Here is a 53,996-nt window from a genome sequence, read left to right as displayed (position 1 = left end):
AGTAGGGCGTGACGACCAGCGTCGCATCCGCGCCGGCCTGCTTCGCATGGCGCGCGAGGTCGATCGCCTCGGAGGTACTGTTGCTGCCGGCGCCGGCGACGACCGGCACGCGGCCGCGGGCCGTCTCGATGCAGATCTCCACCACGCGCTTGTGCTCGTCATGGCTCAGCGTGGGGGATTCACCGGTGGTGCCGACGGGCACGAGGCCCTCGGTGCCTTCGGCGATCTGCCATTCCACGAGGTCCGCGAAGGCCTTCTCGTCCAGTTTGCCGTCGGCATGCATGGGCGTGATAAGGGCGGTCAGCGATCCCTGCAGGCGAAGGTTGGACATTGGCGGTTCCTTGTGTGCTTTGCGCACTTGGGGTGTGTTTACGCATGGGCTCTGCCTATGCGGCTTCGACACATAAGACCGTAGCCCGTTCGCAACAAGCGCGCCGACCGGATTACAGCCTTGCGCCGAGGGGCTAGGATGCACCGATGCGCCGCCTCATCGCCCTCCTGGCCTTTCTCCTCGCCGCCGCCCCCGCCCTCGCCCAGCCGGCGCGCGAGGCGGGCCGGCAGGCGCTCGCCGCCGCCCAGGCGCAGCGCTGGAGCGAGGCGCAGTCCGCCGCCACGGTCGCCGATCCGCTCGTCGCCAAGATGGTGACCTGGATGCGGCTGAGCCAGCGCGGCGGGGCCGCCAGCGCCGCCGAGATCATCGGCTTCATCGAGACCGCCGCCGACTGGCCGAGCCAGGACGCCCTCTCCCGCCGCGCCGAGGAGTTGCTGGCCAGCGACCCCGACGATGCGCTGGCACTGCGCTTCTTCCTTGGCCGGCCGCCGCGCACGCTGGACGGCGCCACGCGCTACATCACCGCCCTGCTGAATGCCAACCGCCAGGCCGAAGCGCGCGCCGCCGCCTCCCGCGCCTGGGGCGACGACACCGGCTCCGACGCCTTCGCCGAGACCACCTTCCTCGAGCGCGCCGGCTCCCTGCTGACGCCCGACGATCACTGGCGCCGCTTCAACCGCTTCTCCTTCGGCCGCGACTTCGCCGCCGGCCAGCGGCTGCTGCCGATGCTCGATCAGACGAAGCGGGCCTTGGCAGAGCTCCGCCTTGCCTATGCCACGGGCGGCGGCGCCACCGATCTCGATCCGGCCGCCGCATCACGCGACGCCGGCGCCACGCTGGAGCGCGCGCGCATGCTGCGCCGCGCCGAGCGCGACAGCGACGCGGCCGCCGCCTGGGCCGCCGGCGCCGCCTCGCAGGTCGGCCTCCCGGCCGAGGCGCAGCGCGCCATCTGGACCGAGCGCCAGGTGCTGGCCCGCAAGCTGATCCGCCTCGGCGATGCGCGCACCGCCTATGTCGTCGCCTCGCAGCACGGGCAGACCCTGGCCGGCGAGCCGCGGCAGGAGGCGGAGTTCCTGGCCGGCTTCATCGCGCTGCGCCTGCTCGACGATCCCGCGCGGGCCATGCCGCATTTCCAGCGCCTCGCCGAGGGCAGCCGCAGCGCCATCACCCAGGCCCGCGCCGCCTATTGGCAGGGCCGGGCCGAGCGCGATCCCGCCCGGGCCGCCGCGCATTTCCAGCGCGCCGCCGGCTTCCCGGTGACCTTCTACGGCCAGATGGGAGCGCTCGCTTTGGGCGAGAGCGGCGCGCAGATCTCCTCGCGGATCCTTAACCTCCCCGTGCCGCGCCCGAGCGAGGCCGAGGCCCGCGCCTTCCTCAATCGCGAGCTGCCGCGCCTCATCATAACGCTCGGCGAGATGGGCGAGGCCGCCCGCGCCCGCCCCTTCCTGCTGCGGCTGGAGGAGGTGGCGCCCAACAACGGCGAGCGTCTGCTGATCGCCCGCCTCGCCACCGTCATCGGCCGGCCGGACTTCGCCGTCTGGGTCGCGCGGCGCGGCGGCGCGAACGGCGCCATGCTGGTCGAGGACGGCTGGCCCGCCCCCTATACCGCGCCCGAGGGCTATGCCGAGCCGGCGGTGGTCTTTGCCATCACCCGGCAGGAGAGCAACTTCCAGGTGGATGCCGTCTCCACCTCCAACGCCCGGGGGCTGATGCAGCTGCTGCCCTCGACCGCGCAGTCCGTGGCGCGGCGCCTCGGCGTGCCGCATCAGTATGCCTGGCTCACCACCGACCCCACGCACAATATCCGGCTGGGCTCGGCCTATATCCAGGACCGGCTCGACAGCTTCAGCGGCGTCATGGCCTTCGCCGCGGCGGCCTACAATGCCGGCGGCGGCCGCGTGACGGAGTGGATCGGCACCTTCGGCGACCCGCGCTCCGGCAGCGTCCGGCTGCTGGACTGGATGGAGCTCATCCCCTTCTCCGAGACGCGCAACTACGTGCAGCGCGTGATCGAGAACGTCGCGGTCTATCGCGCCAAGAACCCCGCCACCTCCTCCCTCGAGCATCCGATGGCCGCGTGGGCCCGGTAGGTCTAAGCGCATCGAGGACGATCGCCTCGCTGGGCGGCATCGGTTTCCTGCGGCCGGCGCCTGGCACCTGGGGCTCGGCCGCCGTGCTGCCGCTGGCGCTGCTGCCGGCATGGGTGTCGCTGGTCGCGGCGCTGGTCTTCGCGGTTGCTGGATACTGGGCCGTGGCACGGCTGCCCGAAGCGGCGGCCGATCCCGGCTGGGTCGTGGTGGACGAGGCGGCCGGCCAGTCGCTGGCTCTGGCCGCGGCCTCGGGATGGATCGGCGTGGCGCTGGCCTTCGCGCTGTTCCGGGCTTTCGATATCCTCAAGCCCGGCCCGGTGGGCTGGGCCGATCGCCGGAAAGGGCCCTTCGGCGTGATGGCGGACGACGTGATCGCGGGCGCCCTGGCCGCGGCCGTTCTGCTCATTCTCTCCGCAGTGGGGATCGCATGATGCTCGACGATGCAACCCTCGCCGAGGCCGCCGCCTTGCTGGAGGCGATGAAGGCCCGAAACCTCACCCTCGCCACGGCGGAGAGCTGCACTGGCGGCCTGATCGCCGCCGCGCTGACCGCCATCGCCGGCTCCTCGGCCGTGGTGCTGGCGGGCTTCGTCACCTATTCCAACGAAGCCAAGACCGCGATGGTCGGCGTGCCCGCCGAGCTCATCGCCCGCGTCGGCGCCGTATCCGAGGAGGTGGCGCGCGCCATGGCCGAGGGCGCCCTGGCCCGCTCCGGCGCCTCCATCGCGCTCTCCTGCACGGGCGTCGCGGGGCCCGGCGGCGGCAGCCCGGAGAAGCCCGTGGGCCTCGTCCATCTGGGCGCCGCGATGGCCGGCCATGGCACGATCCATGCAAGGAAGATCTTCCCCGGCGACCGCACCGCCATCCGCGCCGCGACCGTTCGCGAGGCCTTCGCCCTGGCCCGTTCCCTGCTGGGCGCTATATGAGCAGCATCAGGAGGACGAAACCCCATGGCCGATGACGAAGACGAATGGGAAGTCCCGGAAGCCTTCCAGCCCGATCCCTCGGAATTCTCCTTCGACCTGGAGGAGCGGCTGGCCAGCGTGGTCGCCATCAAGTCGCTGGTGCCGCCGGACGCCACCTCGGCCCCCGCGCTGGGCGTGGAGCGCGAGGGCTCGGGCGTCTGGATCGACGCGGGCGGGCTGGTGCTGACCATCGGCTACCTCATCACCGAGGCCGAGACGGTCTGGATCACGACGAATGACGGCCGTGTGGTCGAGGGCACGCCGCTCGCCATGGATTTCGAGACCGGCTTCGGCCTCGTGCAGGCGCTGGGCCGGCTGCCCGGGCAGAAGGTGGCGCCGCTCGGCGATTCCGAGGCGATGCGCCATGGCACCCATGCCGTGCTGGCCGCGGCCGGCGGCCGCAGCCACGCGCTGGCCTGCACGGTCGCCGCGCGCCAGCCCTTCGCCGGCTACTGGGAATACCTGCTGCAGGACGCGATCTTCACCGCGCCGGCGCATCCGCATTGGGGCGGCGCAGGGCTGTTCGGCGGCGACGGCAAGCTGGTCGGCGTCGGCTCGCTGATCCTCCAACAGGGGCAGCAGGGCGGCAAGCGGCTGGACCTCAACATGGTCGTGCCCATCAGCGAGTTGCTGCCCATCCTGGAAACGCTGCGCCGCACCGGCCATTCCGGCCGGCCCGCGCGGCCCTGGCTCGGCCTCTACGCGACCGAGGACGACGAGGCGGTGGGCGTGGGCTCGCTCGCCAAGGGCGGCCCGGCCGAGCGCGCCGGCGTGAAGCCGCGCGACCGAATCATCGCGGTGGACGGCCAGGCGGTGACTGACCTCGCCTCGCTCTGGACGGCCGTGCGCGCCGCCGGCCCGGCTGGCGCCGAGGTGCGGCTGACACTGGCCCGCGGCAGCCGGCAGCTCGATCTCGCCATCACCAGCAGCGACCGCGCGCGGCACCTAAAGGCGCCAAGATTGCATTGATTCTTTGCCCTCAAACGGCGGGCGCGCGCTCCGCGCGCTTGCCTTCGCCGCGCCGCTGGAGTGCGAACCGGTAGGTGGATTGGCGGCGCCGGCCGCTGTGCGGCCGGATTCTCGGAGCGTCCGCCCTACCCGTCGAGTTGCTCTGGCCGCGAGCTTTGCGGCGCGCTGCAACCGCGCCCGCGCTGGAAGGTTGAGCCGCCACAGGAGGATCGGGTCGATGCTCGCGCGCAGCTATGCCTTCGTCTCGGATGTGGTGGAGGGCTTTCTCGCCGATGAGGCGCTGACGCGCGCGGCCGCCATCGCCTATTTCGCGCTCTTCTCGCTCGGGCCGCTGCTCTTCCTCATCAGCGGCCTCGCCGGCCTCGTCTTCGGCGAGGAGGAGGTGCGCGCGGCGCTGGCGGAGCAGATGCGCGGCCTCATCGGCAGCGACGCCGCCGGGGCGGTGCAGCGCATGTCGGACGACGCGCTGGGCGAGGCCAAAGGCGGCCTCGCGCTGGCCCTCGGCGTCGTGACCCTGCTGCTCACCGCCTCCGGCGCCTTCGGCGCGCTGCAGGGCGCGCTCAACGCCATCTGGAAGACCGAGGTACCGCCGACGGAGGAGACCAGCACGGCCGCCGCCATCACGGCCTTCGTCCGGGCCAAGGCGCTGAGCATCGGGCTGGTCGGCACGACGGGCTTCCTGCTGCTGGTCTCGCTGGTCGTGAGCACGGCCATCTCCAGCTTCGAGCAGTGGCTGAAGGACCGCATGCCCGGGCTCGACATCCTCGTCGGCGCAGTGAATTTCTGCGTGTCGCTCGGCTTCATCGCGGCGCTCTTCGCCGCGATCTACAAGGTCCTGCCGGACCGGAAGCTGCAGTGGCGCGACGTCTTCGTGGGCGCCTTCGTGACGGCGCTGCTGTTCAGCATCGGCAAGATGGCGATCAGCTTCTACATCGGCAGCTCCGACGCCGCCCGCGGCTTCGGCGCGGCGGGCGCGCTCGCGATCGTGCTGCTCTGGCTCTACTACTCCGCGGTGATCTTCCTGCTGGGCGCGGAGTTCACGCGAGCCTGGTCGGGCAAGGTGCCGGCCGCGGCGCCGAAGCCGCCGCCGGTCGCGATCGAGACCCTGCCGCCCGCGCTCGTCGCCGCGCGGACGCGGCCCAGGCTGGCGCTCTCGCTGGAGCAGGACAGGACGCAGGCCGCCTGGATCATGGCGGTGCTGGCTGTCTTCGCGGCATTGGGCTGGCGCGGCAGGCGCGAACGGACGAATTCTGGAGAAATGACATGAACGGCGTAGGCTTCTTCGGCGCGATCATCATCGGATTGCTGGCCGGCTGGATCGCGGAGCGGCTGATGTCGCGCAGCCATGGGCTGATCATGAACCTCATCGTGGGACTGGTCGGCGCGCTGCTGGGGGGATGGGTGGCGAGCCTTCTGGGCTTCGCCTATCGCGGCTGGGTGCCGAGCCTCGTGGTCTCGACGCTGGGCGCGGTGCTGCTGCTGTGGCTGCTCAGCGCGATGCGGCGGCGGGCCTAGGGAGGCGCTGGCCACCTCGATCATGGCGCTGCGGGCCGGAGTTGTGGCATGGGGACGGCTCGCCTGACACAATCCCCGGGAGGCACGGATGGGCTTCCGATCGCTGACACGTGCCGCGCTGCTGGGCTTGACGATGTCCTTCGCGGCAACCGCTCAAACGGCGGCGCCAGCTGGACCGGTCCAGATCCTGGAGGCCCTGCCGCAGGAGCTCGGCGGCTTCGCCCGCATCGGTGGGATCAACGATTTCGAGGCCCGGCCCGGCGGTGCGGGCCTCGGCGCCGCCATCGAGTTCCGCGAACCGGCGAGCGGTGCCATCGGCACGGTCTATGTCTATGCGCGCGGCCGGAAGGACCTGACCGAAGGCGCCGGCAACCCGGCCGTGGAGCAGGAGCTGGTCACCGCCGGCCAGGAGATCGAACGGGCCGGACAGACGCGGAGCTACACCATCGCGCAGCGGGCGCGCGCAGCCGATCTCCCTGGCGGAGGGAAGCCGCCGGCGCTCCGCTGCGATGCCTATGTCCTCGCCTTCCAGAACGGCAACACCAACGACAGCTACGCCTGCGTGGGCGTGCTGCGTGGCCGCTTCCTGAAGCTGCGTGTCTCCGTGCCGCGCCGGCCCGGCGGCGGTGAGGCCGCGGCCATGCTCACGCGCTTCGGAAACGCCGTGCTCGTCGCGATACGGAGGTAGGTTCTGGCCCCATGAACAGCTGGGGAGCGGTCGTGATCTTTCGGAAGTTAAGTGGCGGCTGATCGCGCCGCGACTGCCCAGCAGCCCGCGCGGCATGGCGCGCGCTGATGACCGCCGCATCATCCATGCGCCGTTCCATTCTGCGCACCTCTGCACCGGCTCTCCGCGGCGCGATCAGCCGGACCGCCACGGCCCCTGCACGGCAGCCTGTAACCGCTACGATCGCTGAGCCAAGGCTGGCGCCCGGCTGCGGGTTTCGAGGCTTTGGCGGCGTGCTCGCCGCATTCGCCGCACCGATCGATTCCTCGATCTAACCCATCGGACAGCTCGCCCTATCCCTCGAGCCAATCGACCGCAAACACGCCTCAACATAGCGTCGTCGATGCCGCGCGTAAGGCGGCGGAGCAGGAGGCAAGCATGAGCCTAGACATCACCTCACACCCCGGTAGCCGGGGGCCTGACGAGTTGGTTCCGTCGCGCTACGCGCTGCGGATCGGCGAGATTGACGTGCTGGTGGTCAGCGACGGGGTGCTGTTGCTGCCAAGTCCGATGCTGGCCCACAACGCCGACCCGGCCGTCCGGGCGGCCTGGCTGGACGACATGTTCCTGCCGCCGGACGCGTTCGACTGGGCGCTGAACGTGGTCGTGGTGCGCAGCGGCGACCGGACGATCCTCATCGACGCCGGGATGGGGGTGGAGTTCCCGAACCTGCCGCGGTCCGGTCGGTTGAACCTGCGACTGGAGGCCGCCGGCATCGATCTTGGCTCCGTGACCGATGTGGTGCTGACCCACATGCACATGGACCACGTCGGCGGGCTGCTCGTCGACGGGGTGAAGGAGCGGCTGCGTCCGGACCTGCGGATCCACGTAGCGGCCGCCGAGGTCAAGTTCTGGGAGTCGCCCGATTTCTCCCGCGTCTCCATGCCGCCGGGGTTCCCGGACGCGCTTCGGCGGTCGGCCACGCGGTTCCTGGACGAGTACCGGAGCCAGTTGCGGCCGTTCGATCAGGCATGCGAGGTGGCGCCGGGCGTGGTCGCCTATCGCACCGGCGGCCACACCCCCGGGCACAGCGTGGTCCGCCTGGCGTCCGGCGACGACCGGCTGACCTTCGCCGGCGACCTCGTGTTCACGGTCGGATTCGAACACCCCGAGTGGTTCAACGGCTTCGAACACGATCCGGAGGAGGCGGCTCGTGTTCGGATCCGTCTGTTGCGGGAACTGGCGGCGACCGGCGAGATGCTGGTGGCCACTCACCTGCCGTTCCCATCCATCGGCCGGGTGGCGGCCGACGGCGACGTCTTTCGTTGGGTGCCGGCCTTCTGGGACTACTGACCGCTTGCTGGGTCAGGGCCGAGCAAAGCGCGTGCTCATCCCGCAAGACGACCCCACAGGCGGAAGGGCGATCCGCCTAGTTCAGCGGCACTTCCATCCGGCTCAGCACCGGCCGCCATGCCGCCTGCTGGGCCTGGAGGAACTGCGCGAACTCCTCGGGCGTCCCGCCGATCACGTTCTGCACGTCGCCGATGATGCTCTCGCGGATGCGCGGGTCGGTCAGCGACTGCACGGCGGCGGCGTTCAGCGCCTGGATGACCGGCTGCGGCGTGCGGGCCGGGGCGAGCAGGCCGAACCAGCTCAGCGCCTCCACGCCCGGCGCATATTCGGCGAAGGCGGGCACGTCCGGCGTCTGCGGCATGCGCTGCAGGCTGGTCCAGCCGAGGATGCGGCCCTGGCCGTTGCGCATCACCGGGATCGCCGTGCTGCCGGCCACCACCAGCAGGTCGAGGTTGCCGGCGACGAAGTCGTTCATCGCCGCCGCGTCGCCGCGGTAGGTGACGTCCTGCATGGTGATGCCCAGCCCCTGCAGCACCATCAGCATCGCGACGTTGGTGAGCGTCGTCGGCCCGTTGGTGCCGTAGGTGATCTGGCCCGGCCGCGCCTTCGCCGCCGCGATCAGCGCCGGGATGTCGCGCGGACCGTCGTTCCGCGCGATCACCGCGAAGGGATAGGTCGTGCAGAGGGTGATGGGGGAAAAATCCTCGATCCTATAGGGCAGGTTGCGCTGCACGATCGGGTTGATGGTCAGCGTCGTCCCGGAGGACATCAGCAGCGTGTAGCCGTCGGGCTGGGCACGGGCGACGGCCTCGCCGCCGATGATGGTGTTGGCGCCGGGGCGGTTCTCCACCTGCACCGGGCGGCCGAGCGTCTGGGTCATCTTCTCGGACATGCGTCGCGTCAGCACGTCGGTGCTGCCGCCGGGCGAGAAGGGCACGATGATGGTGATGTTGCGCGCCGGCCAGGCCGGCTGGGCGAATGCGGGCGCGGACAGCAGCGACAGCGACGCGCCGAGCGCGCGCCGGGTGACATTGGACATCGTAAATCCTCCTATTGGGCGAATTATGGCAGCGCCGGCACGAGATTGCCATGCAACGGAGGGTGTTCACCCGCGTTTCCTCGCCGTTAGATTCGGCCTGATCCGCCGGCCATCCGGGCCGAATGGAAAGGTCGAGGAAACGTCATGGCAAAGATCTGTCTCGTGGTTGAGTTCCATATCAAGGAAGGCGCCCACGGGTCCTTCGACAAGATCATCCGGGAGCATGCCGCCGGCACGCTCCAGGACGAGCCCGGCTGCGAGCGCTTCGATGTGCTGCAGCCAAAGGACAAGGATGGCCCGGATCTGAGCCGGGTCATGCTGGTCGAGGTCTATGCCGACGACGCCGCGCTGGCTGCGCATACGGCGAATCCCCGCCTGGCCCGCACCCGCGCCGCCTATGCCGATCTGATCACCGATCGGAAGATCAACATCTGCAACCTGTAGAAGGAAAACGCCCAATGATCGGGAAACAGATCCGCCTCGCGCTCGTCATGGCCGGAATCGGCCTCGGCACGGTGGCCTGCACCAACCCCTACAGCCCCGGCCAGCGCGCCGCGGGCGGCGCCCTCCTCGGTGCCGGCGGCGGCGCCGCGGTCGGCGCACTGGCCGGAGGCGGCCAGGGTGCGCTGATCGGTGCGGGCGTCGGTGCCCTCGGCGGTGCCGCGATCGGCGCCGCGACCACGCCGGAGCCGCCGCGCCGCGGCTATCGCGGCTACTGATCCGGATCAGATTATCGATAAGTCCGGACTTTCGTGACCGATCGGGGCATGGCACACTCATGCCCCGAGAGGAAATGATCATGGAATCGCCAAGCGTAGATCTTCCGAGGGGCACGATAGACGTCGACCTGCATCCCATGGTTCCGGGACTTTCGGCGCTGGCTCCCTATCTCGAGCCTGTCTGGCGCGACCAGATCGCCATGCGCGGCATGGAAGGCTTCGACACCCAGTCCTACCCGCCCCGCTCGCCCAAGAGCGTGCGCGCCGACTGGCGTTCCGAATCGCGCCCGCCCGCCGCGACCGTGCGGCAGCTGCAGGAGCAGGTTCTGGAGCCCTGGGGGATCGCCCGGGGCATCGTGACGCCGCTCTACGGCGTGCAGCTCGTCTTCAACGAGGACATGGCCAACGGCTTCACCCGGGCGCTGAACGACTGGACGCAGAAGGAGTGGCTGGACGCCGATCCGCGCCTCTCCGGCTCCATCATCCTGCCCATGTTCAACACCGAGCACGCCGTCGCCGAGATCGAGCGCTGCGCGCCGGACCCGCGCTTCGTGCAGGCCATGGTGCTGGTCATGGGCGAGACGCCGCTGGGACGCCGGCACAACTGGCCCATCTTCGAGGCGCTGGTGCGCCATAACCTGCCGCTTGCCATCCACGCCGGCAGCACCTACCGCAACCCCGTGACCTCGCTCGGCTGGCCGTCCTGGTACGCCGAGGACTACATGGCGAACCAGCAGGGCTTCCAGAGCACCATGGCCTCGATGATCACCGAGGGCGTCTTCGTGAAGTTCCCGACGCTGAAGGTGGTCCTGCTGGAAAGCGGCGTGAGCTGGCTGCCGGCCTTCCTCTGGCGGCTCTCCAAGGGCTGGAAGGGCGTCCGCTTCGAGGTGCCCTGGCTCGACCGCTCGCCGATCGAGGTCGTGAAGGAGAATGTCCGCCTCTCCGTGCAGCCCTTCGACGCGCCTGATGACGCGGACACGGTGAAGCGGCTGATCGACCACCTCGGCAGCGACGAAATGCTGCTATGGTCCAGCGACTGGCCGCACTGGCAGTTCGACGGCGCGCCAAAGCTGCCGCCGGGCATCGGGCCCGAGCTGGCCCGCAAGATCTGCGTGGAGAACGCCCTCTCCACCTACAAGCGTCTCGCACAGGAGACTGTCGCATGAACGTCATCCGTCCGCAGGCGGCCCCGGGCCGTCCCCTCGCCGCCACCCAGGGCCTCATCGACGTGGACATCCATCCGCGCCCGCGCTCGCCGCACGACTACGATGAGTGGCTTTCCGCCGAGGCCCGCGAGCGCTGGCACACCTACGGCATCCGGCCGCGGCACGGCTTCGCCAAGGGCACGCCCTACTTCAAGTCGCAGCCGCTGGCCTGCCGCGTCGATTCCTGGCCCGCCGAAGGCACCCAGCCGGCCAGCATCCCCGCCATGGTCGCCTCGCAGCACCTGGACTTCCACGGCATCGACTTCGGCGTGCTGAACCCGCTGCAGCCGACCGCCCAGGGCGACCAGAACAACCCCTTCTCCGTCGCCATGGCGCATGCAGTGAACGAGTGGCAGCTGGCGAACTGGGTCGCGGTGGACGACCGCCTGCGCGCCTCCGTCGTGGTCGCCTATGAGGATCCCGAGGCGAGCGCCAGGGAGATTCGCCTGCGCGGCGGCGATTCCCGCTTCTGCCAGGTGCTGCTGATGAGCCGCACCTCCCACCCGCTCGGCAACCCGAAATACTGGCCGATCTTCGAGGCGGCGCAGGAGGTGGGGCTGCCCATCGGCATCCACGCCTTCGGCTATTCCGGCTGGGCCATGACCAATGGCGGCTGGCCGAGCTTCTACATAGAGGAGGTCAGCGAGCACGCGACCTCCTGCCAGTCGCTCGTCGCCTCCATGGTGCTGGAGGGCGTGTTCGAGCGCTTCCGCCAGCTCAAGATCGTGCTGATCGAGTGCGGCTTCGGCTGGATGCCCAGCGTCGCCTGGCGGCTCGACAAGCACTTCCCGTCCCTGCGGCACGAGCTGCCGCATCTGAAGCGGCTGCCCTCGGAGCAGATTCGCGAGCACATCTGGGTCAGCACCCAGCCCGTCGAGGAGCCGCCGCGGCCGGAGCAGCTGCTCGACTGCATGGGCTGGATCGGCTGGGACAAGATCCTCTACGCCAGCGACTATCCGCACTGGGACTTCGACGACCCGCGCTTCGCCATCCCGAGCTTCATCCCCGAGGCCAAGCGCGCCGCCATCTACGGCGCCAATGCGAAGTCGGTGTACAGCTTCTGATGGCCCGTCACGTGATCGCGCCCGTCGCCGAGATCGCGCCGGGCGAGCGCCGGATGGTGGAGGTCGACGGCAAGAAGATCGTGCTGTTCAACCTGGACGGCGAGTTCTTCGCGCTCTCCGACCGCTGCCCGCACCAGGGCGGCTCGCTGTCGCAGGGCAATGCCGTCGCGCTGATCCAGAGCCCGTGTCCCGGCGAGTACAGCTACAGCCGGTCCGGCGAGTTCGTGCGCTGCCCCTGGCACGCCTGGGAGTTCGACATCCGCACGGGAAAATCGCAGTTCGACCCGCGGCGGATGAAGGTGCGCGCCTTCCCCGCCTGCGTGGAGAAGGGCGAGGCGCTGCAGCTCCAGGCGGAGACCTTCCCGGTCAGCATCGAGCAGGACTACGTGGTGGTCGAGGTCTGACGCCGAAACCTTCCCTCGCTTTCGCAGTTACGGAAGCAGCAGAAGGAAGATTGCCATGAACCTCATCATCTACATCGTCGGGCTTGTCGTCGTGATCGCAGCCGTGCTGAGCTTCTTCGGACTGCGCTGAAGATCTTGAGGGGGCGTCGCCCCCCTCAAACTCCCCCAGCAGGAAACTCGTTTCCTGCACCTTCCTTCGTAAAAGGCTCGAGGGCCAAAAGCCCCGGCGGGGTTGGCGCCGAAGGCGAGACAACCGAGGGGCGGAGCCCCTCGCAGATCAGCCCGCGAATTCCTGGGCCACCTTAGCAAAAGCCACATCCAGCCAAGGCAGCAGAGCCTCGACATCCGAGCGCTCCACCGTGGCGCCGCACCAGATCCGCAGCCCCGGCGGCGCATCGCGATAGCTGCCGGCATCCAGCGCCACGCCCTCGCTCTCCAGGATCGCCGCGAGCCGCTTCGCCGCCTCGACCTGCCGGTCGTAGTCCATCGCCGTGAACCAGTCCGCCACGATCTTCAGGCAGACCGAGGTGCGGGAGCGCGTGGCCGGGTCCATCGCCAGGAAGCGCGCCCACCCGCTCTGCTCCACCCAGCCGGCGACGGCCGCCAGGTTGGATTCCGACCGCGCGATCAGCGCCGGCAGCCCGCCCACGGATTCCGCCCAGCGCAGCCCGTCCAGCGCGTCCTCCACGCAGAGCATGGAGGGCGTGTTGATCGTGTCGCCCTTGAAGATGCCCTCGTTGATCTTTCCGTCCTTGGTGAGCCGGAAGATCTTCGGCATGGGCCAGGGCGGCGTGTGCTCCTCCAGCCGCTGCACCGCACGGGGCGAGAGGGCGATCATGCCGTGGCCCGCCTCGCCGCCCAGCACCTTCTGCCAGGACCAGGTGACGACATCGAGCTTGGGCCAGGGCAGCTCCATGGCGAAGGCTGCCGAGGTCGCGTCGCAGATGGTCAGGCCCTCGCGGTCGTCCGCGATCCAGTCGGCCGCGACGAGGCGCACGCCGCTGGTCGTGCCGTTCCAGACGAAGACGCAGTCGCGCTTCGGATCCACCTTCCCCAGGTCGGGCAGGCTTCCATAGGGCGCTCGGAGCAGGCGCGGCTCCACCAGCTTCAGCTCGGAGGCGATATCCTGCGCCCATTCGGCCGAAAAGCTCTCCCAGGCCAGCACGTCCACACCGCGCGGGCCGAGCAGGCTCCACAGCGCCATCTCGACGGCGCCGGTGTCCGAGGCGGGCACGATGCCGAGGCGGTAGTCAGCGGGCATGCCGAGGATGGCCTTGGAGCGCGAGATGACCTCGGCGAGCTTCGCCTTGGGCGCGGCAGCGCGGTGGCTGCGGCCGAGCAGCGCGCCCTCGAGCGCGGCGAGGGAGAAGCCTGGGCGCTTGGCGCAGGGGCCGGAGGAGAAGCAGGGATTTTGCGGCTTCAGCATAGGCGGGTTCGTGCCATGGGCCGCGGCTCCTGTCACCCGGCCCTCCCTTGGCCTTCCCTTCGGAAGGGTCACGAGGCAGTGTCCGCCGGATGTCGGACACATTGGAATCCTTCTGCCACGCCATGCCCAAGGTGGACCTGCACGTGCACCTGCTGGGCGCGGTGCGACAGTCCACCTTCGCCGAGATGGCCGCGCGCAGCGGCATGATGGAGGCCGAGACCGAGGCGCTCTACGCCCGCGACGCCAAGCCCAAGGGTGTGCTGCACGTGCTTCGCGCCCTGGAGCAGCGCGTGCTGCGCCAGCCCGGCGACCTGCACCGCATCGCCTATGAGCATCTGCACGACGCCGCCTCCCATGGCGTCCGCCACTCGGAAATCTTCTGGAATCCGACCGGCACCGAGCACATCTTTCCCTATGCCAAGGGTGCCGACGCGATCCTGGCGGGCTTCGCCGATGCGGCCACGGATTTCGGCGTCTCCGCCCTGCTCATCCCCGCCATCGACCGCGAGGCCACGCCGGAGGACGCCACGCAGCTCGTCGAATGGATGCTGGCGCACCGCCGCGACCCCATCATCGGCCTAGGCATCGACTACCGCGAGACGGACCGCCCGCCCGAGCTCTTCTGGAAGGCCTGGCGCCTGGCGAAGCAGGGTGGCTTCCGCCTCACCGCCCATGCCGGCGAGTTCGGCTGCCATCCCCGCAACGTCGAGACCGCGCTGGACCTGCTGGGGGTCGAGCGCATCGACCACGGCTACACCGTACTGGAGGACCCCGCGATATCGGCGCGCTGCGCCGAGCGCGGCGTGCTCTTCACGGTGGTGCCGACCAACTCCTACTACCTGCGCACCCTGCCGCCCGAGCGCTGGGCACAGGACCACCCGATCCGCCGCATGCCCGCCGTCGGCCTGCTCATCCACCCCAACACCGACGATCCGCCGCTGCACCAGGTCACGCCCACGCGCTGCTGGCGGATGATGGTGGAGGATTTCGGCTTCGGCCTCGCCGACCTGCGCGGCTTCATGCTGAACGGCATCCGCGGCTCCTTCCTGCCGGAGCCCTCGCGCCGCCATCTGGAGGCCGCCTTCGCCGAGGAGTTCGACGCGCTGGCCGCCGAGTGCTTCCCGCAAGGAGAGATCGCATGAACCGCCGCGCCCTGCTCGCCGCGCCCGTCCTCCTGGCCGCGCCCGCGCTGGCGCAGTCGCGGACGATCACGCTCATCGTGCCCTTCGCGCCCGGCGGCAACGTGGACACCGTCGCGCGGCTGGCGGCGAGCGAGCTGACGCGCCGGCTCGGCCAGAACGTCGTCGTGGAGAACGCGCCGGGCGCCGGCGGCACCATCGGCACGGAGCGCGCGGCCCGCGCCGCGCCGGATGGACACACGCTGCTGGTCGGCGTGGAGAGCCCCTTCACCATCTCGCCCTTCGTGACGCCGGGGGCCGTCCGCTACGACCCGCTGCGCGACTTCGCGCCGATCGGCATGCTGGCCTCGCTGCCACTCACACTGGTCGGCCGCCCGGACCTCCCCGCCGCCGACATGGCCGGCGTCATCGCCCTCTCCAGGTCGCTCCCGGACGGGCTGACCTATGCCAGCTCGGGCACCGGCACCTCGCTGCACCTCTGGGGCGAGATCATCGCGCGGCGCTCCGGCGCGAAGCTGGAGCATGTGCCCTACCGCATCGCCGCTCAGATCCCGACGGACCTGATGGCCGGCCGCCTCGACCTCGCGGTGCTCACCGTCACCAGCACGGGGCCGCTGCTGCGCGACGGCCGGATCAAGGGCTTCGCCATCTCCTCCCTGGAGCCGCATCCGGGCCTGCCGGACCTACCGCCTCTGGCGCGCCTGCCGGAATTCGCCGGCTTCGAGATGCTGGCCTGGCAGGCGCTTTTCGCGCCGGCGCGGACGGATCCGGCCGTCCTGCGCCGCATCACCGCCGAGCTGGATGCGATGCTCGCCGATCCGGCCTTTCGCGCAGCGCTCGACCGCGTCGGTATGACGCCCTGGCACAAGACGCCAGAGGAGCTGACGGCGCTCGTGCGCTCGGAGCTCGCGCGCTACGAGGAGGTCGTGCGTCTCGGAAACATCCGGGCGGACTGATCCGCTTCAGTTGATGCTGTACTTGTCGCCGTAATAATTGTCCGGCTTCCAGGGCTCGTCGCCGCTCCGCGCCAATCGGCCGACGACGGCGAGGATCTGCCAGGCGAGATGGAGATAGGCGCCGTCGCGCTTGCTGTCCTCGCGCAGGTGGTCGTGGACGTTCTTGATGATGGTCACGAGGGCCTTGAGCTTCTTCTGGAATCCCGCTTCCCAGTCCCGCCCGTGGTAGTCCTTCAGCGCCTTGTCGATGGCGGCCGTCAGGCGGCCGCGGATGGTCCAGGCCACGTCGCTCCGGGTCTTCCAGTCCTGGGCGGACATGAGGTCCAGGCCGGGCGGCGGCGCCGCCATGAAGGCCGTCCGGTTCCGCAGCGTGCCCAGCATCCGGTTGCACTCGCCGACGCCGATTCTCACGGCATTCGCCCAGCGCTGGGCGTCGTTGGGCGCGAGGTAGAAGGTGGGCTCGGCAGGACCGCCCCCGAGCGCGGCGAAGGCGTCCCCGCCGCCGTCCCGCATGGCCCGCACCGCAACGCCCGAGCAGTTGTTGGTCTTGCTGGCGAAGACGTAGTTGAACTCGTCGCCCTGCCGGAAGCGGGCCGCCCAGGCGACCATCCGGTTGAGGGAAAGCCCGAGCCTGTCCGCGCGCGCGCCGGTCAGGCCCGGCACCGAGACGGTGGCCTGGGGCAGCTGTCCCCAGACGTCCTGGCCCTCGTCTTCGCCGACCACGATCTGGCCCTGTCGGGGGTCGGTCTGATTGTTGCTCAGCCGCGTCCGGCCGCTCGGGCTCATCTCGTGCTCCATGTCCTCGAGATGGTCCTTCCGGAACATGCCGTTGCGCACGCCGAAGTAGCCGTCACCTCCGCCGAAGCCCGGCCAGAAGCTCACATAGCGCTGATCGGTGAGCCTGATCGCCGGGTTGACGTCGCCGGCGGTCACATGCCGAAGCCTGCTGCCCAGGACGTGCCACGGCCCCTCATTGACGGTCCTGCGAAGCACCAGGGCGGCGTGGCCGGGATGGTCCTGCGCGGAGAGGCCCGGCGCATTGCGCCAGACCAGCATGTCGCACTGGAAGGGCAGCTCCTGCGGCAGGCTTCGCTGCTCCCGGTACTGCTGATGGCCCCTGATCGACATTCCGTTCTCCGATCCGAAATCAGCGATGCGGGTGGAACGGCTGGGACCGTGGCGGCGCGAACTGCATGGATTGTCTCCGGGTTTGAATCTGATGGCGCAGACCATGCCGGCGGCGACCGCCTGAGCCGGAATGGAATTCGTGGAACGGGCGGAATGCCCGATCGCGCGGCCGCGGATGGCTCCTGCGGACCCAGGACTCAGACGATGTCGTACTTGGTCCCGTAGTAGTTATCGGTGGGCCAGTGGCGATCGGCGGTGCGGGACACGACGGCGACGACATCGACAACCTGGCTGGCGAGCAGGAGGTAGGCGGTGTCGCGCTTGCTGTCCTCGCGCAGATGGTCGTGGAGGTTCTTGATGATCGTCACCAGGCGCTTGAGCTGGTGCTCGAAATGTGAGGCCCAATTCTTCTCGTGGTATTCCGTCAGGGCCTTGTCGATGGCGCTCGTCAGGCGGCCGCGGCCCATCCGCGCCACGTCGCTCTTGGCCTTCCATTCCTGGATGGGCATGAGGTCCCTGGCCTTCGAGGACGCCCTGGAGATGCGGATGTGCCGCGTCCGGTTCCGCAGCTCGGCCAGCATCCGGTTGCACTCCTCCACGCCGAGGCGCACCGCATTCGCCCAGCGCTGGGCATCATTGGGCACGATGTAGAAGCTGGGCTTGGCGGGATTGCCCCCCAGCGGCGTGAAGGCATCGGCCCCGCCGGCCTGCATGGCACGCACCGCGACGCCCGCGCAGTTCTGCGTCTTGCTTGCGAAGACGTAGCTGAACTCCTCGCCCGTCCGGAAGCGGACCGCCCAGCTGACGATCCGGTTGAGCGCGAGCCCCAGCCTGTCCTCGCGCGCGCCGCTCAGGCCGATCACCGACACGGTGGCCTCGTGCCGCTGGCCCCAGACATCCTGCAGGTCGCGGTCCTGGCCGATCACGATCTGGCCCTCCCGCGGCTGCGTCCGGTCCCCTGCGAGCATCCGCCGGCCCGTGCCGCCGAGCTCGTTGTACATGTCCTCCAGGTGGTTCTTGTTGAACCTAGCGGAGGTCCGGTCGAAGGCGCTGTCCATCTCGCCATAGGGCCAGAAGCTCACATACCGATGGTTTTCGGGGGCGATCTGCGGCTCCGTCTCTCCGAGGCCGAAATTCAAGCCGGCCCGGCCATGCCAGGGCCCTTCATTGACGGTTCGGCGGACGACCAGGGCCGCATGACCGGGGTGGTTCAACGCGCCGAGGCCTGGCCTGTTCCGCCAGACCAGCATGTCGCACTGATAGGCGAAGGCCTGCGGCAGGCGCAGCTGCTGCTCGTATTGCTGATAGCCCCGGTTCGACATTCCCTTCTCCGACCTGACGTCAGCGCGGCCAGGGAAACGGCTCGGGAAGCGGCGGCGCGATCGGCATGGCATTATCTCCAGGGTTGAATCTCACGATGACAGACCATGCCGGCAGCGGCCGCGCTGACCGGAGTGGAATTTGCGGAACAGGGCGGAATGCCGATGGAAATACTTTTTCCTGAGCATGTTACGGCATGTCCGAGCACGATTTCTCCATCGGGCTGTCCCGAAGCCTGGACCTCCTCTGTGCAAGAATTTAGAAGAGTTTCGAGAAAATCCGCTCCGCCGAGGAATGTCCGCACCCACCGAGATCGCCGCGAAGCTGCGACTGACGACGCAGGCCCTCGGCTGCAGCAGCCTCAAGGAGCTGTGCGGACGGTTCCGTGCGGTCAATGCCTCGACCTATTTCGATCTCCAGCGCTCGCAGAAATGGCTGCAGGGCAGGGCCGAGCCCCGCTTCGCCGAGGTCTACCAGGACTGGGCGAAGGTGCTCTCGCTGCCGCGGGACGGCGCCTGGATCGCCGCCTCCAGCCTGGAGGAGTTTCGGGCCGAGTTGCTGACGCGCTTCGGCTCCAGAGCCGAGCCCGTGACGCGCGCCCCGGCCAGGACTACCGGCGCGCTGGGGGTGGAGATCGCGGGCCTCTACGCGGCCTATTCCGTGGCTTGGTCGCCGCATTTCAGTGGGCGGATCCTGCGCGGATCGCTGCAGCTCAGCCGCACGCGGACCGGCGCGGTAGACGCCGAGTACCGCGAGGATCTGCCGATCGGCGCGACGCTCTTCCGGGGCGAGGCCGCCATCGCCGGCCGGACCCTGCACCTGCCCCTGCGCGACGCCGCGACCGGGCTGCCGCTCTTCATGAGCTTCGCGCTGCCCGGCCCGCCCGCGGCCGTGCTCTGCGGCGTGCAATGCGGCGCGGCTCTGCTGTCGCACAGCGCCGAGCCCATGGCCGGCCGCATCCTGCTGGTGCGGATGCGCGGCGCGCCCGACCTGCGCGCCTCGAACCGGTACATGGCCGCCGGCGAGACCGTGGCGACGGATCTCACCGCGCTCGGCCTGTCGCTGCCGCCGGGAATGGAGTCGCTGCTCGACGCGGCCCTCGGCAGGGTGGACCGCGTGACGACCGGCGAACAGACCGGGCTGTCGGAGATCTTCGACCCCGCCTTTCTGGGGGCCTGAGCGGCCAGGGGCCACGCAATCCTCGTCATCCGGCCCGGCGGATGCTATCGCTTCCGGGCAAGCCGGTTGCCGCTGCACGCGAGATCGCCGCTTGCCAAGATGGGTGCCCGGTCCGGGCCGATCATCTGGAGGGAGGAATCCTCATGGATCGCCGCGCCTTTCTTTCGACCGCCGCCGTCGGGCTGGCGGCCAGCGCCTCGTCCGGCCTGACGAGCGCCCAGGCCCAGCAGGCCAACTCCACGCCCCCGCCGGGCTGGCGCCGCTTCGAGCTCGTCACCCGCGTGACCCTGCCCGACCCCGGCGTGGCCCATCTCTGGCTCCCGCTGGCGCAGAGCGCGGGCGGCTACCAGGCGGCGCAGGAGCTGCGCTGGCAGGCGACGGGTCAGGCTCGCGTGGTGCGCGACGCCCACTACGGCGCCGACATGCTGAAGCTGACCTGGGACGGCCAGTCCACGACGCCCAAGACCGTCGAGCTGGTGCAGACCGTATCCACCTGCGACCGCGCCGGCGGCAACGCGCTGCTGCCCGTGACCTCCGCCGAGCGCCGCTTCTGGAGCGAGCCGACAGAGAGCGTGCCGATCGACGGCATCGTCCGTGAGACGGCGCTGCGCATCATCGGCGACCGCACCGACCCGAAAGCGAAGCTGCGCTCGATCTACGACTGGGTGGTGGACAACACCTCGCGCAATCCGGACACGCCCGGCTGCGGCTTCGGCGACATCAAGGCGATGCTGGAAAGCGGCAATCTCTCGGGCAAATGCGCCGATATCAACGGGCTGATGACCGGGCTCGCTCGGGCCGCCGGCTTTCCCGCACGCGACGTCTACGGCATCCGCGTCGCCGCCTCGCGGTACTTCCGCACTATGGGGGCGGCCGGCAACATCTCCCGCGCGCAGCACTGCCGCTCGGAGGTTTATCTCGAAGGTGAGGGCTGGTTCCCGCTGGACCCGGCCGATGTGCGGAAGGTGATCCTGGACCACCAGCTGGCGCTCGGCAGCGGAGAGATCCGCGATCTCCGGGAAAAGCTCTTCGGCGGATGGGAGATGAACTGGGTGGGCTACAACAGCGCCACCGACATCGTCCTGCCCGAGGCCGGCGCGCAGCAGAAGCCGAACTTCGCCTTCCTGATGTACCCCTGCGCCTTCACTTTGGCCGGCCAGCCGGACTGCCTGAACCCGCCGCAGTTCCAGTACGAGATCACCTCGCGGGAGGTGGTGGCCTGACCCGAGCGTGATGACGGCGCCGGAGGTCTGAATCGCGCGCCAGGCAGACGTTCACGGCGCCCGGAAGAAGCTCCGGGCGCTCGCCAGGGTCCGCACCGCGATCGCGCCGACCACCAGGGTGCAGATCGCCAGCGTCGCGGCGCCGGCCCAGCCCGGGGCCACGCGCAGGGTCGCGGTGGTGAAGGCGGCCAGCGGGAAGGTGAAGGCCCACCATCCCGGGTTGAAGCCGGAGACCGTTATGTGGCGCAGGACGATCGCCAGCAGCGCCAGGGTGAAGCCCGCGAAGCCGTAGAGCGCCCACATGAACGGCCCCTGCCCCAACAGCGCTTCGATGGCGAGGGCCCCCACCGCCGGCGGCGCCAGCAGGATGAACAACGCGGGCCGCAGCACCGGTGGCGGCGTGGCCTCGAAGAGCCGGCCCAGCATCAGCGGCTGCAGCGCCAGCCAGAGCGTCCCGCCGATGCCGAAGAGCATCCAGCCGAGCTGCGGCATCCCCAACGGCACCGCGAAGATCGTGGCCACGATATTGCCGACCAGCGGGATGAGCAGCGGCGGCGCCAGCATCTCCGGACTGCCCTGGCCCCGCAGTACGCGCGCCAGCAAAGCGAGGCCGATGCCCCATTGCAGCGCCACCGCCACGAGCAGGACGTCGCGCGCCAGCGCCGGCGCGAAGGGGATGAAGGCGGAGGCCACCAGCATCAGCCCGATGGCGATGGCGCCGGCGAAGCTGCCGCGGAAGGGGTGCAGCCAATCCTCGCGCGCCATGAAGGGATGCGCGATCGCGCGAGCCGCGTGCAGGCCGGTGATGACGGCCCAGGCGAGGACCGTCAGCGCCATCAGCGCCTCGGCGACGATCCAGGCCCACCCGGCGGTGGTGGCGAATTGCCGCCAGGCCAGCCCCAGCCCGCCGAGCCCCATCGGAACGGCCAGCAGCGGGAGCGGAACATAGGCAAGGGTGACGCCAGGCTTAGTCGAAACGTCCGGCATCCACCGTCACCCCGTGATCGAGCGGGCCATGCCCGCCGCCGTAGCCCGGCGCGGCCAGGATGGCCGCGCGCACGTAACGGCGCGCCCGGGCGACGGCCGGCTCCAGCGCCATCCCCTGGGCGAGGCCGGTCGCGATCGCCGAGGCCAGGGTGCAGCCCGTGCCATGGGTGTGGCGCGTGGCGATGCGGCGGTCCTCGAAGCGGACGACGCCCTCGGCGGTGGCGAGCAGGTCCACCAGGACATCGCCCTCCAGATGGCCGCCCTTCAGCAGCACGGCCGGCACGCCCATGGCGAGGATGGCCTTGGCCGCCTCGCGCATCGAGGCTTCGTCCGTGACAGGGAAGCCGGCCAGCACCTCCGCCTCGGGCAGGTTGGGCGTGACCAGCGCCGCGAGCGGCAGCAGGCGGCGCTTCAGCGTCGCGACGGCGTCCGGCGCCAGCAGGGCATGGCCACCCTTGGCCACCATGACGGGGTCGGCGACCAGCGGCACGCCCGGTGCACGGGCGGCGAGCTCGTCGCAGACGGCCTCGATCGTCGGGGTGTCGTGCAGCATGCCGGTCTTGATCGCGTCGGCGCCGAGATCGTCCAGCACGGAGGCGATCTGCTGCCGGATGAAGCCTGTCTCCACGCCGATCACGCCCTGCACGCCAAGCGTGTTCTGGGCGGTGAGCGCGGTGATCGCGGTCATGGCAAAGCCGCCCAGCGCGGTGACGGCCTTGATGTCCGCCTGGATGCCGGCGCCGCCCCCGGAGTCGGAGCCCGCGCAGATGAGGACGCGGCCTTTCATGGGCCTAGGCGCTGACCTTGGAGCGGATCGTCCCGCAGAGGCTGTCGAGCACCTGGTTCAGTCGCCCCTCCTCCTCCGCCTCCACCATCACGCGGATGACCGGCTCCGTGCCGCTCGCGCGGATGAGCACGCGGCCCGCCTCGCCGAGCGCCTTCTCCTCGGCCGCGATCAGGCTCTGCACGCCGGCATCCTTCAGCGGCGAGGCGCCGGTGAAGCGGATGTTCACGAGCCGCTGCGGCAGCGTCTCGAACAGCCGGCAGGCTTCGCTCGCCGGCCGCTTCTGCTCGACCAGCACGGCCAGCACCTGGAGCGCGGCCACCAGCCCGTCGCCGGTCGTGCCGAAATCGCTCAGGATCACATGGCCCGACTGCTCGCCGCCGAGGTTACAGCCGGTCTCGCGCATGCGCTCGCTGACGTAGCGGTCGCCGACGGCCGTGCGGTGCAGCGCCAGGCCCTTGGATTTGAGGAAGCGCTCCAGCCCCATGTTGCTCATGACGGTCGCGACCAGCGCGTCGCCCTTGAGCCGGCCCTGCTGCGCCCAGGAGGCGGCGATCAGCGCCAGGATCTGGTCGCCGTCGATGAGCTGGCCCTTCTCGTCCACCAGCACCACGCGGTCCGCGTCGCCGTCCAGCGCAATGCCCAGGTCGGCCCGGCGCTCGGTCACCAGCGCGGCGAGCTGGCCCGGCGAGGTGGAGCCGACGTTGCGGTTGATGTTAAAGCCGTCGGGCGCCACGCCGACGCTCACCACCTCGGCGCCCAGCTCCCAGAGCACGGTGGGCGCCACCTTGTAGGCCGCGCCATGCGCGCAATCGACCACGATGCGCAGGCCCTCCAGGGTCAGGCCGCGGGGGAAGCTGGCCTTGGCGGCCTCGATGTAGCGGCCCGGCGCGTCGTCCAGCCGAGAGGCGCGGCCCAGCCGCTCGGGCGTCACCAGGGCCGCGGTCAGATCGCCCTCCATCAGCGCCTCGATGGCGCTCTCCTGCTCATCCGAGAGCTTCAGCCCGTCCGGGCCGAAGAGCTTGATGCCGTTATCCTCGTGCGGGTTGTGCGAGGCGCTGATCATCACGCCAAGATCGGCGCGCAGCGAGCGCGTCAGCAGCGCGATGGCCGGGGTCGGCAGCGGCCCCACCAGCACCACGTCGATGCCGGCCGAGACGAAGCCCGCCGTCAGCGCCGGCTCCAGCATGTAGCCCGAGAGCCGCGTGTCCTTGCCGATGACCACCCGATGGCGATGGGTGCCGCGGTTGAAGAAGCGCCCCGCCGCCTGGCCGAGTCGCAGCGCCGTGCCCGCGTCCATGGGCGCGCGATTGGCCGTGCCGCGGATGCCGTCGGTGCCGAAAAGCTTGCGCTTGGGGGCGCCTGGGAGGGTCTTGAGGGTCATCGGGTTCGTCATGCGTTCTGTAGTCGGACTGTCTTGCTACCGCCCGCGCCGGGCGGACACAATCACGGCATGTCCTCCGCCCGAGACCGCGCCCTCGCCTTCTGCGCCCGCTTCGGCCTGCGTGCGCCCATCCTCCAGGCGCCCATGGCCAGCGCCTCGCCGCCCGAGCTCGGCATCGCCGTGGCCAATGCGGGCGGGCTGGGCGGCATGGGCGCGCTGGCCTCAAGCCCCGCGGAGATCTCGGATTGGGCGAAGGTCTTCCGGGCCGGGAGCAATGGGGCCTTCCAGATGAACCTCTGGGCGCCCGACGCGGACCCGGTGCGCGATCCCGCGCGCGAGGAGGCCGCGCGCCGGGCGCTTGCAGCCCTCGGCCCGGAGCCGCCGCCATTGGGCGACGGGCCCTTCCTCCAGGATTTCATCGCCCAGCGCGACGCGGTGCTGGCCGCCGGTCCCTCCGCGGTCTCGACCATGATGGGCAAGGGTTGGGACGAGAGCTTCGTCGCCGGGCTGAAGGCCCGCGGCATTCTCTGGATTTGCAACGCCACCACGCTCGCCGAGGCGCGCGAGGCCGAGGCGGCCGGGGCCGACGCCATCATCGCCCAGGGCGCCGAGGCCGGCGGCCACCGCGGCAGCTTCACGCCGGAGACGGCGGAGGCGCAGCTCGTCGGCCTCTTCGCGCTGGTGCCGCGCTTCGCCGACGCGCTGTCCGTGCCGGTGATCGCGGCGGGTGGAATCATGGACGGGCGCGGCGTGGCGGCCGCGCTGACGCTGGGAGCGAGCGCAGTGCAGCTCGGCACGGCCTTCCTGCGCTGCCCCGAGGCGGCGGTGGCGGCGGCCTGGGCCGACGCGCTGCCGCATGCGGCGCCGGAGGATACGGTGCTGACGCGTGCCTTCACCGGGCGGCTGGCGCGCGGCATCGCCAATGCGGTGACGCGGACTTTCGAGACGGTGGCGCCGGCGCCCTACCCGCTCCAGCGCGTGCTGACCGTGCCGATGCGCGCGGAGGCGGCGCAAGAGAACGATCCGAGCCGCATGCAGCTCTGGGCCGGCCAGGGGGCGGCAATGGCGCGCGCCGAACCCGCCGGGGACGTGGTGCGGCGGCTATGGGCCGACGCGGAGACCCTGTTACCCGCCTGACTGCGTGGCCGCCCCGCTCCGGCGGACCGGCAACCTCGCCGTCGATGCCGGGTTTTTGGGTTGGTATCCACGGGAGGTAGAACATGGCCGATCACACACCGCGCAACGAGATGGCGGAACGGCTCGCGAGCAACGTCCAGCGCGCCCATTTCGCGAAGAGCTTCGCCGGCGCCCTGGCGGGCTTCGGTGGCCGGATGGGTGGCAACGCCCGGGAACGGCTGATGCTCTGGCGGAAGGCCGCGCATTCCGCCCTTCGTCCGGGGACGGCGTTCCCGCCGCCCGATGGCGATCATCCCGCGGGCGGCATCAGCGGCGCGCCGCCGCTGCCGTCCTGGCCGTCGAGCACCGCGCGATAGGCATCGACGGCAATGGCCTCCTCGCCGGCGGATCGCCGGCGGCCCGAACGCGCAAGTGACATCGACTTCCCCATCTGCGTAACCTCCGCCCGCCATCAGGGGGAGCGGCGCGGTCCATGGAGCGATTCTTCGGCCTCGCCGAGCAGGGCACGAACATCCGCCGTGAAGTGGCGGCCGGCGCGGCCACCTTCCTCACGATGGCCTATATCCTGGTGGTGAACCCGCAGATCCTGGCCGCGGCCGGCATCGATCCCGGCGCGGCCTTCGTCGCGACCTGCCTGGCCGCCGCCGTCGGCTCGGCGCTGATGGGGCTTATCGCGAACCTGCCCATCGCGCTCGCGCCGGGCATGGGGATCAATGCCTATTTCGCCTTCGTGGTGGTCGGCGCCCAGGGGGTCTCCTGGCAGGCGGCGCTGGGGGCGGTCTTCGTCTCGGGGCTGATCTTCTTCGCCGTCAGCATCTCGCGCATCCGCGAATGGCTGATCGACGGCATCCCGCTCTCGCTCAAGCTCGGCATCGCGGCGGGGATCGGCATGTTCCTCGGCCTGATCGGGCTCAAGAACCTCGGCCTCGTCGTCGCCAACCCCGCGACGCTGGTGGGCATGGGCAACATCGCCTCCGCCCCCGTCATCCTCGGCAGCTGCGGCTTCATCCTGATGGCCGCGCTCTCCGCCCGCCGCGTGCCCGGCGCCATTATCATCGGCATCCTCGCCACGGCGGCCGCCGGCATCCCCTTCGGGCTCACCACCTTCCACGGCGTCCTGGCGCCGCCGCCCTCGCTGGCGCCGACCTTCCTGCAGCTGGACATCGGCGCCGTCTTCACCGTGGGCATGCTGGGCGTGGTCTTCACCTTCTTCCTGGTGGACCTGCTGGACAATGCGGGGACGCTGATCGGCACCACCCACCGCGCCGGGCTGATGCGCGAGGACGGCAGCGTGCCGCGCCTCGGCCGCGCGCTGATGGCCGATTCCGGCGGCGCCATGATCGGCGCGGCGCTCGGCACCTCCACCACCGTCAGCTACATCGAGAGCGCCGCCGGCATCCAGCAGGGCGGCCGCACCGGGCTGACGGCGCTCGCGGTCGCGCTGTTCTTCCTCCTCGCGCTCTTCGCCGCGCCGCTGGCCGCCTCCGTGCCGGAATACGCCACCGCGCCGGCACTGATCTTTGTCGCCGGGCTGATGGCCCAGGCGTTGAAGGGCGTGCACTGGAACGACGAGACCGAGTACCTGCCCGCCATGATCACCGTCTTCGCCATGCCCTTCACCTTCTCCATCACGACCGGAATCGGCCTCGGCTTCCTCGCCTATGCCGGCGTGAAGACCCTGGCCGGTCGCGCCGGCGAGGTGCATGGCGCCGTCTGGGTCCTCGCGGCTCTCTGCGCCATCAAGTTCGCCGTGATCTGATGCGCCGCCCGGCCGCCTTCGCGCCGCTGCGGCATCCGGCGTTCCGGCTGCTGTGGATCGCCAACCTCGCCTCCAACACGGGGCTCTTCATCCAGAACACGGCGGCCGGCTGGCTGATGACCAGCCTCGACCCCGCGCCGATCATGGTCAGCTTCGTGCAGGCCTCCTCCATGCTGCCGGTCTTCCTGCTGGCCCTGCCGGCCGGGGCGCTGGCCGACATCATGGACCGGCGCATCTTCCTGATCGGCGCGCAGCTCTGGATGGCGCTGATGGCGGCGCTGCTCTGCCTGCTCACCTGGGGCGACGCGCTGGGGCCCTGGGGGCTGGTGGCCTTCACCTTCGCGCTCGGCGCCGGCCTCGCCATGACCTTCCCCGCCTGGGCCGCGACCACGCCGGAGCTGGTGCCGCGCGAGGACCTCGTGGGCGCCATCGCGCTCAACGGCATCGGCTTCAACCTGACCCGCGCGGTGGGGCCGGCGATCGGCGGCCTGGTCGTCGCCTGGTTCGGCATCGAGGCGGCCTTCGCGCTGAACGCCCTCTGCATCCTGGCCCTGGTGGTCGCGCTCTTCCTCTGGAAGCGCGAGGCCGTGATCTCCCGCATGCCGCGCGAGCATTTTCTCTCCGCCGTGCGGGCCGGGGCGCGCTTCGTCGCGGCGACGCCGGCGATGCACGCGGCCATCATCCGCGCGGTGGTCTTCTTCCTGTTCGGCTCGGCGGTCTGGGGCCTGCTGCCGCTGCTGGTGCGCGAGACGCTGAACCTCGGTCCCCAGGCCTTCGGCCTGCTGCTGGGCTGCATGGGCGCCGGCGCCGTCGCGGCCGGCTTCGTGCTGCCGGCGATGCGCGGGCGGCTCGACCGCTCGGGGCTGGTCTTCTGGTCCTCGCTGCTGAGCGGGCTGTCGCTGCTGATCCTGGCCACGCTGCACCACTGGGCCTTCGCCGCGTTGGGGATGCTGCTCTACGGCGTGTCCTGGATCTCGGCGGCCTCGACCCTGCAGGCCTCGGCGCAGATGGCCGCACCGGCCTGGGTGCGGGCGCGGGCGATCGGCATCTACCAGATGTGCTTCTTCGGGGCGATGGCGCTGGGCTCCGCCTTCGCCGGCTGGATCGCGGGCCGGGTGGGCGTCGAGCTCACCATGGGGCTCTTCGCGGCGGGCGCCGGGGCGGGAGCGATCGCCGTGCGCAACTGGCGGCTGGAGGGCGGGGCGCCGGCGCCGCCGCCCGCCGTGGAGCTCGCCCGGCCCGAGCCCGCCGCGGCCGAGCTGCGCGCCATGCTGCACGAGGGCGAGAACCGCGTGCTGGAGGTCGTGCGCTACCACGTGGCGTCCGCCGATCGCGAGCGCTTCCTCGACATGATGGCCGAGTGCCGCCGCGTCCGGCTGCGCGGCGGCGCCGCCTCCTGGCGGCTCTACGAGGACATCGCGCATCCCGAGCGCTGGGTCGAGCTGTGGTCCATCGAGAGCTGGGAGGAGCATCTGCGCGAGGCCGCGCGCCTGACGGAGGAGGACCGCGCCATTCTCGGGCGCGCCGCGAGCTTCGACACGCAGGGCACAGGCCCGGAAGCCGCGCGCTATGTGAATGTCAGGGTCTGACATGCATCAATGGCGCAGGACGGCGACGTTCCCATAATGGGGACAGAGGAGAATGAATTCATGGCCAAGCTTGCGACCACCCGCAACACCCTGGGCGAGAACGCCCGCCTCGCCAGCGTCGGTCTGCTCAACGCCGCGCTCGCCGACCTCGTCGACCTCAGCAATGCCGTGAAGATGGCGCATTGGAACGTGAAGGGCCCGCAATTCGCGGCGCTGCACCTCCTGTTCGAGGGCTTCTACGGCCAGCTTGCCGAGGCGGTGGACGACACGGCCGAGCGCATCGTGCAGATCGGCGGCACGCCGGCTGGCACGACGCAGCAGGTGGGCGCGGCGACGCGGCTGGCGCCCTACCCCGCTGACCTGAAAGACGGCATCGCCCATGTGACGGCGCTGGCCGACCGCTACGGCGCGCTGGCCGCCACCTCGCGCGAGGCGATCGACACCTCGGCCGAGGCGGGCGACGCCGATACCGCGGACCTCTTCACGGCCACCTCGCGCATGCTCGACAAGGCGCTGTGGATGCTGGAGGCCCATCTGGCCTGAGGCCATAGGCCCGTCCGATCGGGCTTATCGTCAACGTGGGATTGCCGCTTCCGCCGACTTTTCGCATCAATGGCGAAATCTGGCGGGAGCGGAACGACGTGGCCACCATCGAAAACTACATCGACATAGCCCAGGCCTGCTACGCCCGGGCGGGATCGGCCATCGACGCGCCGGGCGAGTGGACCGTCCAGAAATGGGAGTGGGCCACCTGGTACGGCAACGGCTACCAGGGCGGCGTCTTCGAGACGCGCGACGAGATCATCGTAGGCTTCTCCGGCACCAAAGGCGGGCTGACCACGGCGCCGGTCTCGCAGAATTCCGGCAACATCCGCATCGGCGTGAACGTGATCCCCAACATGGCCGGCAGCGCCTTCGCCATGGTGAACTGGGCGAAGGAGACCGCCTTCGGCCGCCCCATCAGCATCTGCGGCCATTCGCTGGGCGGCGGGCTGGCGCAGGTGGTCGGGAACTGGTCGGGACTGCCCTTCATCTCCTTCAACGGGCCGGGGATGGCCTCGCACCTCAAGATGTCGGCCTTCAACCTCTTTAAGCCGATGCAGATGGTCCGCTCCGCCCTCTCGAAGAACACCTCTGACACGGTCGGCATCTGCTTCACGGTGAAGGGCGATTTCGTGGGCGAGTTCGGCTCCCATGTGGGCCACGAGATCGTCGTGCCCAACCGGGGCGGGGGCGACACGCACAGTCTCGATGCGATCCTCAGCGGCATCGGCGTGGCCAAGTCGCGGACCTCGACGCCGCGGACCTTCCTGTCCATCTGGCCCGCCGCCCCCACGGGTCGCGAGCGAAGCTCGCGGATGAGAGGCTGATGAGAGCCAGTTCCCGTCGAGCCGAGGCTGGATGAAGGGGCCGGCGCTGAGGTTGCGGAGGACTCCGCGCCTCGGGTAAGGTCCGGCCCGGGGACAGCGAACACATCATGAACGATCTTTTCGGGGGGCGCGGCGGCAAGGCCGGCGCCGCCTCCAGCTACAGCGCCGCCGATATCGAGGTCCTGGAGGGGCTCGAGCCCGTGCGCCGGCGCCCCGGCATGTATATCGGCGGCACTGACGACAACGCGCTCCACCACCTCGCCGCCGAGATCCTGGACAATTCCATGGACGAGGCGGTGGCCGGCCATGCCGACCGCATCGACGTGGTGCTGGAGGCCGGCAACTGGTTCTCCGTGCGCGACAATGGCCGCGGCATCCCGGTGGACCCGCATCCGAAATTCCCGAAGCTGTCGGCGTTGGAGGTGATCCTCACCACGCTGCACTCCGGCGGCAAGTTCTCGGGCAAGGCCTATGACACCTCGGGCGGCCTCCACGGCGTGGGCAGCAGCGTGGTGAACGCCCTGGCCGAGGAGCTGGAGGTGGAGGTCGCGCTCGGCGGCGAACTGTTCAAGCAAAGCTATTCGCGCGGCAAGCCCACCACGAAGCTCAAGCGCGCCGGCGAGGTGCGCAACCGCCGCGGCACGCTGATCCGCTTCAAGCCGGACCCCGAGATCTTCGGCGCCCTGCCCTTCCGCGCCGAGCGGCTCTTCCGTCTGTGTCGGTCCAAGGCCTACCTCTACCGCGGTGTCGAGATCCGCTGGCGCTGCGATCCCTCGCTCGTCACCGGCGACACGCCGGCCGAGGCGGTGCTGCACTTCCCCGGCGGGCTCTCGGACTTCCTGGCCACGGCCGTCGAGGGCAAGTCGGCCGTGGTGCCCGTGGCCTTCGCCGGGACTGCGGAGTTCCCCAATTCCGCCGGCCGCTGCGAATGGGCCATCACCTGGCTCGACCATGGCGACGGCTTCCTCTCCACCTATGCCAACACCATCCCGACCCCGCAGGGTGGCACGCATGAGGCCGGGCTGCGCGGCGCGCTGCTCAAGGGGCTGCGCGCCTATGGCGAGATGAAGAAGGAGAAGCGTGCCGCCAACGTCACCGCCGAGGACATTCTGGGCGGCATGGCAGGGATGCTCAGCGTCTTCATCCGCGACCCGCATTTCCAGGGCCAGACCAAGGACAAGCTCACCAACGGCGACGCGCAGCGGCTGACGGAGAACGCGCTGCGCGACCCCTTCGACCACTGGCTCGCCGGCGATCCGCAGAACGCCGACAACCTGCTCGCCTTCGCGATCGAGCGCTCAGAGGAACGGCTGCGCCGCCGGGCCGAGAAGGACACGCCGCGCAAGACCGCCACCCGCAAGCTGCGGCTGCCGGGCAAGCTGACGGACTGCTCCAGCGAAAGCAGCGTGAACACCGAGATTTTTCTCGTCGAGGGCGACAGCGCCGGCGGCTCCGCCAAGCAGGCGCGCGACCGCGAGACTCAGGCCGTGCTGCCGTTGCGTGGAAAGATCCTGAACGTGGCGAGCGCCTCCGCGGAAAAGCTGCGCGGCAACCAGGAGCTGAAGGACCTCATCGAGGCACTGGGCTGCGGCGTCGGCGACCGCTTCGACATCGCCAAGCTGCGCTACGGCCGCGTCGTCATCATGACGGACGCCGACGTGGACGGCGCGCATATCGCCGCCCTGCTCATGACCTTCTTCTACAAGGAGCTGCCGGAGCTGGTGCGGCAGGGGAAGGTGTTCCTCGCCCAGCCGCCGCTCTTCCGGCTGCAGGCCGGCGACAGGAGCGTCTATGCGATGGACGACGCCGACCGCGAGCGGCAGCTGAAGCGCCACTTCAAGCCGAACCAGAAGGTCGAGGTCAGCCGGTTCAAGGGGCTCGGCGAGATGCCGGCCGCCGTGCTGAAGGAGACCACCATGGCGCCCGCCAAGCGCGTGCTGCTGAAGGTGATCCTGCCGCCGGAGGAGCGCGCGAAGACCGCGGAGCTCATGGAGGCGCTGATGGGCCGCAAGCCGGAGCTGCGCTTCAAGTTCATCCAGGACAATGCAGCGACGCTGGATGCGGAAGCCGTGGATGCGTGAGGCTTGAGGGGTCTGTCCCCTCGCCTCAGAGCAGGCGCTCGATCGCGTCCTTCATCGCCTCGGGCTTCGTCGTCGATCCGTAGCGCCGGACGACCTTGCCCTCGCGATCCACCAGGAACTTGGTGAAGTTCCACTTGATCGACGATGTCCCGAAGAAGCCCTTCGCCTGGCTCTTCAGCCATTGATACAGCGGATGCGCGCCCGGCCCGTTCACCTCGACCTTCGCGAACATCGGGAAGCCCACGTCGTAGGTGAGCTTGCAGAACTCGCCGATCTCGGCCTCGCTGCCCGGCTCCTGCGCGCCGAACTGGTTGCAGGGGAAGCCCAGCACCGCGAGCCCGCGCTCCGACAGCTCCTCATGGAGCTTCTCCAGCCCCTCGTATTGGGGCGTGAAGCCGCACTTGCTCGCGGTGTTGACGATGAGCAGGACCTTGCCGCGATAGCCGGCGAGCCCGACCTCCCGGCCGGTGATGTCGCGCGCGGAAAAATCGTAGGCGGTTGTCACCTCAGATCGGCTTATGGGCGCGGTCCATCAGTCGCGTGAAGAAGCCGGGTTTCTTCGCGGGGGACTCGGCCACCGCGACCTTGGCCGCCGCCGCAGCCTCCTCCTTCGCGCGCTTCTCCTTGTCGCGCAGCCAGGCCTCCAGGCTCATGCCAGCCTTGGCCGCGCGCTTCGCCTCGTAGCTGCGCTGGCCTTCGGTGAGCTTCTTCGCGTCCATCACTCAACTCCGGGGGGATCGATTCCGTTCCTTGTGCCCATCGGCGGGGCTTGCGGCAAGCGGGGAGCAGCGCTTAACGCAGGCGTCATGGACGCACGCGTCAAAGCCCATATCTGGGTCTCCATGGCCATCCGCATGTCGGACATGGCGGGCCGCCCGGCCGCCGTGCTGCGCAAGGGCGACGTCGATTCCGGCGGTCTCCTGTGCGTGCTCGAGGGTCGCGAGGGACAGGTCGTGCTGTCCCAGGCCCGCGACGCCGAGGGCCGGCCGGCCTGGGTCCGCGGCACGGGGCCCGCACCGGTCGACCGCGAGACGGCCGACGCCTATGTCCAGCGCCAGGTGAAACGCGACCCGGACCTCTGGGTGCTGGAGTTCGAGGCACCGGACTACGTGCCGCCCTTCGAGGCGCGGATCCTCTGAGGGTGCGATGCAGGGGACTTTGTCCCTCGCGCCTTCTTTCACCACCCTATCTATCGTTTCCGCGATCTGCGCGGCGATCTCGGGCTGGGTGGTCATGTGCAGCGAAGCTAGCCCTGCTTCAACGACGATCCCCGGCGGTTTCCGCGGCGGGGCTGGCCGGACGATGATACGGCGACCGGCGCCCGCGCCTTATTGAGAGCCTCGGCATTGTCGCCCTCCAAGACGGCGCGGCGAAGCTCAGCCAGCTTCTGCCGATAGGTCACCCGGGTCCATCATCTGCTCGGCCAGCACATCGAGCACGATCTTCATGCGGTTGACCGTGGAACGGTTGGTGCAGACGCGCCTCGGGCCGGATGTGATCCTGAGGCAATCGGCGGGCGATCGCAGTGGAGCTGAGGCCCGCCACGAACTCGCCGAAGATGCGCCGAATGATATTCGCCTGATCGGGGTCGATCTCACGCATCCCGCGCTCGACCTCTCCATCCCATCGCAGGACACCGACGAGCCGCCAATATCCATGGAAGAGGACGCCGACCCGGCGATACCATCAGCAGACATCGCTCAGCCGCCGAGTCCGCCCTCATCGGACGGACACGAGGATCTCCGGGGATGCCTTCCAAGGTCCCGCCCCGGACGGCCGCCCTACTCCACCTTCATGTCGGCCAGCCGCGCCACCTCCGTCCAGCGCGCCGCCTCTTCCCGGATCCGGGTGGCGAAGGCGTCCGGCCCGGCATTGACCACGATGGCCGACTGCTCGGCCAGGGTGGCCGCCACGCCGGGCTGGCGCATCAGCGCCGCGGCGTCGGTGGAGATCCTCTGCACGATCGCCGCCGGCGTGCCCGCCGGCGCCAGCAGCCCGACCCAGGGGCTGGTGTCGGCGATCCGGATTCCCAGCTCGTCCAGCGTCGGCACGCCCGGCAGCGTGTCCAGCCGCTGCGGCCCGGCGATGGCCAGCGCCCGCAGCCGGCCCGACAGCACGAGCTGCAGCGCCCCGGCCGTCAGCGTGCTGAAGCTGAGCGGCACCCGCCCCGCGACCACGTCCTGAAGGGCGGCCGGGCCTCCGCGATAGGCGACATGCGTCAGCTCGACGCCCGTCGCGCGGTTGAACATCTCGCCCGCGAAATGCCCCGGCGAGCCCGTGCCGGAGGTGGAGAAGGTCAGGCCCGCCGGCTGGGCCTTCGCCGCGGCGATCACGGCGGCGACGTCGCGCCAGGGCTGCTCCGGCCCGGCGAACAGCACCGTCGCCGATCCGTAGAGCAGTAGGATCGGCGCGAGGTCCGTCAGCGTGTCGTAGGGCAGGTTTCGGTACAGCCCGACGTTCAGGGTCAGGGTGTTCCCGCCCATCACCAGCGTGTAGCCGTCCGGCACGGCGCGGGCGCAGGCCTCGAAGGCGATGATGGAATTGGCGCCGGGCCGGTTCTCGATCACCACCGGCTGCCCCCAGGCGGCCTGCAGCCCCGGCTGCACCATCCGCGCTGCGAGATCGACCGGGCCACCCGGCGGGAAGCCCACGAGGATGCGCACGGGTCGTGTCGGCCAGGACTGCGCGCTCCCCGCGGCCGGCGCCGCACCCGCTGACAACGCCCCGAGCATCAGGGCGCGCCGCGAGGATCTTGTTTGGATCATCGTCGTTTCCTCCTTCGATTCTTCTTCGTTCCGCTCCACCAGCCTCGGATCGAGGCAGCCGTCAGCTCCTCCGGCTCGAGGAAGCGACGCCTTCCTTCGGTCCCGGAAGGCGCCGCGGGTCCAGGGTCAGAGCATCATCCTGCGCTCCTGCGCCTCGATCCAGCCGCGGTCCCAGGTGCCGGCGTCGATGGCCTGGAGCGCTTCGGTTTCCTTGCGCTGCTGGGCCTCGGCGAGCGCGATCAGGGCCGGCGCCTCCTCCTGCGAGATCGCGATGAGCCCGTCCTCGTCGCCCACGACGATGTCGCCGGGATGGACCACCATCCCCCCGACCGTGACGGGCACGTTGATCTCGCCCGGGCCCGACTTGTGCGGGCCCCGGTGGGTGACGCCGCGCGCGTAACAGGGGAAGTCCTTGGCGCGGATGGCGGCGAGGTCGCGGATGGCTCCATCGAGCACCAGGCCCGCGATGCCGATGCTCTCCGCATAGGTCGCCATGATCTCGCCCAGCAGGGACTGGCTCAGCTCGCCCCCGCCGTCGACCACGAGCACGTCGCCCGGGCGGCAGAAGTCGAAGGCGCGATGGATGGCCAGGTTGTCGCCGGCGCGCGTGCGCACCGTGACGGCCGTCCCCGCCATCGGCTTCGGCCGGTGATACGGCGTGAGGCCGACCGTTCCGGTCAGCCGCGCCATGTTGTCGCTGAGCAGCGAGACGGCGAGCGACCGCAGCTGGTCGAGGATCGCCGGCGAGGCCTGCGCCGCCGAGGGATTGCGGCGCCAGCCGGGCGCCTGGGACGGAAGATGGGCAATGGTGGCTTGCGACATGGACGGGTTCCCTGTTGTTGTCGTTGTCTGGGCGGGCGCGGAACGGGCGCTTACCACTTCACCCTGTTGAACAGCTTCCGGGCGTTGCCGCTGAAGATCTTCTCCCTGTCCTCGGGGGAGAGCCATTCGATGCTGCGTACCATCGGGACGGTGTCGTCGAAGCCGCGCCCCGTCTCCGGATCGATGGCCTGCGCCGTGCCGAACATCTCGCTGGCATAGAGGATCCGGTCCGGCCCGATCCGGCGGATCGTCATCTCCATGGCATCCCGGTCGTAGAGGGCGAGGTCGAAGTAGAGGTGGCGCACCATCTCCTCGAACGGGCGCAGCTCCGACAGGGCGTGCATGGCCTGATAGCGCTTGTACTGGAACGGGATGGCGCCGCCGCCGTGGGGGATGATCAGCTTCAGCTTGGGAAAGTCGTCGAAGACGCGCGAATTGCAGAGCTCGACGACGGCGCTGATGTCCCAGGCGATGTAGTGCGTGCCGTTGATCTGCATCCCCGGGTTGAGCGTCGAGCTCACATGGATCATGCCGGGAATGTCGAGCTCGACCATCTTCTCCCAGAGCGGGTACCACCACTCGCTGCCGAGGGACGGCGTATAGGGCGCCACCCCGCCGGAGATGTCCGGGTTGATCATGCAGCCGACGAAGCCCATGCCATTCACGCAGCGGTCGAGCTCCTCGAGGCTGTTCCTCGGACTGATGCCGGGCGACTGAGGCAGCTGGGCCATGGGCGAGAACTGCTCGGGAAAGAGACGGCAGACCCGCCCGATCAGGTCGTTGCAGGTCTCGGTCCAGTACCGGCTGATCAGCTCCGAGCCGAAGTCGTGCCCCATGCCGGCGGCCCGGGGAGAGAACATCACGCGGTCGATCTCGCGCTCCCGCATCTGCCGGAGGTTGCCCTGCAGGGACTGCACGATCATCTCGTCCGAGATGTTGAGCTTGCGCCTAGCCGGCTGGTTCTGGAGGGAGACCTGCCAGCCCCGGAACGCCTCGAGCTGCGGTGGCGACTGAGTGTAGTGAGCATGGACGTCGACGATCATCACAGTTCTCTCCTGAACCCGGGACATGTCACCTCGCGCCACCGGGGCGCAGAGATGCGGCGGTTGGTTCTTCCCTTTCGCCCTGCCTGCGGAGCGCCGGCGTGAAGCTCTGGGTCTGGTCTTGATCGGGCCAGTCGGATCGGGCCCGGAGGAGCCGCCGAAACCGGGCGATGGCGTTGATGAAGGCGGTTCCGGCGGCCCCCGCCGCACCGAGGGTCCGGAGGACGGGGTGCCGGCGAACAGCGCTGCGCCCACCAGGCACGGCGTCACGGTAACCGGCAGCTGCGGAGACGAAGGCGCCGGGATGGAGGCGGCTCTTGCGGGTCATGTCGGAGTGGCGGGCCCCCGCCATCTGTCCGAGGAAACCACGACCGAACCCGACGATCGCGCGGTCCAGGTGGTTTACGACCATCGGGACGAAGGGCCGCGGGGGCAGACGCCAAGCCACGCGCTTCATTGTAAGGTCTTCCAACCCACTTCCATGGCGATCCCTCCAGGGTGTCCCGCTTTATCGCGGGCTTCGATACAAAATACATACAATCATGGAGCTATGGACGCGTCAATATGGCAAAATGCTGCTTCGCGCCGATATATTGTTTTTAGATTGCATTCATAGGCGTTCGGCGAAGCGGGAACGCGTGCCCATCTGCAGGCCGCTAGGCCCGAGCGGACAACGGCGACAACGGCAGAAGGTAATCGAATTGGTGGCGACTGCGACCCGCGGAGTCCTGCTCACCCCCGCAAGGGCGCCGAATGCCCTGTGGGGCCGGCCAGATCCCGGCGCTGCTTCCTGTAGGTCAGGAAGGACCGCCGCAGATGCACCTCCATGGCACGGTGCGCCAACAGGGGGTCCCGTGCGGCGATGGCAGCGACGATATCGTCGTGGTGCTGGATGCTCCGGCCTATGTCCTGGCTGGAGAAGAAGTAGAAAGTTCCGATCATCAGAGGCCAGTCGATAAGGCTGCGCGCGATGGAGATCAGGCGTGGTGACGAGGACGCCGTCAAGATGAGCTGATGGAAGCTGTTGTTCAGCCCCTGCAATTCGGCGACGGCCTCGGGGAGGCCGGTTTGACTGGCCTTCACCATGCGCTGATTGAGCGCCTCAAGCTCCTCGAGCTGCGCATCGTCGGCGCGCGTCGCGGCGAGCCAGGCCGCGTGCGGCTCCAACATGCAGCGCAGGTGGAACACTTCCTCGATGTCCCGCTCCGTCCAGCCGGAGACGAACACGCCGCGGTTCGCATGTGCCTCCAGAAGGCCGTCCTTGACGAGGCGCTGAAGCGCCGTGCGCACCGGAGTACGGCTGACCGCCATCTCGGCGGCAAGCGTCTCTTCCTTCAGCTGCAGGCCAGGCTCATACCGCCCGGCCATGATGCGGCGGCGCAGCTCGGCATAGATGGCTTCATTGACATTGCTCATGCGCATCTGTGCGGGCTGATCCTGAAGTACGCCTTGCCGGCTCAGGCAGCGCCGGCCATCAACTGCGCCGAAGTATAATCATTTCCTGCCACGAAAACCCAGGCGCAAAGTTCCAGGACCCATCCGCAAAGAACGTAGGATGTGGTGCGCTTGTCCTCGGCGAGGGTGCGCGGGGGTGGAACAGTTCCATCACGCCGGGCGCTGTTCTTCCAGTTCGTGCCGAACGATCGCCGCGCCATCGACCATGGCCTTCATCTTGCCGAAGGCGACATCCCGCGGAAGATACTTCAGGCCGCAATCCGGCGCGATGATCACCTGCTCCGGGTCGACATGCGGCAGGGCGCGCCGGATGCGTCCGGCGACGATCTCCGGCGTCTCAATCGCCATGTCCGAGAGGTCCAGCACGCCGAGGATGATCGTCTTGCCCCGCAGCCCCTCGAGCACGGAGGTGTCGAGCGACGATTGCGCCGTCTCGATCGAGATCTGCTGGACCGAGCAGCCGCAGAGCTCCGGCAAGAAGGAGTAGCCGGAGGGCCGCGCGTGGATCACTGCGGCATAGCCGAAGCAGATGTGGAGCGCGGTGCGCCCGGTGATGCCCTCCAGGGCACGGTTGACCGCCTTCAGCCCGAATTCGCGCGCCTTCTCCGGGCGCGCCTGCATGTAGGGCTCGTCGATCTGCACGACATCCGCACCGGCGGAGAACAGGTCGCGGATCTCGGCGTTGACGGCCTCGGCGTAGTCGAGGGCCATCTCCTCCTCGCTCTCGTAGAAGTCGTTCTGCGCCTGTTGGGCCATGGTGAAGGGGCCGGGCACGGTGATCTTGATCATGCGATCCGTGTTGGCGCGCAGGAACTCGACATCCCGCGCCTCCACGGCGTGCCGACGGCGGATGCGCCCCGTGACGCGTGGCACGGGATTGGGATGGCCGCTGCGGTCCAGCGCGGTGCCGGGGTTGTCGAGGTCGACGCCCTCCAGCGCCGTCGCGAAGCGGTTCGAGTAGCTCTCCCGCCGCATCTCGCCATCCGTGATGATGTCGAGGCCGGCGCGCTCCTGCTCCCGGATGGCCAGCAGCGTCGCGTCGTCCTGCGCTTCCGCGAGGTACTCTGCCGGGACGCGCCATAGCTCTTTCGCGCGCACGCGCGGCGGGAAACGGCTGGCCAGCTTCTCGCGGTCGATCAGCCAGTCCGGCTGAGGATAAGAGCCGACCAGGGACGTCGGAAACAGCTTTGCCATCATCCAGCACTCTCTCTGCCCAGATGGCGAGTATGTCAGGTTTCGTCCGCCCTGCCGATGCTGGCCAGCGCACGACGCTCCGGCGCTGGCTCTCAATCGGAAGGTTCGCGCCCGCTTTCGGAAAGCTGACGAGCGATTCAGCGCCGCGTGCTGACGGCCACGGTGCCCAGTTCCGAGGAGCCCGCAGCGCTGGCGGCCTGTCCCTCCGGCGGCCATTGCAGCGGAACGCGGACCATCTCGCGTCCCCCGGCCTCCCGCGCGACTTCGACGACCAGGCTGTACTCGCCCGGCGGCAGCCCGGCGAGACGCGGATTCGCCGCATCGATCACCAGCTGGTGGCGGCCCGGGGCGCGCGTCGCGCCACTGATGCCGTCGGCCGGCAGGGTCATCTCGCGTCCGGTGCGCCGCCACCATTGCCGCAGGTCCTTCAGCCAGCGCTGCCCGTGCTCGTTGCGCAGCCGCGTGTCGTACCAGACGGCAATCGTCGCGACGGATTCCTGCCGGCCGTTCTCGAGCCAGGCCGCCAGATAGGGCCGGTGGTATTCCGCGACGCTCAGCTGCGGCAGCTCGATGCTGACGCGAAGCTCGGCGCCGGCAGCCGGCGCGGCCGCCAGCCCGACAACGGCCAGGGCGGGAAGAAGGGTACGCATTCGGTGATCCTCGTCGGGAGATGATGGGGCCGCCGCCCCCGCGGCGGCCCCCGGGCCGGTCAGGGGTGCACGCCGGGCAGCGCGTCCCAGTCCTGCGCGGTCACGACGCCGTCGCGGTTGGTGTCGGCGCGCGTGAAGGTGCGGTTGGCGACGGCGTCGTACTCCTCCCGGCTGATCGAGAGGTTGCGGTCGCGGTCGATGGATTCGAAGCGCCGGCTCGCCTGCACGATCGAGCGGAGGAAGGCGTCGTCGACCTCGCGGTCGCCGTACTGGAGGCGCAGCCGTCCCGCATATTCGGCGACGTACTCGACCTCGGAGAGGCTGCCGTCCTTGTTGGCGTCGGTCCGGCGGAACATCTCGGCGCGGATCGGGTCGTACTCCGCCCGCGTCACCGTCCCGTCCCTGTTGGTGTCGTACTGCTGCAGGAAGTTGTCGCGGAAGCGCTGGCGCATGGCCGCGAGGGCCTCCGGGCTGGGCGGCGGCTCCGCATCGGCGGGGCGCGCCGCCGGGGCAGCCGAGGTTGGGGCCGGGGCCTGGGCCCTGGCCGGTTCGAGCGCCACGACGGCGGCGATGGCCAGGCCGGCGGCAAGCACGGATCGTTTCGTCATCCAAATTACCTTTCGGGAAGCGGCGGGGACCATAGCGGCTGATTCCGATTCTGCAAATGAGAGTCATTCGCATTGCAAATAAGAATCATTATCATTAATGAGCAGCCCGGATTGGGCCGACCGGGTGCCCATCAGCATGAAAAGAAAAGGATTATCGGCCGTGCGGCGAAGCCAGATCAACGCTCTCAGATACGCGTTCGTGACGACAGCCCTCTATGCCGTGGGCAGCCTGGGGGCCGCGGCGCAGCCCGCGCCGGGAGATCCGGGAAGCCTGCAATTGCCGCCCGTCCATGTGCAGGGCGACTCCACCGACGAGCCCTTCGAGACGCCCGCGGCGGTCAGCACCGTCCGGCCCGACAGGCTGCTCCCGGGCGCCGACACGAATCGGATGCTCGACACGGTGCCCGGCGTCGCCGCCGGCGGCTTCGCCTCGCAGCCCGGCATCTCCGTGAACATGCGGGGCATGGAGGGCTTCGGGCGCGTCAACATGATGGTGGAGGGCGTCCGCCAGAATTTCCGCCCGGCGGGGCATGAGGGCGGCTCCTTCGCCTATGTGGACCCGAACTTCCTGTCCGGCATCGACGTCGAGCGCGGCGCCGTCACGGGCCGCGGCGGCATGGGCGCCCTGGTCGGCGCGGTGAACTTCCGGCTCCTCGACGTCGAGGACATCCTGCGTCCCGGGCAGACCATCGGCGGCCGGGCGACGGCGATGACCGGCTCGAACGGCTATCAGTGGAACACCGCCCTCATCTCCGCCGCGCGGCTCGGCAACGGCATCAGCGTGCTGGGCGGCTTCAGCGGGCGCGAGAACTCCCAGTTCAAGAACGGCGACGGCGTGACCGTGCCCAACACCGAGCAGTCCCTCCGCACCGGCATCGCCCGCCTCAACTGGCAGCCGACCGAGGAGCATCGCATCTCGCTGCTGGGCAGCGTCTACGAGAACCGCTTCACCTCGAACTTCTACGACCAGAACATCCAGTCGAACCTCGTGCGGCTGGGCTACCAGTACCGGCCTGTCGCCAATCCGCTGATCGACCTGGACACCGCGGTGTCGTGGAACCAGATCCGGATGAACAACTACCTGACGGAGGCCGGCCTCTTCTCCAGCACCGCCTCGGGCCGGCGCATCGTCAACGACGCCTACCAGGGCCACGTCTCCAACACCTCGCGCTTCGCGCTCGGCAGCGTGGGCGTGAACTGGGAGTACGGCCTGCAATACGCCTCGGACAACACCACGTCCCGCAAGGGCGGCGTGAACGGCGATGGCACGCTGAACCTGTTCGGCGCCTATTCGCGCGCCACCTTCAGCCGCGGCATCTTCAGCTTCACGCAGGGCCTGCGCTACGATAACTACTCGCTCGACGGCCAGGGCTTCGCCAATCCGGCGCTCGGCCCGGTGCCGGTAACCGGCAACTACAGCACCAATGCCAGCGAGGGCCGGGTGAGCCCGCGCTTCACTCTGGCGGTGCAGGCGCTGAGCTGGCTGCAGCCCTACATCACCTATGGGTGGGCCTTCCGCCCGCCGACCATCGCCGAGACCATGTATTCCGGCCCGCACACGGCCGGCGGCGCCTCGACCTTTTACCCGAACCCCTTCCTGCGCCCCGAGACGTCGCAGGGCTGGGAGGCCGGGGCGAACATCCTGCGCCGCAACCTCTTCACCGACGGCGACCGTATCAGGTTCAAGGCTGCCTATTTCGACAACGACGTCGAAGACCTCATCAACATGGTCTCCATCCGCGGCACCGTCGGGCGGACCGCCTATTCCTACTCGTTCTACAACAACGTGCCCGGCACCAGCCGCCTGCGCGGCGTCGAGCTCGAGGGCGGCTACGACATGGGCGTCGCATACATCAACCTGAACTACACCAACACCAGCATCCGGTACGCCGACGGGGCCGACCACAGCTTCCTGCCGCGCAACAACCTGCTGGTGGATGCCGGCGTGCGGCTGCTCGACCGGAAGCTGGTGCTCGGTGGCCGGGTCCGGACCATCGGCAGCACGCAGAGCTTCACCACGACGGGCGCGACCACGCCCATCCCCGGCTACACCACGGTGGACCTCTACGCTTCCTACCGCCCGATCGACCGGCTCACGCTGTTCATCAACGGGACGAATATCGGCAACACGGTCTACACGGTGCCGGCGGCGGAGACGATCGGCGGTGGCCGCGGCGCCACCGTGATCGGCGGCGCGACGCTCACCTTCTGATGGGTGGGGCCGTGCTGAACGAGCCTCCTGCCCCGCTCTTCGCGGTCATCGAGCGGCTCCAGGGCGACCTGCCCTGGGGCTCGCTTCTCGACGCGGGAACGGGGGTGAAGTCGGCCCACTGGGCCAGCGGCCTCGCGACCGAGAGATGGACGGCGGTCAGCGCCGATCCCGGCCATCTCGCCGAGACCCGGGCCGGACTGCGGGGGGCCCTCCGCCCGCAGGACCGGCTGGTCTCGGGCAACTGGACCGATCCGGGCCTCCTGGCGGGCGAGGTCCATGACGTGGTGCTCGCGGAGTATCTCCTGGGCGCGGTGGAGGGTTTCGCGCCCTATTTTCAGGAGAGCCTCTTCGCGCGCCTGCGGCCGCTCGTCGGGCGCCGGCTCTATGTCGTCGGGCTCGACCCCTATGTCGCCGGGCATGCGGAAGGCGAGGCCGGGCGCATGGTCCAGGCCATCGGCCGCTTCCGGGACGGGTGCTCCCTGCTGGCCGGGGAGACGCCCTATCGCGAATTCCCCGCGGAATGGGTGCTGGACCGCCTGGAGCAAGCCGGCTTCCGGATCCTCTTCGCGCAGCGCTTCCCCAATCGCTATCCGATGGAATGGGTCGAGTTGCAGCTCGCCACCAGCCACGCCCTCCTGGAGCGGATCGCCGACCGGGGCCTGGCGCGCGCGCTGTCGGCCCAGGCCGGCCGGCTGCGGAAGGAGGCGGCCGCGCTGATCGGCCGGCATGGGCCTCTCGCACACGGCTCCGATTATGTCGTGAGTGCAGCCTAACATGGGCACCCCCCGGGCCAGGTCCGGCCGCCTGCCGGATCATTCGACGGTCTGAGGGCGGCCAGATCTCGCACCGCGGCAAGGGCGGCACTCCGGATCGGGCCGAACGGTCACCATGCAGCACGAGCCAGGTGGACGCCGATCACGGCCAGAGGCACCCCCAGCGCGCCCCATGACAGCCAGAGCCATCGCCCCTCCTCTCCGAGCAGCGCCGCCAGCAGGCCGGACACCGTGAGCACTGCCAGCAGGATGGGCCAGCCCCAGACCCGCCAGTTCATGTCGTAGCCCCGGCGCCGGCGGGACGTCCGCGATGCTCCGCCCGACGGCGGGCGAGCCACAGATAGAGACCCGTCACCAGCACCGCGATGGTCGCGACGTCGAACACCGCCCAGAGGATCTTCAGCGGGAGCCCGCCGTAGTCGCCGAAGTGCAGCGGCTGCGCGAGCAGCGTCGCCGTCATGTACCAGGGCAGGTCGCCCGTCCCGGCGAGCTCGGCCGTCCCGGCATCGAGCAGCACCGGCTTCAGCAGGCGCCGCGCCACCGCCGCCTCGCCACGCAGGGCCACCATGAAGTGGCGCGGCCCGGCCGAGGGCATGCCGGGAAAGGCGACGATGGAAGGCGCCATGCCGGGCGCCGCCGCACGCGCCGCGACCACCACCGCGTCCATCGATGCGAGGTTCGCCGGGGCCGGCAGATGACGGTACGGCGCCGTCAGGGCCGCAATCTGATCCCGCTGCCAGAGCCCGACCGCCAGCTCCGTCCAGGTGTTCACCACGCCGGTCGCGCCCACCACGAAGGTCCAGGCCAGCGTCACGATGCCGATGAGGTTGTGCAGGTCGAGCCATCGGATGCGCCGCCGGTCCTGCCGGATCGTTCCAAAATCCATCCGCCGCATCACCGGTCCATAAAGCACCGTTCCTGACACGAGAGCGGCCAGGAACAGCAGGCCCATGACGCCCAGGAAGAGCCGCCCCGGGAGGCCGAGATACATGTCCGCATGCAGCGTGCGGATCACCCGCATGAAGCCTTCGTAGATGCGCTTCTCCCCGAGGACCTCGGCGGTGCGCGCATCCACGGCGATGATGCGCTGCGTGCCGCGCGGCGCCGGCCGGCGCGCGGCGAGGTTCAGAAGCACGATGTCCGGCTCGTCCTCCGGCCAGACCATGAACTGCACCATGAGGCCGGGATAGGCGTCCAGCCCCGCCTGCAGCATCCGCGAGGGCGCCGCGTGCGGCGTGCCCGCAGGCATCGCGGGCGGTTCGATCGCCGCGCCCGTCCAGTGGTCGATCTCGTCGTGGAAGATCAGCGGCAGGCCGGTCAGGCAGAGCATCAGAAGGAAGCCGGTGCTGGCCAGGCTCGTCCAGCTGTGGACGAGGCGCCAGCCGCGCGTCGCGCCTCTCACCAGCGGTAGCTCAGCGTGCCCAACACGGTGCGCCGCAGACCGTAGTAGCAGTTGTTCGGGGCCCTGCTGCAGGACGAGACGTACTGCTCGTCGCCTAGGTTGTTGGCGTTGATGGCGACGCGCATGCCGCGCAGGTTCGGGCTCAGCTCGCCGAGGTCATAGCGGATCATGGCGTCGACGAGGGTGTAGCTGGGCACCGAGTAGAGGTTCACCGCATCGCCCGCGGAGCGGCCGACATAGCGCACGCCGCCGCCGAGGCCGAGGCCACGCACGGGCCCGTCCTGGAAAGTATAGTCGGCCCAGGCCGAAGCCATCGTGCGGGGGATCGCGATGGGGCGGTGACCAAGGTTCGTCGTGTTGCTGCGCGTCACCTCCGGGTCGAGGAAGGTTGCGGCCAGCGTCACGTTCAGGCCGTTCGTCAGGCTCGCCTTGGCCTCGAGCTCCAGGCCGCGCGACCGGATCTCGCCGGTCTGCACGCTGAAGCCCGTATGCGCGAGGTCCGCGGTGGCCACGTTCTGCTGAGTCAGGTGGAAGAGCGACGCGGCGACGTAGGATTCCACGCCCGGCGGCTGGTAGCGGATGCCCGCCTCGTACTGCTCGCCCCGGCTCGGCTTGAAGGCGGTGCCGTAGAAGTCGCTGCCGACCAGGGGCTGGAACGAGGTGGAGTAGCTGACATAGGGCGCGACGCCGATGTCGAAGGTGTAGACGAGCCCGGCACGGCCGGTGAGCGCGCCGTCGGACTGCCGGGTGGTCCGGCCGAGCAGCCGGTCGGTTGATCGCGTGTCGGCCCAGTCGTGCCGGCCGCCGAGGAGCAGCGACCATCGGCCGAGGCGGATCTGGTCCTGTAGATAGAGGCCGATCTGGTCCGCCCGCGTGGCCGTGCTCAAATAGATGGGCGGGCGGGGGATGGAGACCCCATAGACGGGGTTCAGGATATCGAGGGTGGGCGCCGTGGCGCTGCCGATCGCGTACTGGTTGCTGGTCCACTGGTAGTCCACGCCCGCCAGCAGCGTGTGCCGCACCGGGCCCGTCTGCACCCGCGCCTGGAGCTGCGTGTCCACAGTGAGGCCGTCCAGCGTCTCGCTGTCGGTGTTGGCCTCCCGGTTCAGGGTGCGCAGGTTCGCCTGCAGACCGGCCGAGGCGACGCGGCCCCACTGCATGTCCATATGCGTGTAGCGGAGGTTCTGACGCAGGGTGAAGACGTCGTCGAAGCGGTGCTCGAACAGGTAGCCGGCCTGGATCTGCTCGCGGCGGAAGTATTCGAAGCTCGGCTCGCCGTCGTAGAAGCTGGTCGGGATCCGCCCGTTCCGGTTGGGCAGGAAGGTGCCCTGGGCCGGCACGAAGCCGAAGAAGCCGCCGCTCGGGTCGCGCTGGTAGTTGCCGAGGAAGGTCAGCGTGGTGTTGTCGGACGGCCGCCAGGTCAGTGCCGGCGAGAGGGAGATGCGGCTTTCCTCGATGTGGTTCACCTGGGAATTGGCCGCACCCGCCAGGCCCGTGAGGCGGTAGAACCACTGGCCGCTCCCGCCCAGCGGCCCTCCGAAGTCGAAGCCGGCATTGATCCGCCCGAAGGAGCCGGCCTGGATCTGGACCTCGCGGATGGGCTCGGCCGAAGGGCGCTTGGTCACCAGGTTGACCAGGCCGCCTGGGTTGTTCTGGCCGTAGAGCACCGAGGTCGGGCCGCGGAACACCTCGATCCTCTCGAGGTTGTAGGGGTCGGGCTGGGAGATGGCGTAGTTGCCGAAGGGCAGGCGCAAGCCGTCCTGGTAGAGGATGTTGAAGCCGCCGAAGCCGCGGGCGTAGAGCACATCGTAATGGTTCACCGAGCCCCGGTTGTCCGCCGTGATGCCGGGCGTGTAACGCAGCGCCTGGGAGACCGACTGGGGCTGGCGCGCCTCGATTTCGGGCCGGCCGATGACGGAGAGGGCCTGCGGCGTCTCGAGCAGGGTCGTGTCGGTCTTGGTCGCGGTGCCAGCGACCGAGGCCACGTAGCCGCGCAGCGGGCTGTAGGCTCGGAGCTGGCTGGCATCCACGCGGACCTCCGGCAGCTCCAGCGCGCCGTCGGTCGGCAGCGGCGCGAGCGTGACGGTCGCGGCATCGGTGAAGCGGTAGGTCAGGCCGGTGCCGGCGAGGAGCTGGCGTAGCGCCTCCTCCGGCGGGAGCGTGCCTGAAACACCCTGGGTCTGCCGGTTTCCGATGGTCTCTGTCAGCGCCAGGATGCGCAGCGAGGCGGCCTGGCCGAAGGCCGGCAGTGCCCGTGCAAGCGGCCCCGCGGGGATGCTGAAGCTGCGCGGCGTGGGCGAGGCCTGGACCAGTTGCACGGCCTCCTGCGCCCGGCTGTTCATGGGCGCCCAGGCCAGAGCGGTGACGGCCAGCAAGGCGAGACGAATTCCTGTCATTCCAAACCTCGATCAGCGGCGCGCAGGCGGCGCCCTCACCGGGTCCAGACGACCGTGCCCTCGAACACGACCAGGAAGATATGATGCCGCAACAAAATAGCCGCTCAGGAGCCGAACGGCTCGATGATGTCGAGCAGCGGCAGGCGCCGAATGCGCACCGGCAGCAGCGCCGGCAGAGCCTGGAGGAAGGCGTCGGTGTCGCCTGTCGGGAAGACGCCGGTGACCCGGCGCCGCGCCAGCGCCTCGCCGCGGAGCAGGAGCCAGCCGCGGCGGTAGCGCGCGATCGCGGCGACCACCTCGCCGAGCGGCTCGCCGTTGAAGACGAGCTGGCCGCGCTGCCAGGCGGTGGCGGCCTCCAGATTGGCGCCGCGCGGGCGGCCCAACCCGGCGGCCGGGCTGTAGTCGAGCTCCTGCCCCTCCTGGAGCACGGCCTCGGCGCCATCGTAGCGCACCTGCACGGCGTGCCGGGTGACGAGGACGCGCACGTCGTCGGAGCTCCGCGCCACGGAGAAGGCCGTGCCGAGTGCCTGGCTGTCGCCGCCGGCGGCCGACACCAGGAAAGGCCGGGCAGAATCGCGCGCGACCTCGACATGGATGCGGCCGGCATGCAGCACGACGCGCCGCCGGTCGGGGGCGAAGTCCAGGTCGAGGCCGGTCGAGGTGTCCATCTCCAGCGTCGAGCCGTCGGGCAGCGTGAGGCGCCGCAGTTCGCCCACCGCCGTGCGCTGGTCGGACAGGAGCCGCGCGGTGCCGCTGCGAACGGCCGGCAGCCGCGAGACGCCGATTGTGCCGGCTCCGACGACGAGGCCCATCGCGATCACGGCCCGCCGGCGCGAGGACCTCGGGCGCGGTGCCGCGCCAACCGCGGCCCAGCTGCGCTCCGCCTCCGCTGCCGCGGCAGCGTGAGCGGGGTCCGCGGCCTTCCAGGCGGCATAGGCCGCATGATCTCCGGGCGAGGCCTGGCCGGAATGCAGACGGACGACCCATTCCAGCGCCGCCTCGCGCTCGGGTTCGAGCGGCGTATCGAGCTCCTCCGGGGACAGGCGGCGTGTCATGGGCTTCGGAATATGGTCCGGGTCTTCAAGGATACAGACGTTCGACCGCCCGATCACGACAGCGGAAGATGGCCCGACAGCCGCCGGGTACAGTGGCGCAGCGCGCGGATGATGTGCTTGGTGACCATGCTGGTCGAGATGCCGAGGCGTCGGGCGATCTCCGGATGCGTCAGCCCTTCGGTCCGGCTGAGCAGCAGGGCGAGCCGGCAGTCGGGCGGTAGTTCCTCCAATGCGGCCCGCAGCACCCGGAACTCCTGCCGGGCGACGAGGATCCGCTCGGCCGAGGGCTGCGGGTCGGCGAGGCTGTCCGAGAGCTCGTCGATGTCCAGGGCTGTCCCGCGGCGCCGGTGCTGCCGCCGATGGTCACGGACGATGTTGCGCACGACCTTCCAGAGGAAGGACACGGGGTTGGCGATCGGCCATGGCGCATCGCCCTGCCCCGCCCCTCCTCCCTGGGCCGCGACGGCGTAGCGGAGAAAGGCGTCCTGGACGACGTCCGCTGCTGCGGAACGGTCGTGGAGCCCGTCGCGGGCAAAGCGCTGCAGCTCGCGGTGATGCCGTCGGAAAAGGGCGTCCAGATCGTCCGGCATGCGATTCCCATCGGGCCAGGATCACCCCGTAACCAGAATGAGAATTATTCGCAAGTGCTGGAGAGAGAGGGTCTGGCGGCCCGATGAGGCGGCTGTCTCAGCCTACATGGCCGCAAAGCAGACGGGCCTCCATATCGGACAAGGCCCAGCGGACGACGTATCGCGTCGTTTTCAACTGCTCTTCGATGAAGGCGATGATCCCGCTGGCCCTGAGGCCAGCCCGTCACCCGGGAGGCAGCGCCGCCTGCAAATCGAGCCGCGGCATTTCCCAATCGGAAAGCGCTTCGCGCACCCATCCGTCGTCGAACCCTTCGGTCAGATCCAACCGCTGGCCACGGCGATACCGAGACCGGCCAGGACGGCGGCGTAGATGCGCTCCAAGGCGTTGATCCGCGACTTCGGCCGGAGCCCGATGTCGCGGGTTGCAGGCCTGGGTGAAGCCTACAGGCTCATCGCCCTCGCCGCGCAAGAAAATGATGACCGGATGAATCTCGGCCACAGGAATGGCGGTAAGGCAAGGACCAGCCCCGGCACTCCTACCAAAGGCAGAGAGGCCCCTGGCGGGAAGCGCGAGGGGCAGAGCCCTTCGCAATAGCGCACCCTCAGGCGGCTTCGCGCGCTGCGTAGCCCTGCGGGTTGGCTGCGTGCCAGGTCCAGGCCGTGCGTACGATATCGTCCAGCTCGGCATGCCGTGGCGTCCAGCCCGTCTCGGCGCGGATGAGCGCCGAGGAGGCCACCAGCGCCGGGGGGTCGCCCGCGCGGCGCGGCCCGTTCTCGTAGGGCACCTTGCGGCCGGAGACGCGCTCCACGGCCGCCATCACCTCGCGCACCGAGTGGCCGGCGCCGTTGCCGATGTTGTAGCGCACCGAGCCGCGCTCCAGCCGCGGTAGCACGGCGATATGCGCGGCCGCGAGGTCGGAGACATGGACGTAGTCCCGGATCGCCGTCCCGTCCGGCGTGTCGTAATCCGTGCCGAAGACGTGCAGCGGCGGCGCGTGGCCCAGCGTGGCCAAGATGGCGCGCGGGATGAGATGGGTCTCCGGCTCATGGTCCTCGCCGGCACGGCCGAGCGGATCGGCACCGGCCGCGTTGAAGTAGCGCAGCGAGGCGGAGTGCAGGCCGTTGGCGCCCTCGGCCCAGCCCAGTGCCTGCTCCATCATGAGCTTGGAGAGGCCGTAGGGGTTCACCGGGGTGGTGGGCGCGTCCTCCGGGATGGGCGTGACCTTGGGCACGCCGAAGATCGCAGCCGTCGAGGAGAAGACGAAGCGCAGGCAGCCGGCGCGCACCGCGGCCTCGGCCAGGTTCACGCCGTTGGAGAGGTTGTCCCGGCAGTAGCGCATGGGCTGCTGCATGCTCTCGCCGACCAGCGAGAGGGCGGCAAGATGGAAGACCGCGTCGAACTTCCAGGCGGCGAAGATCTCGCCCAGGCGCTTCCGCTCGGAGAGGTTGGCCTGGATGAAGGTCGCGCCGGAGGGCACGGCGTCGCGGTGACCCGTGGAGAGGTCATCCACCACGACCACGTCATGCCCCGCATCGAGCAGGGCCAGGACCACATGGCTGCCGACATAGCCGGCGCCGCCGGAAACGAGATAGCGCGACATGATTCACCCACCTGACTGGGTAGCATCAATGATCCGCGAATATGGCATGAATTCGCTAGCGGCTTGGCATTTGCGCCGCAATGAGGACGGCCAGGCGGTCTCCCAGGCCTCTCCGGACCTCCACGCCCCGCGCCAGGCGTCGCAAATCCCGCCGTGCGAGGGTCATCGGCAGGGCGGCCGCGACGGCCGATCGGGGCAGGCCGCGGAGGCTGGGCGGCTCCGGTGCGCCGGAGGCGAGCTCCCGGATGACCGGAAGGGCGGCGTCGGGATCGGCGATGACGGCCTCCGGCATCACGAGCTCGGTGGGCAGGAGGCACCTCCCCTGTGCGGCGAGCGAGGGCACCGCGCGCAGCAGTCCGGCGAGGCCGTAGAGCAGCCCCGCCTGCTGCAGCGCCGGCAGCAGAGCCGGCGGCGCACCGAGAAGACGCCCCGCGACCACGGCGAAGCCGCCGGCCGTGCCGCGCAGATAGGCGTGGAGGGCCGCCGTGGTGGGGATGCCCGCCTCCTCCGTCTCGGCCTCGCGCGCCTCGGCCATGGCGACGAGACCCTCGGCGTCCAGCGCACCCTCACGGATGGCCGCGTGCAGCGGGGCGGCGACCTCGTGCTGGCGGGCGGGACGGCCAGCCGCGGCCTCCTCGACCGCCTCACGCCACCAGGTCAGGCGCATCAGGGCCAGCACCGGCTGGCGCGCCGCCTCGCGGGCGCGGGCCAGCTCGTGGTTGAAGGCGATCAGGGTGAACAGCGCCTCCCGCCTCTCCGCCGGCGCGAAGAGCGCGCAGAAGAAGCGGTCCGGGTCGTGACGGCGCGCAATGGCGCCACAAGGGGAAAGTTCGGGCACGCGAAACCGCATGACCGCAAGAGCGTCACTCCGCAAGCGGTTGACGCCTCACGCCACCCTGCTTAGCTGCGCAGCACCGCTTCCTCAGGAGAAACGCCATGGCCTTCAGCCTTCCCCCCCTCCCCTACGCCACCGCCGCGCTCGCCGCCCAGGGCATGTGCCAGGAGACGCTGGAGCTGCATCACGGCAAGCACCACCAGGCCTATGTCACGGCGCTGAACGGGCTGATCGAGAGCAAGGGTCTCGCCGGCAAGTCGCTGGAGACCATCGTGGCCGAGGCCGGCAAGGCTGGCGCCGACGGCCTGCCCGTCCTGAACCAGGCCGGCCAGCACTACAACCACCTGCTGTTCTGGCAGGTGATGAGCCCCTCGGGCGGCGGCGACAAGCTGCCGGCCAAGCTCGCCGCCAAGATCGACAGCGACCTCGGTGGCCTCGCGGCCTTCAAGGAGGCCTTCAAGCAGGCCGGCGTGACGCAGTTCGGCTCGGGCTGGGCCTGGCTGATCCTGACGCCCGATGGCAAGCTGAAGGTGACGAAGACCCCGAACGGCGCGAACCCGATCTCGACCGGCGAGGGCAAGCCCATCCTCGGCGCCGACGTGTGGGAGCACGCCTACTACCTCGACTTCCGCAACGTCCGCCCGGGCTACCTGGACAACTTCCTCAACAAGCTCGTCGACTGGAGCGTGGTCGAGAGCCTGCTGGACAAGGGCGGCCTGGAGAGCGGCCAGAGCGCTTAGGGCCTTCGGCCTTAAGATTTTTCCCGCCCTCAGACGCCGGGCAACTGGTGCGCCGAGGGGCAGGTCAGGTTGGCGGCGCCGGCCGCATTGCGGCCGGATGCTGCGTTGACCCGCTTCTTCTTGAAGAGCGTCCGGGGAACTGGGCGCCCTTTTCGCTTCAGCTGAGCGCCGAGGCAGGGACCACGATCGCGAAGCGGTCGGCCAGTTCCGCCAGGGAGTGGCGATGGATCTCGGCACCGCTGATGGCAGCGCCCGTGACAGGGTCGGGCAGCGCGCGGGTGGCGCAGGCATCGGCCGCGATGGTGACGCGGAAGCCGAGGTCCAGCGCCGCGCGGGCGGTCGAGCTGACGCACATATGCGTCTGGAAGCCCGCGATCACGAGCTCCTTCCGGCCGGCCAGCTTCTCCGCGAGGCCGGTCTGCGCGAAGGCATTGGGCAGGGGTTTCTCGACCACCGCCTCGCCGTCCTTCGGCTCGGCCGCGGGGAGGATGGCGCCGCCGGCCGCATCGCGATCGAAAAGCCCGCCGGCGCGGCCCTTGTGCGCGACATGGATCATCAGCGCACCGGCGGCACGGGCGCGATCCAGAAGGCCGGCGAGAGCATCGAGCGCGGGATCGATGCCCTCCAGCGGCAGGCGGCCCTCCCGGTACTCGCCCTGGGCGTCGATCACCACCAGCGCGGCATCGGCCAGGCGCGGCGGCGCGAGGCTCGCGCCCGCAAGCTGCAGAAGGGTCTTCGGTTCGGTCATGCATCTGGCTCCCTGAAGGCGGGATCAGACTGGCAGCGGGATTTAGGCCTGTCCCCTGCGCGCAACGCCGCGCGCGTCATGCGGCCGGCGCATGATCAGGCGGGGGCGACATCCCTCAGCGCCTGAGCAAAGGCTTCGGGCGCCTCCTGCGGGGGGTTGTGGCCGATGCCTTCAAGGATCCGGCGCTCGAAGCGGCCCGTGAAGCGACCGGAAGCCCTGGGCGGAGGCGGGTTCACACCATCCGAGCCGCCGTGGAGGTCGATGCTCGGCACGGTGATGGGCGGCAGCTTCGCCAGTGCCGCCTCGATCCCTTCATGCGCGGGATCGCCGGCCGCGAGGCCGAAGCGGTGGCGGTAGGACTGGATCACCACGGGGACATAGTCCTCGTTGTCCCAATGCGCGGCGCTGGCGGCGAATTCCTCCTCGGAGAAGCGCCAGTCGGGCGACCATTGCTCCCAGAGCAGGCGGCCGATCTCACGGCGGTTCTTTTCCAGTCCGCGCGCCCCACGCTCGCCATGAAAATAGAACTGGTACCAGTGCCGCATCTCCTTGTCCGGCACAGCCGGCTCGCCGCTCCGGGCGATGTCCTGGATATTGTAGCCGGTGCAGCTCACCAGGCCCGCGCAGCGCTCCGGATGCAGGGCCGCGACGATGCAGGCGGCGCGGCCGCCCCAGTCGTAGCCAGCGAGGATCGCAGAGGGGATGGACATCGCATCCATCAACGCCAGCAGGTCGGTGCCGAGCGCGCCTTGCGCGCCGGAGCGGATCACACCGGGCTTCAGCCGCGTCTCGCCATAGCCGCGGAGATGGGGGACCAGCACGCGGTGCCCGGCCTCGGCCACGATCGCGGCCACGGCGTCATAGCCGCGCGCGGAGTAGGGAAAGCCGTGGAGGAGGATGACGGGCGGGCCATCGGGTGGCCCGTGCTCCTCGACGGCGATGATGGCCTGCGGGGTCTCGACGAACCGCAGGGACATCGCCTCAGCCCTTCTTGGTGTCGTTCGCGGCCTCGGGGCGGATCACGCTGCTGATCGTCCCGCGCACCACCGTCACGCGCACGTTCGGCGCGATCTCGACGTCCACCTCGTCGGAATTCTCCTTCACCTGCTTGACCTCGCCGACGATGCCGCCGCCGGTGATCACGCGATCGCCGCGCTTGAGGCTGGTGAGCATGCCGCGATGCTCCTTCATCTTCTTCTGCTGCGGGCGGATCAGCAGGAAGTAGAACACCACGAAGATCAGCAGCAGCGGCAGGAGCTGCATGACCATGGCGCTCGCACCTGCGGCGTCCTGGGCATAGGCCGGAGAGATGAGCATCGTTCCTC

Annotated in this window: 55 protein-coding genes (1 of these 55 running past the window's edge); 28 read left to right on the top strand and 27 right to left on the bottom strand. The window is 69.8% G+C overall.

The features are described from left to right. Positions 1–331 carry the start of a 4-hydroxy-tetrahydrodipicolinate synthase gene (gene dapA / locus AC1ROY_RS23660; RefSeq protein WP_493151362.1) on the bottom strand. Its footprint begins 560 nt before the window's first position, so the window shows 331 of its 891 coding nt (coding positions 1–331); its start codon is at positions 329–331; the stop codon falls past the left edge of the window. A gap of 146 nt (positions 332–477) precedes the next feature. Between dapA and AC1ROY_RS23655 the strand changes: the two genes are divergently transcribed. The 8 genes from AC1ROY_RS23655 (at position 478) to AC1ROY_RS23620 (ending at position 7,889) form a co-directional block, all read left to right on the top strand. After that, the gene (locus AC1ROY_RS23655) at positions 478–2,421 is read left to right on the top strand and encodes a lytic transglycosylase domain-containing protein (RefSeq protein WP_493151361.1); all 1,944 of its coding nucleotides are present in this window, start codon (positions 478–480) and stop codon (positions 2,419–2,421) included. Continuing rightward, on the top strand, positions 2,409–2,852 hold the full coding sequence (locus tag AC1ROY_RS23650; protein ID WP_493151360.1) for a phosphatidylglycerophosphatase A family protein: 444 nt from the start codon (positions 2,409–2,411) through the stop codon (positions 2,850–2,852). Before AC1ROY_RS23655 ends, AC1ROY_RS23650 begins: the two co-directional genes overlap by 13 nt. Then, positions 2,852–3,346 carry a CinA family protein gene (locus AC1ROY_RS23645; RefSeq protein ID WP_493151359.1) on the top strand — a complete coding sequence of 165 codons (495 nt, stop codon included), beginning with the start codon at positions 2,852–2,854 and terminating at the stop codon, positions 3,344–3,346. The genes AC1ROY_RS23650 and AC1ROY_RS23645 overlap by 1 nt, the downstream gene beginning before the upstream one ends. A gap of 24 nt (positions 3,347–3,370) precedes the next feature. Next, the gene (locus AC1ROY_RS23640; RefSeq protein ID WP_493151358.1) at positions 3,371–4,354 is read left to right on the top strand and encodes a S1C family serine protease; all 984 of its coding nucleotides are present in this window, start codon (positions 3,371–3,373) and stop codon (positions 4,352–4,354) included. Positions 4,355–4,571: 217 nt separating this feature from the next. Beyond that, the gene (locus AC1ROY_RS23635) at positions 4,572–5,621 is read left to right on the top strand and encodes a YihY/virulence factor BrkB family protein (protein WP_493151357.1); all 1,050 of its coding nucleotides are present in this window, start codon (positions 4,572–4,574) and stop codon (positions 5,619–5,621) included. After that, positions 5,618–5,869: a GlsB/YeaQ/YmgE family stress response membrane protein gene (locus tag AC1ROY_RS23630; protein WP_493151356.1), complete on the top strand. Its 252-nt coding sequence runs from the start codon at positions 5,618–5,620 to the stop codon at positions 5,867–5,869. Before AC1ROY_RS23635 ends, AC1ROY_RS23630 begins: the two co-directional genes overlap by 4 nt. Positions 5,870–5,957: 88 nt before the next feature. Beyond that, positions 5,958–6,557, top strand: a complete 600-nt coding sequence (locus AC1ROY_RS23625) for a hypothetical protein (RefSeq protein WP_493151355.1) — start codon at positions 5,958–5,960, stop codon at positions 6,555–6,557. 417 nt (positions 6,558–6,974) lie between these two features. After that, a complete protein-coding gene (locus AC1ROY_RS23620) occupies positions 6,975–7,889 on the top strand; it encodes an MBL fold metallo-hydrolase (protein WP_493151354.1) in 915 nt (304 codons plus the stop codon). Between the two features lie 76 nt (positions 7,890–7,965). Here AC1ROY_RS23620 and AC1ROY_RS23615 read toward each other — a convergent pair whose 3' ends face one another. After that, on the bottom strand, positions 7,966–8,928 hold the full coding sequence (locus tag AC1ROY_RS23615) for a Bug family tripartite tricarboxylate transporter substrate binding protein (protein WP_493151353.1): 963 nt from the start codon (positions 8,926–8,928) through the stop codon (positions 7,966–7,968). A 144-nt stretch (positions 8,929–9,072) separates the two neighbouring features. On the opposite strand from AC1ROY_RS23615, the gene AC1ROY_RS23610 reads away from it, so the two are divergent. The 5 genes from AC1ROY_RS23610 (at position 9,073) to AC1ROY_RS23590 (ending at position 12,320) form a co-directional block, all read left to right on the top strand. Next, positions 9,073–9,372 (top strand): putative quinol monooxygenase, encoded by a 300-nt coding sequence (locus AC1ROY_RS23610; RefSeq protein ID WP_493151352.1) that lies wholly within the window; start codon positions 9,073–9,075, stop codon positions 9,370–9,372. A gap of 14 nt (positions 9,373–9,386) precedes the next feature. Then, positions 9,387–9,647, top strand: coding sequence for a YMGG-like glycine zipper-containing protein (locus AC1ROY_RS23605; RefSeq protein ID WP_493151351.1), 261 nt, complete (start codon positions 9,387–9,389; stop codon positions 9,645–9,647). 80 nt (positions 9,648–9,727) lie between these two features. Further along, positions 9,728–10,813 carry an amidohydrolase family protein gene (locus AC1ROY_RS23600; RefSeq protein ID WP_493151350.1) on the top strand — a complete coding sequence of 362 codons (1,086 nt, stop codon included), beginning with the start codon at positions 9,728–9,730 and terminating at the stop codon, positions 10,811–10,813. Next, positions 10,810–11,916 carry an amidohydrolase family protein gene (locus AC1ROY_RS23595; protein ID WP_493151349.1) on the top strand — a complete coding sequence of 369 codons (1,107 nt, stop codon included), beginning with the start codon at positions 10,810–10,812 and terminating at the stop codon, positions 11,914–11,916. The genes AC1ROY_RS23600 and AC1ROY_RS23595 overlap by 4 nt, the downstream gene beginning before the upstream one ends. Further along, positions 11,916–12,320, top strand: coding sequence for a Rieske (2Fe-2S) protein (locus AC1ROY_RS23590; protein WP_493151348.1), 405 nt, complete (start codon positions 11,916–11,918; stop codon positions 12,318–12,320). Before AC1ROY_RS23595 ends, AC1ROY_RS23590 begins: the two co-directional genes overlap by 1 nt. A 277-nt stretch (positions 12,321–12,597) precedes the next feature. Here the strand turns inward: AC1ROY_RS23590 and AC1ROY_RS23585 are convergent, their stop codons facing one another. Beyond that, entirely contained in the window at positions 12,598–13,746 is a 1,149-nt protein-coding gene (locus AC1ROY_RS23585; protein ID WP_493151347.1) for a phosphoserine transaminase, read from the bottom strand. Positions 13,747–13,835: 89 nt separating this feature from the next. On the opposite strand from AC1ROY_RS23585, the gene AC1ROY_RS23580 reads away from it, so the two are divergent. Both AC1ROY_RS23580 and AC1ROY_RS23575 read left to right on the top strand, forming a co-directional pair. Beyond that, positions 13,836–14,888: an adenosine deaminase family protein gene (locus AC1ROY_RS23580; RefSeq protein WP_493151346.1), complete on the top strand. Its 1,053-nt coding sequence runs from the start codon at positions 13,836–13,838 to the stop codon at positions 14,886–14,888. Continuing rightward, a complete protein-coding gene (locus AC1ROY_RS23575; RefSeq protein WP_493151345.1) occupies positions 14,885–15,841 on the top strand; it encodes a Bug family tripartite tricarboxylate transporter substrate binding protein in 957 nt (318 codons plus the stop codon). Before AC1ROY_RS23580 ends, AC1ROY_RS23575 begins: the two co-directional genes overlap by 4 nt. 6 nt (positions 15,842–15,847) lie before the next feature. On the opposite strand, the gene AC1ROY_RS23570 is transcribed toward AC1ROY_RS23575, so the two are convergent. Together AC1ROY_RS23570 and AC1ROY_RS23565 are read right to left on the bottom strand one after the other, a co-directional pair. Then, positions 15,848–16,969 (bottom strand): hypothetical protein, encoded by a 1,122-nt coding sequence (locus tag AC1ROY_RS23570; protein ID WP_493151344.1) that lies wholly within the window; start codon positions 16,967–16,969, stop codon positions 15,848–15,850. 197 nt (positions 16,970–17,166) lie between these two features. Next, the gene (locus AC1ROY_RS23565; protein WP_493151343.1) at positions 17,167–18,291 is read right to left on the bottom strand and encodes a hypothetical protein; all 1,125 of its coding nucleotides are present in this window, start codon (positions 18,289–18,291) and stop codon (positions 17,167–17,169) included. 292 nt (positions 18,292–18,583) lie between these two features. Here AC1ROY_RS23565 and AC1ROY_RS23560 point away from each other — a divergent pair, with 292 nt between their 5' ends. Both AC1ROY_RS23560 and AC1ROY_RS23555 read left to right on the top strand, forming a co-directional pair. Beyond that, positions 18,584–19,468, top strand: coding sequence for a hypothetical protein (locus AC1ROY_RS23560; protein ID WP_493151342.1), 885 nt, complete (start codon positions 18,584–18,586; stop codon positions 19,466–19,468). Positions 19,469–19,611: 143 nt separating this feature from the next. Beyond that, complete coding sequence (locus AC1ROY_RS23555) at positions 19,612–20,691, top strand: transglutaminase-like domain-containing protein (protein WP_493151341.1); 1,080 nt, start codon at positions 19,612–19,614, stop codon at positions 20,689–20,691. 51 nt (positions 20,692–20,742) lie between these two features. On the opposite strand, the gene AC1ROY_RS23550 is transcribed toward AC1ROY_RS23555, so the two are convergent. The 3 genes from AC1ROY_RS23550 to glmM are packed head-to-tail and all read right to left on the bottom strand — an operon-like array spanning position 20,743 to position 23,846. After that, a complete protein-coding gene (locus tag AC1ROY_RS23550) occupies positions 20,743–21,678 on the bottom strand; it encodes an SLAC1 family transporter (protein ID WP_493151340.1) in 936 nt (311 codons plus the stop codon). Continuing rightward, positions 21,659–22,465: a bifunctional hydroxymethylpyrimidine kinase/phosphomethylpyrimidine kinase gene (thiD, locus tag AC1ROY_RS23545; protein WP_493151339.1), complete on the bottom strand. Its 807-nt coding sequence runs from the start codon at positions 22,463–22,465 to the stop codon at positions 21,659–21,661. The genes AC1ROY_RS23550 and thiD overlap by 20 nt, the downstream gene beginning before the upstream one ends. Positions 22,466–22,469: 4 nt before the next feature. Further along, complete coding sequence (gene glmM / locus AC1ROY_RS23540) at positions 22,470–23,846, bottom strand: phosphoglucosamine mutase (RefSeq protein ID WP_493151338.1); 1,377 nt, start codon at positions 23,844–23,846, stop codon at positions 22,470–22,472. Positions 23,847–23,915: 69 nt separating this feature from the next. Here glmM and AC1ROY_RS23535 point away from each other — a divergent pair, with 69 nt between their 5' ends. The 7 genes from AC1ROY_RS23535 to parE all read left to right on the top strand — a co-directional run bounded on the left by AC1ROY_RS23535 (position 23,916) and on the right by parE (position 31,782). Beyond that, complete coding sequence (locus AC1ROY_RS23535) at positions 23,916–24,983, top strand: NAD(P)H-dependent flavin oxidoreductase (RefSeq protein ID WP_493151337.1); 1,068 nt, start codon at positions 23,916–23,918, stop codon at positions 24,981–24,983. Positions 24,984–25,066: 83 nt separating this feature from the next. Further along, on the top strand, positions 25,067–25,339 hold the full coding sequence (locus AC1ROY_RS23530) for a hypothetical protein (protein ID WP_493151336.1): 273 nt from the start codon (positions 25,067–25,069) through the stop codon (positions 25,337–25,339). A gap of 116 nt (positions 25,340–25,455) precedes the next feature. Next, positions 25,456–26,742 (top strand): NCS2 family permease, encoded by a 1,287-nt coding sequence (locus AC1ROY_RS23525; protein ID WP_493151335.1) that lies wholly within the window; start codon positions 25,456–25,458, stop codon positions 26,740–26,742. Then, positions 26,742–28,331, top strand: a complete 1,590-nt coding sequence (locus AC1ROY_RS23520) for an MFS transporter (RefSeq protein WP_493151334.1) — start codon at positions 26,742–26,744, stop codon at positions 28,329–28,331. Before AC1ROY_RS23525 ends, AC1ROY_RS23520 begins: the two co-directional genes overlap by 1 nt. Positions 28,332–28,391: 60 nt before the next feature. Continuing rightward, positions 28,392–28,874 carry a DNA starvation/stationary phase protection protein Dps gene (gene dps / locus AC1ROY_RS23515; protein ID WP_493151333.1) on the top strand — a complete coding sequence of 161 codons (483 nt, stop codon included), beginning with the start codon at positions 28,392–28,394 and terminating at the stop codon, positions 28,872–28,874. A gap of 98 nt (positions 28,875–28,972) precedes the next feature. Beyond that, the gene (locus AC1ROY_RS23510) at positions 28,973–29,701 is read left to right on the top strand and encodes an alpha/beta hydrolase family protein (RefSeq protein ID WP_493151332.1); all 729 of its coding nucleotides are present in this window, start codon (positions 28,973–28,975) and stop codon (positions 29,699–29,701) included. Between the two features lie 107 nt (positions 29,702–29,808). Continuing rightward, positions 29,809–31,782 carry a DNA topoisomerase IV subunit B gene (parE, locus tag AC1ROY_RS23505; protein WP_493151331.1) on the top strand — a complete coding sequence of 658 codons (1,974 nt, stop codon included), beginning with the start codon at positions 29,809–29,811 and terminating at the stop codon, positions 31,780–31,782. A gap of 25 nt (positions 31,783–31,807) precedes the next feature. Here parE and AC1ROY_RS23500 read toward each other — a convergent pair whose 3' ends face one another. Next, positions 31,808–32,287 (bottom strand): glutathione peroxidase, encoded by a 480-nt coding sequence (locus AC1ROY_RS23500; protein WP_493151330.1) that lies wholly within the window; start codon positions 32,285–32,287, stop codon positions 31,808–31,810. A 1-nt stretch (position 32,288) separates the two neighbouring features. Beyond that, on the bottom strand, positions 32,289–32,501 hold the full coding sequence (locus tag AC1ROY_RS23495; protein ID WP_493151329.1) for a hypothetical protein: 213 nt from the start codon (positions 32,499–32,501) through the stop codon (positions 32,289–32,291). Between the two features lie 87 nt (positions 32,502–32,588). Between AC1ROY_RS23495 and AC1ROY_RS23490 the strand changes: the two genes are divergently transcribed. After that, a complete protein-coding gene (locus AC1ROY_RS23490) occupies positions 32,589–32,921 on the top strand; it encodes a DUF1491 family protein (protein ID WP_493151328.1) in 333 nt (110 codons plus the stop codon). A gap of 642 nt (positions 32,922–33,563) precedes the next feature. Here AC1ROY_RS23490 and AC1ROY_RS23485 read toward each other — a convergent pair. The 7 genes from AC1ROY_RS23485 to AC1ROY_RS23455 all read right to left on the bottom strand — a co-directional run bounded on the left by AC1ROY_RS23485 (position 33,564) and on the right by AC1ROY_RS23455 (position 40,319). Next, positions 33,564–34,547 carry a tripartite tricarboxylate transporter substrate-binding protein gene (locus tag AC1ROY_RS23485; protein WP_493151327.1) on the bottom strand — a complete coding sequence of 328 codons (984 nt, stop codon included), beginning with the start codon at positions 34,545–34,547 and terminating at the stop codon, positions 33,564–33,566. A gap of 126 nt (positions 34,548–34,673) precedes the next feature. Next, complete coding sequence (locus tag AC1ROY_RS23480) at positions 34,674–35,369, bottom strand: RraA family protein (protein WP_493151326.1); 696 nt, start codon at positions 35,367–35,369, stop codon at positions 34,674–34,676. A 50-nt stretch (positions 35,370–35,419) separates the two neighbouring features. Continuing rightward, positions 35,420–36,412 (bottom strand): amidohydrolase family protein, encoded by a 993-nt coding sequence (locus tag AC1ROY_RS23475; protein WP_493151325.1) that lies wholly within the window; start codon positions 36,410–36,412, stop codon positions 35,420–35,422. Between the two features lie 732 nt (positions 36,413–37,144). Then, positions 37,145–37,834, bottom strand: coding sequence for a GntR family transcriptional regulator (locus tag AC1ROY_RS23470; RefSeq protein ID WP_493151324.1), 690 nt, complete (start codon positions 37,832–37,834; stop codon positions 37,145–37,147). Positions 37,835–38,017: 183 nt separating this feature from the next. Next, on the bottom strand, positions 38,018–39,064 hold the full coding sequence (locus AC1ROY_RS23465) for a uroporphyrinogen decarboxylase family protein (protein ID WP_493151323.1): 1,047 nt from the start codon (positions 39,062–39,064) through the stop codon (positions 38,018–38,020). A gap of 134 nt (positions 39,065–39,198) precedes the next feature. Further along, positions 39,199–39,711 carry a DUF2271 domain-containing protein gene (locus AC1ROY_RS23460; RefSeq protein ID WP_493151322.1) on the bottom strand — a complete coding sequence of 171 codons (513 nt, stop codon included), beginning with the start codon at positions 39,709–39,711 and terminating at the stop codon, positions 39,199–39,201. A 59-nt stretch (positions 39,712–39,770) separates the two neighbouring features. Further along, positions 39,771–40,319 carry an EF-hand domain-containing protein gene (locus AC1ROY_RS23455; protein WP_493151321.1) on the bottom strand — a complete coding sequence of 183 codons (549 nt, stop codon included), beginning with the start codon at positions 40,317–40,319 and terminating at the stop codon, positions 39,771–39,773. 199 nt (positions 40,320–40,518) lie between these two features. Here AC1ROY_RS23455 and AC1ROY_RS23450 point away from each other — a divergent pair, with 199 nt between their 5' ends. Further along, positions 40,519–42,531 (top strand): TonB-dependent receptor domain-containing protein, encoded by a 2,013-nt coding sequence (locus AC1ROY_RS23450; protein WP_493151320.1) that lies wholly within the window; start codon positions 40,519–40,521, stop codon positions 42,529–42,531. 11 nt (positions 42,532–42,542) lie between these two features. Continuing rightward, positions 42,543–43,304, top strand: coding sequence for a hypothetical protein (locus AC1ROY_RS23445; protein WP_493151319.1), 762 nt, complete (start codon positions 42,543–42,545; stop codon positions 43,302–43,304). 110 nt (positions 43,305–43,414) lie between these two features. On the opposite strand, the gene AC1ROY_RS23440 is transcribed toward AC1ROY_RS23445, so the two are convergent. The 7 genes from AC1ROY_RS23440 to AC1ROY_RS23410 all read right to left on the bottom strand — a co-directional run bounded on the left by AC1ROY_RS23440 (position 43,415) and on the right by AC1ROY_RS23410 (position 51,186). Beyond that, positions 43,415–43,582: a hypothetical protein gene (locus AC1ROY_RS23440; RefSeq protein WP_493151318.1), complete on the bottom strand. Its 168-nt coding sequence runs from the start codon at positions 43,580–43,582 to the stop codon at positions 43,415–43,417. Beyond that, positions 43,579–44,706, bottom strand: coding sequence for a PepSY-associated TM helix domain-containing protein (locus AC1ROY_RS23435; protein WP_493151317.1), 1,128 nt, complete (start codon positions 44,704–44,706; stop codon positions 43,579–43,581). Before AC1ROY_RS23435 ends, AC1ROY_RS23440 begins: the two co-directional genes overlap by 4 nt. Further along, entirely contained in the window at positions 44,703–47,102 is a 2,400-nt protein-coding gene (locus AC1ROY_RS23430; protein WP_493151316.1) for a TonB-dependent siderophore receptor, read from the bottom strand. The genes AC1ROY_RS23435 and AC1ROY_RS23430 overlap by 4 nt, the downstream gene beginning before the upstream one ends. Positions 47,103–47,206: 104 nt before the next feature. Beyond that, a complete protein-coding gene (locus AC1ROY_RS23425; RefSeq protein WP_493151315.1) occupies positions 47,207–48,157 on the bottom strand; it encodes a FecR family protein in 951 nt (316 codons plus the stop codon). 53 nt (positions 48,158–48,210) lie between these two features. Continuing rightward, positions 48,211–48,747, bottom strand: a complete 537-nt coding sequence (locus tag AC1ROY_RS23420) for an RNA polymerase sigma factor (protein ID WP_493151314.1) — start codon at positions 48,745–48,747, stop codon at positions 48,211–48,213. A gap of 602 nt (positions 48,748–49,349) precedes the next feature. Then, on the bottom strand, positions 49,350–50,348 hold the full coding sequence (gene galE, locus AC1ROY_RS23415) for a UDP-glucose 4-epimerase GalE (RefSeq protein ID WP_493151313.1): 999 nt from the start codon (positions 50,346–50,348) through the stop codon (positions 49,350–49,352). 55 nt (positions 50,349–50,403) lie between these two features. After that, on the bottom strand, positions 50,404–51,186 hold the full coding sequence (locus AC1ROY_RS23410) for a squalene/phytoene synthase family protein (protein WP_493151312.1): 783 nt from the start codon (positions 51,184–51,186) through the stop codon (positions 50,404–50,406). 98 nt (positions 51,187–51,284) lie between these two features. Between AC1ROY_RS23410 and AC1ROY_RS23405 the strand changes: the two genes are divergently transcribed. Further along, the gene (locus AC1ROY_RS23405) at positions 51,285–51,923 is read left to right on the top strand and encodes a superoxide dismutase (protein WP_493151311.1); all 639 of its coding nucleotides are present in this window, start codon (positions 51,285–51,287) and stop codon (positions 51,921–51,923) included. Between the two features lie 157 nt (positions 51,924–52,080). Here AC1ROY_RS23405 and AC1ROY_RS23400 read toward each other — a convergent pair whose 3' ends face one another. The 3 genes from AC1ROY_RS23400 to yajC all read right to left on the bottom strand — a co-directional run bounded on the left by AC1ROY_RS23400 (position 52,081) and on the right by yajC (position 53,988). Further along, a complete protein-coding gene (locus AC1ROY_RS23400) occupies positions 52,081–52,671 on the bottom strand; it encodes a cysteine hydrolase family protein (RefSeq protein WP_493151310.1) in 591 nt (196 codons plus the stop codon). Positions 52,672–52,766: 95 nt separating this feature from the next. Next, positions 52,767–53,648, bottom strand: a complete 882-nt coding sequence (locus tag AC1ROY_RS23395) for an alpha/beta fold hydrolase (protein ID WP_493151309.1) — start codon at positions 53,646–53,648, stop codon at positions 52,767–52,769. A gap of 4 nt (positions 53,649–53,652) precedes the next feature. Then, on the bottom strand, positions 53,653–53,988 hold the full coding sequence (yajC, locus tag AC1ROY_RS23390) for a preprotein translocase subunit YajC (RefSeq protein ID WP_493151308.1): 336 nt from the start codon (positions 53,986–53,988) through the stop codon (positions 53,653–53,655). Positions 53,989–53,996: the final 8 nt, after the last annotated feature.

It is taken from the genome of Roseococcus sp. GW821-FHT12F05, assembly GCF_058806835.1.
Note: the sequence above shows the minus strand (reverse complement) of the source record. Positions and strands in the feature narration are given on the sequence as shown.

What these genes read in the sequence shown, in the direction of transcription:
- AC1ROY_RS23610 (WP_493151352.1), top strand. Translation starts at nt 9,073, where the DNA reads ATGGCAAAGATCTGTCTCGTGGTTGAGTTCCATATCAAGGAAGGCGCC.
- AC1ROY_RS23420 (WP_493151314.1), bottom strand. Translation starts at nt 48,747, where the DNA reads ATGCCGGACGATCTGGACGCCCTTTTCCGACGGCATCACCGCGAGCTG.
- AC1ROY_RS23405 (WP_493151311.1), top strand. Translation starts at nt 51,285, where the DNA reads ATGGCCTTCAGCCTTCCCCCCCTCCCCTACGCCACCGCCGCGCTCGCC.
- AC1ROY_RS23550 (WP_493151340.1), bottom strand. Translation starts at nt 21,678, where the DNA reads ATGCCGGACGTTTCGACTAAGCCTGGCGTCACCCTTGCCTATGTTCCG.
- AC1ROY_RS23480 (WP_493151326.1), bottom strand. Translation starts at nt 35,369, where the DNA reads ATGTCGCAAGCCACCATTGCCCATCTTCCGTCCCAGGCGCCCGGCTGG.
- AC1ROY_RS23470 (WP_493151324.1), bottom strand. Translation starts at nt 37,834, where the DNA reads ATGCGCATGAGCAATGTCAATGAAGCCATCTATGCCGAGCTGCGCCGC.
- AC1ROY_RS23490 (WP_493151328.1), top strand. Translation starts at nt 32,589, where the DNA reads ATGGACGCACGCGTCAAAGCCCATATCTGGGTCTCCATGGCCATCCGC.
- parE (WP_493151331.1), top strand. Translation starts at nt 29,809, where the DNA reads ATGAACGATCTTTTCGGGGGGCGCGGCGGCAAGGCCGGCGCCGCCTCC.
- AC1ROY_RS23560 (WP_493151342.1), top strand. Translation starts at nt 18,584, where the DNA reads ATGTCCGCACCCACCGAGATCGCCGCGAAGCTGCGACTGACGACGCAG.
- AC1ROY_RS23575 (WP_493151345.1), top strand. Translation starts at nt 14,885, where the DNA reads ATGAACCGCCGCGCCCTGCTCGCCGCGCCCGTCCTCCTGGCCGCGCCC.
- AC1ROY_RS23440 (WP_493151318.1), bottom strand. Translation starts at nt 43,582, where the DNA reads ATGAACTGGCGGGTCTGGGGCTGGCCCATCCTGCTGGCAGTGCTCACG.
- AC1ROY_RS23580 (WP_493151346.1), top strand. Translation starts at nt 13,836, where the DNA reads ATGTCGGACACATTGGAATCCTTCTGCCACGCCATGCCCAAGGTGGAC.
- AC1ROY_RS23620 (WP_493151354.1), top strand. Translation starts at nt 6,975, where the DNA reads ATGAGCCTAGACATCACCTCACACCCCGGTAGCCGGGGGCCTGACGAG.
- AC1ROY_RS23530 (WP_493151336.1), top strand. Translation starts at nt 25,067, where the DNA reads ATGGCCGATCACACACCGCGCAACGAGATGGCGGAACGGCTCGCGAGC.
- AC1ROY_RS23640 (WP_493151358.1), top strand. Translation starts at nt 3,371, where the DNA reads ATGGCCGATGACGAAGACGAATGGGAAGTCCCGGAAGCCTTCCAGCCC.
- AC1ROY_RS23570 (WP_493151344.1), bottom strand. Translation starts at nt 16,969, where the DNA reads ATGTCGATCAGGGGCCATCAGCAGTACCGGGAGCAGCGAAGCCTGCCG.
- AC1ROY_RS23600 (WP_493151350.1), top strand. Translation starts at nt 9,728, where the DNA reads ATGGAATCGCCAAGCGTAGATCTTCCGAGGGGCACGATAGACGTCGAC.
- galE (WP_493151313.1), bottom strand. Translation starts at nt 50,348, where the DNA reads ATGTCGCGCTATCTCGTTTCCGGCGGCGCCGGCTATGTCGGCAGCCAT.
- thiD (WP_493151339.1), bottom strand. Translation starts at nt 22,465, where the DNA reads ATGAAAGGCCGCGTCCTCATCTGCGCGGGCTCCGACTCCGGGGGCGGC.
- AC1ROY_RS23455 (WP_493151321.1), bottom strand. Translation starts at nt 40,319, where the DNA reads ATGACGAAACGATCCGTGCTTGCCGCCGGCCTGGCCATCGCCGCCGTC.
- AC1ROY_RS23475 (WP_493151325.1), bottom strand. Translation starts at nt 36,412, where the DNA reads ATGATCGTCGACGTCCATGCTCACTACACTCAGTCGCCACCGCAGCTC.
- AC1ROY_RS23460 (WP_493151322.1), bottom strand. Translation starts at nt 39,711, where the DNA reads ATGCGTACCCTTCTTCCCGCCCTGGCCGTTGTCGGGCTGGCGGCCGCG.
- AC1ROY_RS23520 (WP_493151334.1), top strand. Translation starts at nt 26,742, where the DNA reads ATGCGCCGCCCGGCCGCCTTCGCGCCGCTGCGGCATCCGGCGTTCCGG.
- AC1ROY_RS23595 (WP_493151349.1), top strand. Translation starts at nt 10,810, where the DNA reads ATGAACGTCATCCGTCCGCAGGCGGCCCCGGGCCGTCCCCTCGCCGCC.
- AC1ROY_RS23625 (WP_493151355.1), top strand. Translation starts at nt 5,958, where the DNA reads ATGGGCTTCCGATCGCTGACACGTGCCGCGCTGCTGGGCTTGACGATG.
- AC1ROY_RS23590 (WP_493151348.1), top strand. Translation starts at nt 11,916, where the DNA reads ATGGCCCGTCACGTGATCGCGCCCGTCGCCGAGATCGCGCCGGGCGAG.
- AC1ROY_RS23495 (WP_493151329.1), bottom strand. Translation starts at nt 32,501, where the DNA reads ATGGACGCGAAGAAGCTCACCGAAGGCCAGCGCAGCTACGAGGCGAAG.
- AC1ROY_RS23485 (WP_493151327.1), bottom strand. Translation starts at nt 34,547, where the DNA reads ATGATCCAAACAAGATCCTCGCGGCGCGCCCTGATGCTCGGGGCGTTG.
- AC1ROY_RS23655 (WP_493151361.1), top strand. Translation starts at nt 478, where the DNA reads ATGCGCCGCCTCATCGCCCTCCTGGCCTTTCTCCTCGCCGCCGCCCCC.
- AC1ROY_RS23555 (WP_493151341.1), top strand. Translation starts at nt 19,612, where the DNA reads ATGGATCGCCGCGCCTTTCTTTCGACCGCCGCCGTCGGGCTGGCGGCC.
- AC1ROY_RS23465 (WP_493151323.1), bottom strand. Translation starts at nt 39,064, where the DNA reads ATGATGGCAAAGCTGTTTCCGACGTCCCTGGTCGGCTCTTATCCTCAG.
- AC1ROY_RS23395 (WP_493151309.1), bottom strand. Translation starts at nt 53,648, where the DNA reads ATGTCCCTGCGGTTCGTCGAGACCCCGCAGGCCATCATCGCCGTCGAG.
- AC1ROY_RS23430 (WP_493151316.1), bottom strand. Translation starts at nt 47,102, where the DNA reads ATGACAGGAATTCGTCTCGCCTTGCTGGCCGTCACCGCTCTGGCCTGG.
- AC1ROY_RS23635 (WP_493151357.1), top strand. Translation starts at nt 4,572, where the DNA reads ATGCTCGCGCGCAGCTATGCCTTCGTCTCGGATGTGGTGGAGGGCTTT.
- yajC (WP_493151308.1), bottom strand. Translation starts at nt 53,988, where the DNA reads ATGCTCATCTCTCCGGCCTATGCCCAGGACGCCGCAGGTGCGAGCGCC.
- AC1ROY_RS23535 (WP_493151337.1), top strand. Translation starts at nt 23,916, where the DNA reads ATGTCCTCCGCCCGAGACCGCGCCCTCGCCTTCTGCGCCCGCTTCGGC.
- AC1ROY_RS23525 (WP_493151335.1), top strand. Translation starts at nt 25,456, where the DNA reads ATGGAGCGATTCTTCGGCCTCGCCGAGCAGGGCACGAACATCCGCCGT.
- AC1ROY_RS23565 (WP_493151343.1), bottom strand. Translation starts at nt 18,291, where the DNA reads ATGTCGAACCGGGGCTATCAGCAATACGAGCAGCAGCTGCGCCTGCCG.
- dps (WP_493151333.1), top strand. Translation starts at nt 28,392, where the DNA reads ATGGCCAAGCTTGCGACCACCCGCAACACCCTGGGCGAGAACGCCCGC.
- AC1ROY_RS23645 (WP_493151359.1), top strand. Translation starts at nt 2,852, where the DNA reads ATGCTCGACGATGCAACCCTCGCCGAGGCCGCCGCCTTGCTGGAGGCG.
- AC1ROY_RS23630 (WP_493151356.1), top strand. Translation starts at nt 5,618, where the DNA reads ATGAACGGCGTAGGCTTCTTCGGCGCGATCATCATCGGATTGCTGGCC.
- AC1ROY_RS23585 (WP_493151347.1), bottom strand. Translation starts at nt 13,746, where the DNA reads ATGCTGAAGCCGCAAAATCCCTGCTTCTCCTCCGGCCCCTGCGCCAAG.
- AC1ROY_RS23615 (WP_493151353.1), bottom strand. Translation starts at nt 8,928, where the DNA reads ATGTCCAATGTCACCCGGCGCGCGCTCGGCGCGTCGCTGTCGCTGCTG.
- AC1ROY_RS23605 (WP_493151351.1), top strand. Translation starts at nt 9,387, where the DNA reads ATGATCGGGAAACAGATCCGCCTCGCGCTCGTCATGGCCGGAATCGGC.
- AC1ROY_RS23400 (WP_493151310.1), bottom strand. Translation starts at nt 52,671, where the DNA reads ATGACCGAACCGAAGACCCTTCTGCAGCTTGCGGGCGCGAGCCTCGCG.
- glmM (WP_493151338.1), bottom strand. Translation starts at nt 23,846, where the DNA reads ATGACCCTCAAGACCCTCCCAGGCGCCCCCAAGCGCAAGCTTTTCGGC.
- AC1ROY_RS23425 (WP_493151315.1), bottom strand. Translation starts at nt 48,157, where the DNA reads ATGACACGCCGCCTGTCCCCGGAGGAGCTCGATACGCCGCTCGAACCC.